Below are 56217 nucleotides of genomic sequence, written 5' to 3' on the forward strand. Positions count from 1 at the left end.
CAGCTGGCCCCAGCGCCGCTTCAGCCGCCGCAGCCAGCCGTCGGTCGAGGTGATGGCCAGCGGCAATAGCAGCGCAAACGCCGCCATGCCGACGGTAATGAACGGGCGCTTGATGATGTCATGCACGATGGCGGGCCAGTCGAACAGCTGGTCCAGCCACAGGTAGATCAGCAAGTGCACGCTGGCGTAAAAAAAAGCATACAGCCCCAGCATGCGGCGCAGGCGCAGCAGCCAGCCCGGCGCCCCCAGCCGGCGCAACGGGGTGATGGCGAGGCCGGCGAGCAACAGGTTCAGCGCCCAGCTGCCGCTGTCGCGGGTGAGCGTTTCTACCGGGTTCACCGCCTGGCCGCTCAAAGCCTGCCACAGGCTGGCGGCCAGTGGCAGCAGGCACAGCACGAAAACCAGCGCCTTGATGCGGCCAACCATGGTGGCTGAGGGGGTGAAGAGCAAGGTTGGCCGCATCAGAAGTTTTTCACCAGATCCATGCCGCGGTACAGGCTGGCTACCTGGTCGGCGTAACCGTTGAATGGCAACGTCTTGCGTTTCAGGAACTCGCCGATGCGCCGTTCGCTGGCCTGGCTCCAGCGCGGGTGGTCTACCGCCGGGTTCACGTTGGAGTAAAAACCGTACTCGCTGGGCGCCGCCATATTCCAGCTGGTAGGCGGCTGCTTTTCCAGCAGCGTGATGCGGCTGATGGACTTGATGCTCTTGAAACCGTACTTCCACGGCACCACCAGGCGCACTGGTGCACCGTTTTGTCCCGGCAGCGCCTCGCCATACAAGCCTACCGCCAGAATGGTGAGCGGGTGCATGGCCTCGTCGATGCGCAGGCCTTCGCGGTAAGGCCAGTCCAGCACGCGGCGCGCCACGCCGGGCATCTCGCCGGGGCGCAGCGCGGTTTCGAATGCCACGTATTTGGCGCGGCTGGTCGGGTCCACCTGTTTGAGCAGGCTGGCTAGCGGAAAGCCCACCCACGGGATCACCATGCTCCAGCCTTCCACACAGCGCAGACGGTAGATGCGTTCTTCCAGCGGGAACTTCAGCAGCTCCTCGATGCTGAAACTGCGCGGTTTGCCCGCTTCGCCGCCTACCGTTACCGTCCATGGTCGGGTTTTCAGGCGGCCGGCGTGGATAGCCGGTTCTTCCTTGCCGGTGCCAAACTCGTAATAGTTGTTGTAGCTAGTGATGTCCTGGCGGCTATTGGGCTTTTCGGTAGTGGAATAGCCACTTTTGCTGGCAGGCAGGGCGGCGATGGACGCCACGGGCAACAGTAGACCTGCGCTACCCAGCATGAACTGGCGGCGGTTCAGGTACACACTGTGCGGGGTAATCTCGGAGGGCAGGATGTCGGTGGCGCGGCGTATCAGCATGGCGTGGGCTCCAGGAGGTATCGGTAATGAGTCGGATACCGGCGGCTGATCTGACAGCGCCTGTGCAGAAAAATTCGCTACAGGCGAATCCCTGCCAGTGCCAGGCCCAGAAACAGGACACCGCTGACCAGCAGGGCAATGGCCAGGGTATGCACAAACTCGTGTACGGTGGCACGTTGCTGGCGGTTCAGCAGCCAGCGCACCATCATCACCAGCACCATGCATAGCAGGGCCAGACGAAACAGGCGACCTATCATCAAAAGCATCCTTAGCGCAGAGGCCACGATTATTGGCAGCGACAGGACAGGTGCGCAAGCCAGCGATGCCTATATAATCGCAGCATTGCCTAGGAGAAGCCTTGAAAAAGGGGTGGCAGAGCCGCAAAGGCCGCCCGTAGCCCAGCTACCCGCCCCTGGCCGACTATCAAAGAGACAACCATGTCCAGTAATGCATCCTCTGTCGGTATTGTCAGCGCGCAGCGCGCGCTGTTCGAGACACCGCTGCCGCTCGCCGGCGGTACGGTGTTGCCCAGCTACGAGCTGGTGTTTGAAACCTATGGCGAGCTGAACGCGGCGCGCAGCAACGCCATCCTGATCTGCCACGCGCTGTCCGGCCACCACCATGTGGCCGGCCGCTATAGCGAGGACGATAAAACCGCCGGCTGGTGGGACAATATGATCGGCCCCGGCAAGCCCATCGATACCAACCGTTTTTTTGTCGTCGGGCTAAACAACCTGGGTGGTTGTCACGGCAGTACCGGCCCATCCAGTATCGACCCGGCCAGCGGCCAACCGTGGGGCTCGCGCTTTCCGGTGGTGACAGTGCCAGACTGGGTCGCGGCGCAGGCCCGCCTGGCCGACCGCCTGGGCGTAGAGCGCTGGGCGGCGGTGATCGGCGGCAGCCTGGGCGGCATGCAGGCGCTGCAGTGGAGCATCAACTACCCCGAGCGCGTGGCGAACGCGCTGGTGATTGCCTCGGCACCCAAGCTGTCGGCGCAGAACATCGCTTTTAACGATGTAGCCCGCCAGGCCATCATCACCGACCCCGATTTCTGCGGCGGCGACTTCTACGCCCAGGGCACCATCCCGCGCCGCGGCCTGCGCCTGGCGCGCATGCTGGGCCACATTACCTATTTGTCCGACGACGGCATGGGCGAGAAATTCGGCCGCATGCTGCGTTCCGGCGAGTACAAGTTCGGCTACGACGTCGAATTCGAGATCGAGAGCTACCTGCGCTACCAGGGCGACAAGTTCTCCGACTACTTCGACGCCAATACCTACCTGCTGATGACCAAGGCGCTGGACTACTTCGACCCGGCCAAGGATTATGGCGGCGACCTGGTGGCCGCCTTGCAGCGCGCCACGGCCAACTTCCTGGTGGCCAGCTTTACCAGCGACTGGCGCTTCTCGCCGGAACGCTCGCGCGAGACGGTGAAGGCGCTGATCGCCGCCGGCAAGCGCGTGGCCTACGCCGAAATCGAGTCGGTACACGGCCACGATGCCTTCCTGATGACTGACGAACCGTATATGAACCTGATGCGTGCCTACCTGCAGCGCGTTGCCGTGGAGGTTGCCGCATGAGCCAGCCCGTTTCCGCCCTGCGCCCCGACTTGCAAATGATTGCCGACTGGGTCAGCCCCGGCAGCCGCGTACTCGACCTGGGTTGCGGCGAGGGCGACCTGCTGGCCTGGCTGCAGGCCCACAAGCAGGTGTCCGCCTACGGCGTGGACTTTGATGTGAACAATGTGGTGCGCTGCGTGGCGGCCAACGTCAACGCCATCCAGGGCGACCTGGAAGCCGGCCTGGCCGAGTTTGCCGACCAGCGCTTCGACCACGTGGTGCTGTCGCAAACCATCCAGGCCATGCACAACACCGAGCAGATTTTGCTGGAGATGCTGCGCGTTGGCCGCGAAGCCATCGTTACCTTCCCCAACTTCGGTTACTGGGAAAACCGCTGGCAGATCCTCAAGGGCCGCATGCCGGTGTCCGACGATATGCCTTACCAGTGGTACAACACCCCCAACATCCACTGGTGTATGCTCGGCGACTTTGACGAGCTGTGCGCCAAGAACGGTCTGCGCGTGGTGGAACGGGTGGTGATGACCGGCGGCCGCCGGGTGACCTTCCTGCCCAATCTGCGCGGCAGTCTGGCGTTTTACCGCGTGACACGCGGCTAAGGTCGCAGTAGTGATGGCGCTTCGGCGCCATTTTTTATCGATAACAACAAAAACGGGAGGCGCGTATGCGCGATATTCGGCAGCAAGGCGCGTGGCGCATGCTGATGATCTGGGTGCTGGGCTTTGCCAGCGGCTTGCCACTGGCACTGTCCGGTACCGCCATGCAGGCGTGGCTGACGCTGGATGGTATCGACGTGGCCACCATCGGCTTTCTGAGTCTGGTGGGCTTGCCGTATACCTTCAAGTTCCTGTGGGCGCCGCTGATGGACCGCTTCGAGCCGCCGTGGCTGGGGCGCCGTCGCGGCTGGCTGGTGCTCACTCAGCTGGGCTTGGCCGCCGTGCTGATGGCCATGTCCGGCATGCAGCCGGCCAGCGACGTGCAGGGCTTTGCCTTGCTGGCGGTGCTGCTGTCCTTTCTGTCCGCCTCGCAAGACGTGGTGATCGACGCCTACCGTACCGACGTGGTGCAGCCGGCCGAGCGCGGCCTGGCGTCGTCGCTGGGGGTGTTCGGCTACCGGCTGGCCATGGTGCTGTCCGGCGGTATCGCCATGGTGTGGGCCGACCCGCTCAACGGCAACGGCTGGAGCTGGGGCACTGTCTATCAGGTGATGGCCGCCATCATGTTGGCCGCTGCGGTGATCTCGCTGCTGTTTGTACCGCCGGTACCCAAGGACAATGTGGCGCCGGTTAGCGACGCGCGCAACGACCTGAAAGGCTTTGCTGCCGTGCTGCTGGCGGTGGTCATCGGTTACCAATTCACCGCCCACGTCGCGGCGCCGCTGGCCGAACGTGTGGTGGCACCGTTCTACCCGGCGGTGACCGAGACACCGGCCAGCCCTGCGGCCAACCCTGCGCCTGCCACGCCTGTCGCCAGTACCGTGGTCGCCAAAACTGCCGAGGCCGCCAAGCCTGCGGCGGACAAGGGCGACAAGAAAGGCAACCCCAACCAGAAAAAATGGGTAGATCTGCTATCGCTGCTGCTGGGTATGGCCTTTACGCTGCCGCTGGCGTGGTGGGCGGCGCAGAAGGCGCGCTTCGATACGCTGAACCGCTCGCTGGGTAACTATTTCAGTATGGAAGCCGCCGGTGCCTTTTTGGCGCTGATCATCCTGTACAAGCTGGGTGACGCCTTTGCCGGCGCGCTGACGACTACCTTTCTGCTGAAGGGCGCCGGCTTTGCCCAGGCCGAGATCGGCGTGGTAAACAAGGTGATCGGCATCTGGCTCACCATCGTCGGCGCGCTGGCCGGCGGCGCGCTGATGCTGCGCCTGGGCCTGTACCGCTCGCTGATGGCCTTCGGCGTGTTGCAGCTGTTGTCCAACCTGGGCTTCTGGCTGGTGGCGGTGTCGGGCAAAGGCGCGTGGGGCAGCTTTACCCTGCCGGCCTTTGACTGGCTGATTGTGGCGCTGAAAGACAGCAGCCAGGTGGACTACCTGCTGCTGTTTGCCGTGGCGGTAGAAAACCTGTCCGGTGGCATGGGCACTGCGGCGTTTGTGGCCTTCCTGATGGCGCTGTGCAACCAGAAATTTACTGCTACCCAGTTTGCGCTACTGTCCGCCTTCTCTGCCGTTGGCCGCGTGTGGGTAGGGCCGCTGTCCGGCGTGCTGACCGAAAGCATAGGCTGGCCGGCGTTCTTCCTGTTCTCCACCGCTGCGGCGCTGCCGGGCTTGCTGATGCTGGCACGGCTGAAATCACGGGTGCAGGCGCTGGACGTGCCCAAGGGGCCGGTAGCGCTGGACGATTAGCCGGCTTTGTCGCGGGCAAACAAAGCTTGATGCCGCCTACGGGCGGCATTTTCTTGCCCGCCAGCCGGCTTTTACTTATAGAACCATCGCATGCCGTATGAATGTCGGGGATAATGGCGGTCTGTATTTTCCGGGCCTCCACCATGAAAACCCTGCTTGCCGGCGCGCTGCTGCTGGCCCCCTTGTTCAGCCACGCCGCCAGCGTGGCCACCTTTAGCCCGCAAGGCGAGGTGAAGGCGCCGCAACAGGTGCGCATCAGCTTCAGCACCGCCATGGTGCGCTTGGGCGATAGCCAGGCCGCCGCGCCGCTGCAGTGGGACTGCCGGCTGGACGGCAGCGGCCACTGGGTGGACGACAAGAGCTGGGTGCTGGACCTGCGCACGGTGCCGGACGCCGACACCCGCTGCCGCTTCAGCCTCAAGAGCGGGCTGAAGGACGCGCAGGGCGTGGCGCTGGCGCCGGCCAGCTACCAGTTCGCTACCGGCGCGCCCAGCATCGTGCAGAGTTGGCCGCAGGACGGCGAGCGCATCGAGGAAGACCAGGCCTTCGTGCTGCGCCTGAACGCCCGCCGCAGCAGCCTGCCCGGCCTATACTGCCAGAGCTCTGCGCTGGCCGAACGCCTGCCGTTGCTGCCGCTGCCCGCCGCCGAGCGCCAGCGCCTGCTGCAGCACCTGAAACTGGAAAAAGACGCCGCCAGCGTGCTGACGCTGCGCTGCGGCCAACGTCTGTCGGCCGACAGCAAGGTGTCGCTGCACAACCCTCGCCCCGGCGAAGTCGAGCGGCTGGATTTCCGCGTGCGCCCGCCGTTCAGCGCCACGCTGAGCTGCACCCGCGAAAACGCGCGTGGTGCCTGCATCCCGTTCAAACCCATCAGCCTGGTGTTCAGCTCGCCGGTGCCGGCCGCGCAGGCCGCCGCCATCCGCCTGCAAGGGGAGGGCGAGGCCAAGGCCCGTACGCCGCAGCTGGACGGCCAGCGCGGCGAGCCGGTAGACAGCATCCAGTTCAAGCCGCCGTTTACCCCGCAGCAGACGCTGCAGCTGCAGCTGCCCGACGGCCTGGTGGACGAGGTTGGCCGCAAGCTGGTGAACGCCGCCAAGTTTCCGCTGGCCGTGCGCATTGGCGACTTTCCGCCGCTAGCCAAGTTTGCCGCCGCGCCGTTCGGCATTATCGAAGCCGGTAGCGACGCCAGCCTGCCGGTGACGCTGCGCGGCGTGGAAGCCGGGTTGCCGCTGCGCAGCGTGTCGCTTACCGGCCAGGGCGTGCTGGCGCGCGACGACCGCAACATGATGCGCTGGCTGGGCAAGGTACTGCGCTACCACGAAAGCACGCTACCGCAAGGCCAGGGCAAGGAGGTGGAAAGCCGCCGCCTGTCGCTGCTGAAAAAACTGCCGCAGGCGCACAAGCTGTCGCTGCCGGCGCAGCCGGATGCCAAAGGGCGCTGGCCGTTCGAGGTGGTGGGTATTCCGCTGCCGCAACGGGGCCTGCACGTGGTGGAAATCGAATCGCGGCTACTGGGCCGCGCCTTGCTGGGCAAAGCGGCGCCGATGTACGTGCGCAGCGCGGCGCTGCTGACCAACCTGGCGGTGCACCTGAAGCGCTCGCCGGAAAACGCCGCCGTGTGGGTCACCTCGCTGGACCGCGCCGTACCGCAAGCCGACGCGCTGGTCAGCGTGTACGACTGCCGCGAAACGCTGCTGTGGCAGGGCCGCACCGGCAAGGACGGTGTGGCGCGCATCGCCAAACCGCTGCCGGAGGCGCAATGCGACGGGCCGGAAAGCCTGGACGGCCTGTTTGTCACCGCACGCCTGAAACTGGCCGACGGCAGCGAGGACGTGTCCTTCGTGCGCAGCGGCTGGAACCGCGGCATCGAAAGCTGGCGCTTCCCCTTTCCCACCAGCAGCGGCGAGCAGCCGTCGGTAGTGGCGCACAGCATTCTGGACCGCAGCCTGCTGCGTGCCGGCGAGACGGTAGCGATGAAGCACCTGCTGCGGGTGCAAAACAGCCGCGGCCTGGCGCTGCTGAAAGCTGGCGAACTGCCGCAAAGCGTGCGCATCAAGCACGACGCCAGCGACGACGAATTCGTATTGCCGCTGCAATGGCGCCGTGGCCGCTACGCCGAGACCAGCTTCACCCTGCCCAAGGCCGCCAAGCTGGGCGAATACAGCATCTACCTGCTGCGCAAGGGCAGCCGCAGCAGCGGCGACCATCAAGCAGCATCGCTGGCGCTGGACGGCTACGAGCTGTACAGCGGCAACTTCCGCGTGGAAGCGTTCCGCCTGCCGGTGATGAGCGGGCGCATCGGCTACCCGGCCGGCGCCGGCATTGCCGCCGAGCGGCTACCGCTTAGCGTCAATCTGGCCTGGGGCAACGGCGGCGCGGCGCGCAACTGGCCGCTGCAAGTGAGTGCCATGCTGCAAGCACGCTACGAGCAGCCGCGCGGCTACGACGGTTTCAGTTTCAACCCGCCTCAGGCCGGCGATGGCGACGAAGACGAAGCCGACAGCAACAAGCTGGACGGCAAGGTAGTGCTGGACAAAGCCCCGCTGCAGCTGGACGGCAACGGCAATGGCAAGCTGGCCATCGACAAGCTGCCGGCGCTGGACCGCCCGTACTGGCTGCTGGCCGAAGCCAGCCTGCGCGACCCGTCCGGCGAAACGCAGACCCTGTCGCGCATGGTGCCACTGTGGCCGGCGGCGCTGCAGGTGGGGGTGGCGGTAGACGACTGGGTATCGGTCGGCCGTACGCTGAGTGTCAAAACCGTGGTGCTGGACACGCTGGGCAAGCCGCAAGTTGGCCGCAAAGTCACGCTGCGCCTGGCTAGCCACCATTACCTGTCCAGCCGCAAACGGCTGGTCGGCGGTTTTTACGCCTGGGAGCACACGCACGAGCGCAGCGACGAGGGCAAGCTGTGCAGTGGCACCACCGACGCCAGCGGCCTGCTGGTCTGCGAGCTGTCGCCCAAGGAAGAAGGCAATCTGGAAGTGATTGCTGAAGTCGAAGACGACAAGGGCCATACCGCGCGCGCGGCGCAGCAGGTGTGGGTCAGCCGTCACGACGAGGTGTGGTTCGACGTGGCCGACAACGACCGCATCGACCTGCTGCCGGAGCAGCGCAGCTACAACCCCGGCGATACCGCGCGCTTCCAGGTGCGCATGCCGTTCCGCAAGGCCACCGTGTGGCTGGCCATCGAGCGCGAAGGCATCATCGATACCCGCGTGCTGCAGCTGGAAGGCAAGTCGCCGGTCGTCGAGCTGAAAGTGGGCGAGGGCTGGGGGCCGAACGTGTACGTGTCGGTGCTGGCGGTGCGCGGCCGCGTGCGCGACGTGCCGTGGTACTCGTTCTTTACCTGGGGCTGGAAAACGCCGGTGGAGTGGTGGGACGCCTACTGGCTCGAAGGCAGCGACTACACGCCGCCGTCCAGCATGGTGGACCTGTCGCGGCCGGCGTTCAAATACGGCGTGGCCGAGATCGAGGTCGGCGACAAGGCGCGCCGCCTGCAGGTAACGGTGACGCCGCAGCGCAGCCGTTACGGCATCCGCGAAACGGTGCCGGTGCGCATCCAGGTACGCATGCCGGACGGCAAGCCGGCGCCTGCCGGTAGTGAGGTGGCGTTTGCCGCGGTGGACGAAGCGCTGCTGCGCCTGCAACCGAATAACAGCTGGCAGCTGATGGAGGCGATGTACCAGCGCCGCAGCTACGGCGTGGATACCGCCACCGCGCAGCTGGAGGTAGTCGGCAAGCGCCACTACGGCCGCAAGGCGCTGCCGCCGGGCGGCGGTGGCGGCCAGGCGCCCACGCGCGAGCTGCTGGACACGCTGCTGCTGTGGCGGCCGTCGGTGGTGCTGGACGCCAACGGTGCGGCCAACCTTGACGTGCCGCTGAACGACGCGCTGACCCGCTTCCGCCTGGTGGCGGTGGCCGACGTGGGCAGCCATTTCTTCGGCACCGGCCAGGCCGACGTGGACGTGGTGCAGGACGTGCAGATCAGCAACGGGCTGCCGGCGCTGGTGCGCGAGGGCGACCAGCTGGCCGCCACCGTCACCGTGCGCAACGGTAGCGACAAGGCGCTGACGCTGGACGTGGCCGCCAGCGCCGGTAGCCAGAAGCTGCCGCCGCAGCGCATCAGCCTGCCTGCGGGCGAAGCACGCGAACTGCGCTGGCCGTTCACGGTGCCTGCCGGCATCGACACGCTGGACTGGGTGATCAGCGCGCAGGCGGTGGCCGGCAAGGGTAGCGACCGGCTGGCTTTCCGCCAGCAGGTGGCGCCGGCGGTACCGGTGACGGTAGAGCAGGCCACCCTGCTGCGGCTGGATGCGGCGCAAACGCTGCCGGTGGGCCTGCCGGCCGGCGCGCTGCCGGGTCGCGGCGGGGTCAGTGTGAGCCTGCAATCGCGCCTGGGCAGCAGCCTGCCGGGGGTGCAACGCTGGTTCGAGCAATACCCGTACAGCTGCTTGGAGCAACGCGCGTCGCGTGCGCTGGGCACCGCCAATGCCGCGCAGTGGGACGCGCTGGGCAAGGAGCTGCCGCTGTACCTCGACAGCGACGGTCTGGCCGCGTACTTCCCGCTGTCGGAAGGTAGCGGGCCGTGGGGCAGCGACGTGCTGACCGCCTACCTGCTGCAAGTAAGCCATCAGGCCGGGCAAGCGCTGCCGGAAGGCCCGCGCCAGCGCATGCTGGCCGGCCTGGCCGCCTTTGTGGAAGGCCGTTTGCAGCGCCCGCTGCCGCTGGCCAGCCAGCACCGCGACGCGCGGCTGCTGTCGGCTATGCTGGCGCTGGCGCGTCACGGCAAGCTGCAGCCGGCCATGCTAGAGGTGCTGGATGGCCAGACGCAGCGCTACAGCACTGCCATGCTGATCGACTGGCTGGAGCTGCTGCAGCGCACGCCGGCGGCGGCCAATCGTGCCGCCGCCATGGCGCAGGCCGGCCAGCTGCTGCGCAGCCGCCTCAGCTACCAGGGCACGCGGCTGGTGTTCAGCAGCGAGGCCGACGACAACGCCTGGTGGCTGATGGGCAGCGCCAACCAGAACGCCGCCCGCCTGCTGCTGCTGGCCAGCACGCTGCCGGACTGGCAGGCCGACGTGCCGCGCCTGCTCACCGGCCTGCTGGCGCGCCAGCAGCGCGGCCACTGGCAGGGCACCACCGCCAACCTGTGGGGTAGCCTGGCGGTAGCGCAGTTCTCGCGCCAGTACGAAAGCGTGCCGGTTAGCGGCAGCAGCAGCGTGACGCTGGGCGGCCGTCAGGCCAGCCTCAGCCCCACAGATACCCCGCAGCGTTTGCCGCTATTGCCGTGGCCTGCGGGCGGCAAGGGCACGCTTACGCTGACGCACCAGGGCAGCGGCGCGCCGTGGGCCACGGTAGAAGCGTTGGCCGCAGTGAAGTTCAGCGGCGAGCGTAGCGCCGGCTACCGCATCAGCAAGACGCTGACGCCGGTCAGCCAGCAGGTGTCCGGCGAATACCGCCCCGGCGACGTGATGAAGGTGACACTGCAGATTGACGCCCAGGCCGACATGGGCTGGGTGGTGGTGGACGACCCGGTGCCGGCCGGCGCCAGCATTCTGGGCAGCGGGCTGGGCAACGACTCGGCCATTGCCGTGGCGCAGGCGCGCGAGCGCGGCAACGGCTGGGCAGATTTTATCGAACGCCTGCCGGGCAACTACCGCGCCTACTACCGCTACCTGCCGCGCGGCGCGCTGACGGTGGAATACACGGTTCGGCTGAACACGCCTGGCCGCTTCCAGCTGCCGCCGACGCGGGTCGAGGCGATGTACGCGCCGGGCGTGTACGGCATGCTGGCCAATACACCGTTCGAGGTGGCCGGTGCGCGCTAAGGCGGCGCGCTGGCTATGGCTGGCGGGGTTGGCCGCTGCCCAGCCTGTGGCGGCCAACCCTGGCTTTGCCGAGGTACGCGCCGCGTGGCAGCCGTCGGACGTGATTGTGCTGGACCGTCACGGCACGCCGCTGCAGCGTGTGCGGCAGGACCCGCGCGCGCTGCGGCTGGACTGGCTGCGGCTGGCCGACACCTCGGCGCCGCTGCGTTACGCGCTGCTGCTGTCGGAAGACCGCCGCTTTTACCAGCACAGCGGCGTGGACTGGTCCGGCGTGGCGGCGGCGGCCTGGGGCAATCTCTGGCACAGCCGCACCCGTGGTGCGTCTACCCTCACCATGCAGCTGGCCGGTTTGCTGGACGCCGACCTGAAAGCCGGTAGCGGCGGGCGCAGTCTGTGGCAGAAGCTGGGCCAGACCTGGTCGGCCAGCGCGCTGGAAAAACAGTGGCGCAAGGACGAGATACTGGAGGCCTACCTCAATCTGGTGGGCTTTCGCGGCGAGCTGGTGGGGCTGCCGGCGGTGTCGCGTGCGCTGTTCGGCAAGTGGCCGCAGGGGCTGAACCGGCAGGAGTCGGCCATCATCGTGGCCCTGCTGCGCGGCCCCAACGCCGGGCCCGAGCGCGTAGCCGCCCGCGCCTGCGGCATTCTGCGCGACATGGCGCTGGACACCGCGCGCCAGCAGCGCCGCCCGCCGCCGCCGGACGCCACGCTGCAGCGCGATTGCGACCGCGCCAGCATCCAGACCCGCCAGGCGCTGGCGCGCCGGCTGCCGGTGGTGGATGCGCAGGCACAGCTGGCGCCGCACTTTGCACAAAAGCTGTTGCAACAGCAGCCGCAGGCGGCCGGCAGCGTGCTGCGCAGCACGCTGGACGCGGCCTTGCAGCGCTACGCCAGCGCCCTGCTGCAGCGCCACCTGCTGGCGCTGCGCCAGCGCAATGTGCAGGACGGCGCCTTGCTGGTGCTGGACAACGCCAGCGGCGACATCCTGGCCTGGGTGGGCTCCAGCGGCGCCTTGTCCGCTGCGGCCAACGTGGATGGCGTCACCGCCTTGCGCCAGGCCGGTTCCACGCTGAAGCCCTTCCTGTACCAGCTGGCGCTGCAGCAGCATTACCTGACCGCGGCCAGCCTGCTGGACGACAGCCCGCTGGACCTGCAAACCGCCGCCGGCCTGTACGCGCCGCAAAACTACGCCCGTGACTTCAAGGGCCCGGTATCGGTGCGCAGCGCGCTGGGTGCCTCGCTGAACATCCCCGCGGTACGCACCATCACCATGGTCGGCCCCGGCGCGCTGCGCGACCGCCTGTACGCGCTGGGCTTGCGCAGCCTGCAGCAGGACGGCGACTACTACGGCTATAGCCTGGCGCTGGGCGCGGCCGACGTGCGGCTGATCGAGCTGGCCAACGCCTACCGCACGCTGGCGCAAGGTGGGCTGTACAGCGCGCCGCGCTGGACGCTGGCGCAGCCGTCGGCCACGCCGCAACGCCAGCTGGACGCAGCGTCCAGCTTTATCGTTAGCGACATGCTGGCCGACCGCAGCGCGCGGGCGCGCACCTTCGGGCTGGAAAGCGTGCTGTCCACCCGCTACTGGAGCGCGGTGAAAACCGGCACCAGCAAGGACATGCGTGACAACTGGGCCATCGGCTACAGCCGCCACTACACGGTGGCGGTGTGGGTGGGCAACGCCAGCGGCGAACCGATGTGGGATGTGTCCGGCATGCACGGGGCGGCGCCGGTGTGGCAGGGGGTGATGGACTGGTTGCAGCGCGGCCGACCATCGTTACCGCCCAAGCCGCCAGCCGGGGTGAGCCAGCGTCGCGTGCGCTACGCCGGCGGCGAAGAAGCCGCACGGCAGGAGTATTTTCTGGCTGGCACCGAGCGCAAGCTGATTACCGGCCAGCCACGTGGCAGCGCGCAGCCGCCGGGCATCGTGTCGCCGCTGGGCGGCAGCATCTACGCGGTGGACCCGGACGTGCCGCCGGCCAATCAGCGCCTGCTGCTGCAGGCACGTGGCGTGGTGGCGGCGCAGTGGTGGCTGGATGGCCGCCTGCTGGGGCGCGGCGAGCGCCTGCCGTGGTTCCCGTGGCCGGGCCGCCACGTGCTGGAGCTGCGCGACGGCCGTGGCAAGGTGGTGGAGCGGGTGCGTTTCGAGGTGCGTGGTGCGGTGGCCAAGCCGAAATCTTGACCGGCTATGCTGAACCCGCAATCCCGCTACGTTAAGCGTTGGTCCGTCTCGCCCGCCATGCCGCCAGCTGCGGGTGCAGGCTAGCGTCAGGCAGGGCGGCCAGTTCGGCGGCGCTGATGGCGCATACGGCGGCGACCTCAGGCCCCGGTGTGAAGTCCCCATCATGCCGGCCGTGGTAGAGCTGGCAATACTCGTCTACCAGCCACAATAGGGCACCGCGTGTCAGCGGCGTGGCGATGCCCAGTTCCTCCCGGAGCTCGCGCGACGCTGCAGCGTCCGGCGTTTCGCCGGGGTCGATGCTACCGCCGGCGGCGAAATCCCAGCAGCCGGGGTGGTCGCTGTCGTCTAGCGTGCGTTGCTGCAGCCAGTAGTTGCCATCGGTGTCGGTGAGTACGATCAGCACCGCGCTGGCAGTACTCATGCGGCCAACCTTTTCGCCATCTCGGCCAGGCGCTTGCCCTGGGCGATGGCCAGCTTCTTTTCATCCTCGCTGATCGGCGCGTTGTTGCTGCCAGCCACGTGGGTCACGCCGTAAGGGCTGCCGCCGGTGGTGGTGTGGCTGAGCGCCGGCTCGCTGTATGGCAAGCCCACCAGCAGCATGCCGTGGTGCAAGAGCGGCACCATCATGGTCAGCAGCGTGCTTTCCTGGCCGCCGTGCTGGGTGCTGCTGCTGGTGAACACGCAGGCCGGCTTGCCAGCCAGCGTGCCCTGCATCCACTGCGGCGCGGTGCCGTCCAGAAAGTATTTCATGGCGGCGGCCATATTGCCGAAGCGGGTAGGGCTGCCCAGCGCCAGGCCGCTGCATTCGGCCAGGTCTTGCGCTTCCACGTAGGGTGCGCCGCTGTCCGGTACCGCCGGGGCGGTGGCTTCGCACACGGTGGACACCTTGGGCACGGTGCGCAGGCGGGCGCGGCAGCCTTCCACGCTATCGATGCCGCGGGCAATCAGGCGTGCCAGCTCGCGCGTGGCGCCGTGCTGGCTGTAGTAGAGCACCAGAATTTCCTGCATGGCCATTCCTATCGGTTAACATTGCGGATCTGAAAATTTTACCTGACATTGCGGACTTATCGTGACCAAGCCATTGTCTTTCTGGGGCTTTGCCGCCTTCCTGCGCCGCCGGCTGGCGCAACAGCGCGTGATGCAGGTGGCCGGCAGCCTCACCTTTACCACGCTGCTGGCGCTGGTGCCGCTGCTGACTATTGCCATTACCGTGATGTCGGCGTTTCCGGTTTTTTCCGACTACAGCACCCGCTTCAAGGTGATGCTACTGTCTACGCTGGTGCCGGAATTCGCCGGCAAGGTGATCTCGGTGTACATGCGCCAGTTTGCCGACAACGCCGAGAAGCTCACCGCCGCCGGTATCGTGATGCTCGGTGCCACCTCGCTGATGCTGATGGCCACCGTGGAGCGCACCTTCAACAGCATCTGGGGCGTGCGCCGCGCGCGGCCGTGGTTGCAGCAGAGCATGGTGTACTGGACGGTGCTGACGCTGGGGCCGCTGGCGCTGGGCGGCGGCCTGCTGGGCTGGCGCTTGCTGTTCAAGCTGACGCATATCGAGCGCATTTCGCCGCTGCTGGACGAAACCCTGCAGTCGCTAGGCAGCGTGACGCTAACCATGCTGGTGCTGGCGCTGGTGTTCCGCATCGTGCCCAACCGTTACGTGCCGGTAAAGCACGCCATGCTGGGCGGCTTGCTGACGGCCATCCTGCTGGAAATCACCAAGCTGGGCTTCGGTTTTTACATCGGCCAGATTGCCAGCTACCAGCTGGTGTACGGCGCTTTTGCCAGCGTGCCCATCCTGCTGCTGTGGCTGTTCTGCCTGTGGCTGGTGGTGCTGGCCGGGGCGGTGCTGACGGCGTCGTTCTCGTACTGGGAGGGCGGTGCCTGGCAGCGCCGCAACGAGCCGCGCCGCCGCTTTCTGGACGCGGTAGAGGTGTTGGTGATGCTGGATCGCGCCCAGGACGAAGGCCGCGCGCTGCGGCCGGAAGACCTGCGCCGCGAGGTAAAAGTGGGCTACGACGAGCTGGGCAGCGTGCTGGACCGGCTGGCGCAAGCCGGCTACGTGCAGCGCGGCGCGCGCGATGGCTGGGCACTGCTGCGCCGTGCCGAGCACATCGAGCTGGCCGAGCTGTTCCGCCTGTTTGTGTACCGGCCGGAGCAGCACGCGCAGGACGATGAGATCGCGGCCGAGGTAGAAGCGCTGCTGGGCAACACCATGGCTCAGCTGGGCGAGGTCTCGGTGGCGGCGTTTGCCCGCCGAGTGGGGCGGAAGTAGGCGGTATTGGCGTAGAAGGCCGCGTCCTGCTGTGGCCACCAGCCGGGCAGGCCCAGCAGCGGTAGCGGCAGCAGCTCGCGCGGGCGGGCCAGCCAGCTGTCGTCCTGCAACAGGGCGGCCAGACGGGCGTCCAGCTGCTGCTGGCGCGCGGCATAGTCCAGCGTGAAGAAGTCTTCGGTGACCGGCAGCAGCAGCGCCTTGCCGCACCAGCCAATGTGCATGGCCAGCCCCTGTTCGAACAGCGCGTGGCCCAGCACGTGGGTGTCGATGCGCGTGCCCCAGGCGTCGGCGTGCGTCACCAGCAGCGTTTGCCAGTCCATGCCCTGCAGCGCTGCAGCCAGCGCCGGGTCGGCAACCGGCACGATCACCCCGCATTCATCCAGCAGCGTGGCCGCGTCGCGGAACGGGCCGCGGCCAACCTCGCCGCGCTCGATGGCGCGCACGTGGCGATCGTTCAGTGCGGTTTTGCTGCGCGGCCACGACAACCACGCCAGCGCGCCAAACCAGTCGTGCCAGTTTTGCGTGCGGGTAGGGACTTCGCCGCGGGCGCCAATGTGCATCTCGTAATACAGCGTGGGGTCGAGGTCGCAGGCAAAGCGCAGCCCCGGCGGCAGCGCCAGGCCCAGTAGCCGGGCGTGCGCGGTCAGGCGGTCGAAGTCGGCCTGTTGCGGCCAACCCTGCGGCTGCAGCGCCTGCCATGGCGCCAGGCTGCGGTACAGCGGGTGCGCCGGCCACGGCCTAAAGTCGGTGGGCAGGCAGCCCTGGGCAATCATGCGCATGGCGCGGGTTTACTGTGCCTGGCTGGCGGCTGTGTTGGCCGCAGCTTGCGGGCGGGTAAGGTGGTGGATGGCGACAGACAGTACCACGCCGATGACGGCGAGCAGGGCAAGGCGTTGCAGCAGGTTCATGTGTATTACTCCGTATTCGGAAAGACAAACGCCACCCGGTGGGGTGGCGTGCAGGTCGGGGTGGCGCCCCCGCCGGGAATCGAACCCAGAACTGCCCCTTAGGAGGGGGCCGTTATATCCATTTAACTACAGGGACAGCCAGAAACTTTTTCATCAGGCGTTGCGTGCCACCGACAGGCGGGCAATTTCGGCCATGGCCGCTTTGTGCTCGCTATCAGGCAGGGTTGCCAGGGCGGCTACGGCGCGTTCGGCAGCTTTTTCGGCCTCGGCACGGGCGTAGTCCAGCGCGCCGCAGGATTGTACCGCAGTCAGCACTTCATTGAAACGCTCGCGGCTGGCGGCTTCCAGCGATTCACGCACCACGGTGGCGGCCTCGGCCGGGCCCTGGCGCATGGTGTAAATCAGTGGCAGCGTGGGCTTGCCTTCGGCCAGATCGTCACCCAGGCTCTTGCCGATGGTGGTGGCGTCGCCGCTGTAGTCCAGTACGTCGTCGATGATCTGGAAAGCCGTGCCCAGGTGCATGCCGTAGTCGGCCAGCGCTTGCTCTTGCTCCGGCGTCGCGGCGGCGATGATGGCACCCACGCGGGTAGCAGCCTCGAACAGCTTGGCGGTCTTGTACTGGATCACCTTCAGGTAGTCGTCTTCGCTCACGTCTACGTTGCCGATGTTCAGCAGCTGCAGCACTTCGCCTTCGGCAATGATATTGGTAGCGTCGGCCATCACTTCCAGGATGCGCATGCTGCCGGTAGATACCATCATCTGGAAGGCGCGGGTGTACAGGAAGTCGCCCACCAGCACGCTGGCGGCGTTGCCGAACATGGCGTTGGCGGTCTGGCGGCCGCGGCGCATGTCGGATTCGTCCACCACGTCGTCGTGCAGCAGCGTGGCGGTGTGGATGAACTCGATCATGGCGGCCAGCTCGAACAGGTGCTTGTCACCGTAGCCCAGCGCACGGCCTGCCAGCAGGGTCAGCATCGGGCGCAGGCGTTTGCCGCCGGCGGATATGATGTACTCGGCCACCTGGCTGATCAGGACAACATCGGAATGCAGACGGGTGCGGATAGCCTGATCGACGGTGTTCATGTCGTCGGCGGTAAGCGTGCGAAAGAGCGGAGTGGATGACATCGCGACCGGGTTCTTTGTATGAATATTGGCTGGAAAACCGCGCGATATTAGCAGAGTTGGCCGCACTCTTGCCATGGTCGCCCACACGCACAGTGTTGTTTTGACGAGAAAATTGACAACAAACAATCACTTGCGTATAGTGCTGCGTTCTTCGCGCACATCGCGCGTTGACAGAATATTAGGAGCTATACGAATGTATGCGGTCATAAAAACTGGCGGTAAACAATACAAAGTTGCCGTTGGTGAAAAACTCAAAGTAGAACAGATACCTGCAGACATCGACAGCCAAATCGTACTGGAAGAAGTGCTGATGGTTGTGGACGGTGATCAGGTTTCCGTAGGCGCCCCGCTGGTAGCTGGCGCAAAAGTGCAGGCTACTGTTGTTTCCCACGGTCGTGGCGACAAGGTACGTATCTTCAAGATGCGTCGTCGTAAGCACTACCAGAAGCACCAGGGTCACCGTCAAAACTTCACCGAAATCCGCATCGACGCGATTTCCAAGTAAGGATAAACAGACATGGCACACAAAAAAGCAGGCGGTAGCTCCCGCAACGGTCGTGACTCCGAAGCCAAACGCCTGGGCGTTAAGGTTTACGGCGGCGAACTGATCCCGGCTGGTTCCATCATCGTGCGTCAGCGCGGTACCAAGTTCCACGCTGGCGAAAACGTTGGCATGGGCAAGGACCACACCCTGTTCGCGAAAGTGGACGGCTACGTTGAATTTGCTGTTAAAGGCTCGTTCAACCGCAAGACCATTACCGTTGTTCCGTACACCGGTGTTGACGCCGAGTAATCTCGCGTTGACGAAAAAAAGCCCTATCTTGTGATAGGGCTTTTTTGTTTAAGCTAATCGCGTTGGCTCTGAGGCGTGAGGCGCAAGCGGCTGCGGCCAGGCCCTGGCAGTGCAGTTTTGGCGGCTGTTTGCGCCTGACTCCTCGGTAATACTGGAGGTTCCATGAAGTTTATTGATGAAGCGCGTATCGAAGTACGTGCAGGTAAAGGCGGTAACGGCTGCTGCAGTTTCCGTCGTGAAAAATTCATTCCGCGCGGTGGCCCGGATGGTGGTGATGGTGGCCGTGGCGGCAGCGTGATTGCCGTCGCTGACGAAAACATCAACACCCTGGTGGAATACCGCTTCGTGAAGAAGTATCTGGGTGGCAACGGCGAAAACGGCCGCGGTGCCGACTGCTACGGCAAGGGTGCCGAAGACGTGTACCTGCGCATGCCGGTAGGCACGCAGATTATCGATGCCGATAGCGAAGAAGTGGTCGCCGACCTGACCTTCAACGGCCAGGAAGTGGTGCTGGCCAAAGGCGGCAAGGGCGGCCTGGGCAATATCCACTTCAAGAGCTCGGTAAACCGCGCCCCGCGCCAGTTTACCCGTGGCGAAGTAGGCGATATCCGCAACCTGAAGCTGGAACTGAAAGTGCTGGCCGACGTGGGCCTGCTGGGCATGCCGAACGCGGGCAAATCCACCTTCATCCGCGCCGTGTCTGCCGCCAAGCCGAAAGTGGCCGACTATCCGTTTACCACCCTGCACCCGAACCTGGGTGTGGTGCGCATGGACGATACCTCCAGCTTCGTGATCGCCGATATTCCCGGCCTGATCGAAGGTGCAGCAGAAGGCGCCGGCCTAGGCCACCGCTTCCTGAAGCACTTGCAGCGTACCGGCATCCTGCTGCACCTGGTGGACCTGGCCCCGTTTGACGAAGCCGTAGACCCGGTAAGCGAAGCCCGCGCCATTGTGGAAGAGCTGAAAAAGTACGACGAAGAGCTGTACCACAAGCCACGCTGGCTGGTGCTGAACAAAGTCGACATGCTGCTGGAAGAAGAGCGCGACGAGAAGGTGAAAGCCTTCCTGGAAGCCTACGACTGGCCGCAGCAGCAGCCGGACGACCGTTTCGGCTTCGACATGAACGCGCAGCGTTACTTTGTGATCTCCGGCCTCACCGGCGAAGGCACCCGCGACCTGGTATTCGCCATGAACGAATACATCAAGGTACTGCGCGAGCAAGAGCGTAAAGCCCGCCAGCAAGCCGAAGAAGCCGAGCGCGCCGCCAAGCTGGCCAAAGCCGCTGCCGCGGTGATCCAGCCGGCCCCGGCCGACACCGCAGCGCCCGCTGCCGATGCCGCTGGCGATACCGTCGCCATTGACGAGTAAGACCCCACCTCTGACAATCCGGTCTGTTTCCTGCAGACCGGATTGTTTCCTTGGATTCCCTTTCCGAATTTTTCCGCCCGGGCATGGCCCCGGACAGCCTGCCGGCGTTATCGCGCCTGAGTGCGGCCTGGCCTTACCTGGCGGTGTTTGTCACCCTGTTTCGCGGTGGCGACGAAGAAGTGCTGATGCGCCTGCTGGTGCTGCGCGAGCTCGGTAGCCGCGCCGACGCGCCGTACTGGACGCCACAAGACATTGCCCAGCGCTTTGCCTACCTGAACGACACCAAGCTTGGCACCATCCTGGGCCGCCTGCGCGAGGGCGAGCTGCTGGTCTACGACAGCGACAGCGGCCACTACGCGCTGAGCGAAGGCGCGCGCGTGGCGCTGGCCGCGCTGGCCACGCTGATCGACTTTGCTGGCGACGACGTGGAGCTGGGCTACCTCACCAGCCAGGTGGCCGCCGGGCAGTCGGTAGGGCAGGTGTCGGACGAAGCCATGCAACACCTGCTGGCGCGCCTGAACGAGCTGCACGCCGAGTTCGCCGACGCGCTGGAAAGCCAGTCCGAGTTCCGCATCCGTGCGGCACAGCACCGGCTGGAGTCGGTATGGCGCTGGGTGGGCAAATCCACCGAGGTGATACGCAACCTCACCCGCGACGACACCCTCACGCTGACTACGCTGAACCAGGCGCAGGCCATTGCGCTGGCGCAAAGCCGCATGCTGGCGCTGGCCGGTACCTTCGAGCGCCGCCTGGCGCAGCTGGCGGCGCAGCGCGTGCACCTGGGCAGCTCCGGCCTGACTTCTACCGATATTGCCGACTGGCTGCGCCACCAGGGCGGGGCCACGCTGGCTGCGTTGCTGGGCAATGCGCTGTCTTTTGGCGTGGAGCCGGCTTTCCTGACTACACCCGAGCTGGGCGACGTGGCCGAGTTCGAGCTGCTGGGCCGCGAAAGGTTGGCCGCAGCCGATACGGCGCTGCCACAAGCGGCCAGTGCCGAAGCCGCCGATGCACCGGAGATGGAGCGCCTGCTGGAAGCCGAGGCGCTGTACGACAGCCTGTTGCAGCTGGGGCTGGACGGCGCGCCGGGCGAGCAGGGCTACCCCATTGCCGACGCCGTACTGGCCGACAGCTACAACGAAACCGCCTACCGCCTGTCGCTGCTGTCGCTGCTGGGTGACCCGGAAAGCAGCAGTGACCAGAGCGTAGTGGCGGCGCTGGCGCGCCTGCCGCTGCAGCTTGCTGGCGGCCATAGCATCATTACCCCCGATCACCCCGAAGTCGCCACGCTGTCCGATGCGCGGCTGATAGCGCAGAAACCCTGAGCATGGAACAGCAACTAACTACCCTGATTGCGCGCCTGCTGGCGCACCGCGTATTACCGCGCAGCGACGCCCTGGCGCGCCGCGCACTGCTGGACGAAACCTTCCGCCTGGAGCTGGACCAAAGGTTGGCCGCAGCCGGCCTGCAGCTGGTAGAAAACCCCTACGCCGAGCACATCGCCGTGGCGCTGCTGCCAGCGCTCACCGAGCCGGTATTCGGCAGCGGCGAAGCCTGGCTCAACAACAACCTGGGCCTGCCGCGCGACGGCGTGGCGCTGCTGGTGATTGTGTGGGCGCTGATTATTTTGCCCAAGCGCGAACGCCAGGTATCGCGTGTGGCCGCCGGTAACGAAGGCCAGCACGATATGTTCGGCGCGCAAAAGCCGCTGGAAACCGGCGACACCGTGTCGGTGGGCGTGTCGGAAGACGCGCTGTACGCCGATTTTGGCAAGCAGCTGGGCGGCCGAACGCGCTTTAATGCCAACCTGGGCCGCCTGGTGAACCTGGGCTTTTTGCAGCGCCGTAACCGCTGGCTGGTAGAAGGCCCGCTGCTGGACGTGATGATCGACTACAGCCAGCTGGCGCCGCGCATCATCGAAGGCGCGCTGGCCGAAGTGCTGTCGCGCCGCGGCCAGCTATCGCAGCACCTCACCGCGCAGCAGCTGCAGGACGGCCCGCCAGGGTTGGCCGCAGACAGCGCAGAAACAGACAAGCCACACGAGGAGCAAGCCTGATGTTCCAGATGAAATCGGTAGAAATGGTGCACTGGGACTTCTGGCAACGCCTCACCGTGCCGCTGGACGCGCAGATCGTCACCATCATCGGCCCCAACGGCTCCGGCAAGACCACCCTGCTTGACGCCATGCGCACGCTGCTGGCCATCAAGTGCTCCGGCAAGCGCGATTACAAGCGCTACGTGCGCAACAACCGCGAGCCGTATGCGTTTCTGAAAGGCGTGGTAGACAACCCGCGCCGCCTGCAGGGCGGCTTGTACCCCACGCCGTTCTTCCCGCTGCTGCAGCCGGAAGTGACCCTGCTGTGCCGCATCAAGAAGCAGGGCGGCGACTGGGTGCGCCACTACGCCATTCTGGAAGGCGACGTCGCGCTGGATCAGGCCATCGGCGATAACACCGTGCCGTGGCTGGGCGTGCAGGAATACCGCCGCCGCCTGGAAGCCGCCGGCCTTACCGCCGCCGTGGCGGAGGTACTGGCGCTGGAGCAGGGCGACACCGACAAGCTCACCGAATACAGCCCCAAGCAGCTGCTGGACCTGGTGTTCCAGGTGTTTGGCGACAAGGACGTGCTGGCCAACTACCAGCACGCGCGCGACGAGCAGAAAGCCGCCGAGGCCGAGTTGGCCGCACTGGGCCGTCAGGAAGAGGCACTGCAAGGCCGCGTCGAGATGATGAAAAGCCGTGCCAGCCGCTACCTGGAGTGGGTGGGCCTGAGCAAGCGCATCAGCCGTCTGCGCGACGAGGCGCTGCCGGTGCTGGGCCTGATCGATGGCCGTGCCGCCACCGGCAAGCTGTGGCAGGACTACCGCCGCCTGCAGGCCGATTACCTGGGCGTTAGCCGCCAGCACCGCGACACGCTGCAGCTGGTGGCCACGCTGCGCGAGGCAGAAAGCAGCGCGCTGGCAGCGCGTGACGCGGCAGAAACGGTGCGCAAGCAAGCGCAAGAAGCCTTCATGCAGGCGCGCGACGCCGAGCGCGACATCGCCAGCCAGCTGAAAGAGCGCGACCGCCTGCAAGCGCTGGCCAGCCGCGAATACGGCGAAGACGCCGCCACGCTGGGCCACAAGTTGGCCGCACTGCGCGACGCCAACGAGCGCCTGCGTGACACGCTGAAAGCGCAAAAGATCGAACGCGACGGCTGCAGCGCCGAGCTGGCCGCGCTGGAAGGCGGCAAGCCGCGCGCGCCGGAAGACGTGCGCCACTTCCGCGCCGCGCTGGACGAAGCCGGCATCGGCCACCAGATGCTGGCCGACATTATCGAGGTAACCGACAGCCGCTGGCAGGGCGCGGTCGAAGCCTTGCTCAAGCCCTACCGCCACGTGGTGCTGCTGCAAGACGCAGCCGACCGCCGTGCTGCCTGGCAGCTGGGCGAGAAGCTGCGCTACCGCCACTTTGTGGTGCCGGAAACCGCCAGCGCACCGCGTGCGCGCAGCGGCAGCCTGCTGGAAGTGGTGCGCTTTGCCGCCGACGCGCCGGACTGGCTGTACCAGCAGATGAACCGCGTCAGCCGCGTGGCCAGTGTGGCCGACGGCGCTGCAGAGGACGGCGACTGGATCACGCCGGAAGGCTACTTCCGCGAGCGCCGCGGTGCGCGCCACATCGGCGTACCGGCGCACGACTTCGCCTTTGGCGAAGCCGCCCGCCAGGCCCGGCTGCAGGCGCTACGCGACAGCCTGAAGGCATTGAACGTGGCCATGTTGCGCCACGAAGAACAGCTGGTGGCCGGTACGCGCGACGCGGCGCAGCTGGCCGAGTATCTGTCCGGTATGGACGCCATCCGCCTGCTGGATAGCCGCGCCGAAGAATTTGCCGCGCTGGCGGCGCAGGCCGACAGCCTGAAGCAGGCGGTGGCCGAGGCCGGCGAAAGGTTGGCCGCAGCCCAGGCCGAGCGCGACGCTGCCGAGCAGCGTTATAGCGACGCGCGCATCGCCCACGACCGCGTGTGCCAGCGCGAACAGGACAGCCTGCAGCGCGAGCACAAGGCACAAACCGATATGGCGCAGGCCCGCCGTGCCATCCGTCGCCATCTGGCCGAGCTGCGCGACTGCCGCAGCCACTTGCCGGCTGCGGCGCAGGATGCGGCCTTTGTGGCGCAGCTGGCCGACGAGTTCGAATCGGCCGCCGACGTGCGCCACGAGATCAACTATCTGGAAGAACGGTTGGCCGCAGGCGAGTGGGAGCGCGACGACGCGGTGCTGCAGCTCAAAGACAAGCTGCAGGAAGATCTGACCAGCCTGACGCGCGAATGCCAGCGCCGCCAGGCCGAAGTGGAACGCGCCGCCGGCCTGACCAGCGATGCGCGCGATGCTTACCTGGGCAAGCTGCGCGCCACGGTGCGCGCCTACGGCCACAACGTGAAGCGCCTGGGCGAGCTGGCCGGTATTGGCGTGGAAGTCGAGCTGCCCACGTTGGCCAACGACGACGCACTACTGGCGCAGGCCGGCCTGGTGCTGAAGTTCAACTTCGACCAGAAAGGCCTGATGGGTCTGAACGATGGCGAGGCGTCCGGCGGCCAACAGGTGATGAAGTCGCTGATCATGCTGATCGGCCTGATGATGGACGAAAGCAACCCGTCCGGTTTTGTGTTCATCGACGAGCCGTTTGCCCACCTGGATATCTTCAACATCGACCGCGTGGCCGGCTTCCTCAAAGCCACCGAGGCGCAGTACCTGATCACCACGCCCAATACGCACAATATCAACATCTTTGCGCCGTCCGGCCTCACGCTGGCCACGCGCAAGAAACGGCCGGGCGAGCAGTGGGCACCGCCTATCCTGCAAACCCGCCGCCGTGTGGATGCGGCGTCGTAAACCCCAACCCGGCCTGGCCGGGTTTTTCTTTGGCGCCCACTTGATAACAGATGGATAGACATTCATAACGCATACTAATAGAATGCCTTTCTTTTTTGACTTTGGCATAAAACCATGAAAAAGCTCGCGCTTGTCTCCCTGCTGTCCCTCGCTCTGTGCGGCCCTGCCCAGGCCTTTGGCCTGAATACTTTGCTGAGTGCCGGTACCGATCTGGTGAAGTCCGCCACCCTGTCCGACGCCGAAGTGCAGGCCATGGCCGCCGAATCCAGCAAGGCGCTGGACAAGCAGGCCAAGGTTGCCGCCGCTGGCAGCCCGCAAGCCAAGCGTCTGGCCAAGATCGTGAGCGGCCTTACCAGCGAAGATGGCCTGAAGCTGAACTTCAAGGTGTATCTGGATAAAGAAGTGAACGCCTTTGCCATGGCCGACGGTACCGTGCGCGTGTACAGCGGCTTGCTGGACAAGATGACCGACGACGAAGTGCGCTATGTCATTGGCCATGAAATCGGCCACGTAAAACTGGGCCACAGCAAAAAAGCCATGCAGGTAGCCTACGCGGCGTCTGCTGCGCGCAAGGCGGCGGCCGGTAGCGGTAACGCCAATGTGGCAGCGTTTTCCGAGTCGGAAATGGGCGAGCTGAGCGAACAGCTGCTGCATGCGCAGTTCTCGCAATCGCAGGAAAGCGACGCTGACGCCTACGCCGTCGAGTTTCTGAAGCGCCACAATTACAAGCTGGACGCCGCGCCGTCCGCGCTGCGCAAGTTGGCCGCACTGTACGGCAACGACAGCAGCCTGCTGTCCAGCCACCCGGCCGCCGGCGACCGTGCCGACAAGGTTGAAAAGCTCATCAAGTAAGCCTGGCGGTACTGCTTTGGCGGTAAACCGGAAGCCCTTTTGCCATGCAAAAGGGCTTTTTGTTGTGCGATTGCCCCATCGGATACAAGCCGGTTTGCCGTGCCGCAAATGCCGGTGTGCTTTGCTGTGTCACGGGTGGCCATGGGCGCTACACTGGTGCTTCGATAAAAAATCCGAGAGCGCATCATGACTAAACGACTGCTGGCCCTGGTGGCCTCCCTGGCTATGCTGGCACCTTTGGCGCAGGCCGAAGCACTGGTGGATGCGGCCAACCCTGCTGCCTTGTACGAGCTGGCGCGTGGCTACGGTTCGGCCGAGCTGGGCAAGAGCGAGCGTGGCAACCCGAAGATCAAGGGGCGCATTGATGGCATGGCCTATACCATTTTCTTTCTGCAGTGCGAGAAGGGGGAAAAGTGCCGCGACGTCCAGCTCAGCGCTGGCTGGTCGGGGTACGACGTGAGCCAGGCACAGATTGCAGACTGGAATAGCAGCAAGAACTACAGCAAGGCTTATCTGGATGACGAGAACGACCCGATTCTGGAAATGGATATCGTGATGAGCCCGGGGATGAGCCCGGCGGCGTTCGAGCGTGCACTGGGGCTATGGAAGAAAGCACTGCGTGACTTCCGTAAAGAGGTGCTGAAAGTACCCGATTAACATCACGGCTCATGTTGGACATGACAGAACCAAGCACTTGCTTGACAATGTCGGTTCACCGATTCGGGAGATTTCTATGCGTAGCCTGACATCCCTGCTGGGCAATTCACAAAAACTGGACGGCGGTGCCATGTTTGGTAACGCCCCCCGCGCGGTATGGGCCGGCTGGCTGGCGCCAGACGAGCAAAACCGCGTACCGCTGTGTTGCCGTTGCCTGCTGGTAGAAGAGGCGGATGGCCGCCGTATCTTGCTGGAAACCGGCATTGGTGCCTTTTTTGCCCCCAAGCTGCGCGAACGTTACGGCGTGATGGAAGAAAACCACGTGCTGCTGGATTCGCTGGCGGCGCACGGGCTGAGCCACGAGGATATCGATGTCGTGGTGCTGTCGCACCTGCATTTCGACCACGCTGGCGGCTTGTTGGCCGCATGGGATGGCGGGCCGGCGCGGTTGTTATTTCCCAATGCGCAGATCGTGGTAGGGCGCGAAGCGTGGCAGCGTGCACTCAACCCGCACCCGCGCGACCGCGCATCGTTTGTGCCGGAGCTGGTGGCGCTGCTGGAAAGCTGTGGCCGGCTGGTGCTGGTGGACGGCGAGCAGCCTCCGGCCTGCCTGCCGGCGGACTGGCGTTTTAGCGTGTCGCACGGCCATACGCCGGGCATGCTGCTGGCCGAGATCCCCATGCCGGATGGCCCGGTGGTGTTTGCTGCCGACCTGATTCCCGGCGCGCCGTGGGTGCACGTGCCCATCACCATGGGGTACGACCGTTTCCCCGAGCAGCTGATAGACGAAAAGCGCAGCTTGCTGCAGCGCCTGGCGGCAGCGCACGGGCGCTTGTTCTTTACCCACGACCCGGCCGTTGCCTGTGCGCCGGTGCTGTTTGACGCCGACAAGCAGCGTTTTGCGGTGATGGCGGGGCAGCCGAGCTTGCAGCAACAGGCCAGCTAGGCGGCTTGCTACCCTTGCTTGCCGGTGGGTTCCTGGCTGGTATTTTTGCGATATGCCAGTGGAAATGTGTGGCGTATGTTTAACATATTCTACGACATTTAAACGCACGTTTGCGGCACAATAAGCCACAGTTTCACCCAGGGGTTTCAGGGGGTGCAACTGTGGCTTTCTTGTTGTTGCAGCTAGCTTATTGCCTTGTTTTTTAATGATTTATGACGGGCGTGCTAAGCAGCGCTTTGGCGGTTTTGTGGCGGGGTTATGGGTGGCTGGGCTGCCATCTGGCTTGCGCCGTGTTTAATAAATTGCTCGGCTTGTGTTGCGGGCTGGCTATAATGCCCCCCACAACAAAAGTAACAAGCCGATTGAGCGTGGCTGTTTTGCCTGCCCTGGGGCGGGCTAGCACCACACTTGCCGAAACACTGCATTGGGAGAAGGAGACTCAGACATGCTTGTCTGGTTCGTCGTCATGTATCTGGCCGTTACTGTGGGTATTGGCCTGTACGCATCTACACGCGTGAAAAACGCAAAAGATTTTGCGGCCGGTGGCCGTAGCATGCCATTCCATATCGTCGCGGCCATGGTGTTTGCTACCTGGTTTGGTTCCGAGGCGGTACTGGGTATTCCGTCTACCTTTATCGAAGAAGGCTTCCACGGCATTGTGGAAGACCCGTTCGGCTCGTTTACCTGCCTGATGCTGGTGGGGGTGTTTTTTGCCCGCCCGCTGTACCGCATGAACCTGCTGACCATGGGTGACTTTTTCCGCCAGCGCTACGGTAGCACGGTAGAGGTGATCACCAGTCTGGCCATCATGATGTCCTATCTGGGCTGGATTGCCGCGCAGCTCACCGCGCTGGGCGTGGTGTTCAATGTGTTGTCTGATGGCAGCATCACCACGACAAACGGCATGCTGATCGGTGCCGGTATCGTGCTGGTGTACACGCTGTTTGGCGGTATGTGGTCGGTGGCGCTGACCGATTTCTTCCAGATGGTGGTGATCGTCGGCGGCCTCTTGTACCTGGTATGGCTGTTCAGCGGCATGGCCGGTGGCGCCGACAAGGTCATTGCCAAGGCCGCCAGTGACGGCAAGTTCACCTTTATCACCAGTACCGAGCCGCGAGACCTGGTGGCCTTTATTGGGGCGGCGGTTACCATGATGTTTGGCTCCATTCCGCAGCAGGACGTATTCCAGCGCGTGATGTCGGCCAAGAGCGAGAAGATTGCCGTGCGCGCCACCATTGTGGGTGCCGTGTTTTACCTGACCTTCTGCCTGTTGCCGGTATTCCTGATTTACGCCGCCTCGATGATCAACCCCGAGCTGGTACAGAAATGGCTGGCGGAAGACTCGCAGATGATTCTGCCGCGCATGATTCTGGAAGAGACACCGCTGTTTGCCCAGGTGATGTTCTTTGGCGCACTGTTGTCGGCCATCATGTCTACCGCCTCCGGCACCTTGCTGGCGCCGTCGGTCATTTTCGTGGAAAACATCTTCAAGCACTTCAAGCCGAAGATGAGCGACCGCGAATTCCTGCTGGCTACCCGCTCGGCGATTCTGGTATGCGCGGTAGGTACCACGCTGTTTGCGCTGTATTCCGATGCGTCCATTTACGAGATGGTGGGTAATGCTTACAAGGTCACCCTGGTAGCGGCGTTTGTGCCGCTGACCGCCGGCCTGTTCTGGAAGCGTGCCACCACCCAGGGGGCCATGCTGGCGATTGCATTGGGTGTCGGCACCTGGATTCCACTGGAGCTGATGGCGACGGATGCCGACTTCTGGCCGCCACAGCTGGCCGGTTTGCTGATGAGCGTGCTGGGGATGATCCTGGGCTCCTTGCTGCCGCAGCTGGTGGCACCGCAGCAGCCTAGCCGCGACCACGGTGCCCAGCCGCAAACGCAGGCGGGCTAAAGTGCTCTGCCAGCCGCACAGCAGGGGACCGTGCTTTGGGCTGTGCGGCCTGGCCATTGTCTTACCGGGGCGTTTGCCCCGGTTTTTTTATGGGAACAGTTTGTTGCGCGGTGGCCGCTTGCCCGCTGTTCAAGCGCATGGCATGGTGAGCGAATGAAAACGACCCCTATGCGCCTTGCCTATCTGCTGCTGACCCTGACTGCGCTGTTCTGGTCGGGTAATTTCGTGCTGGCGCGTGCCATGCACGCCAGCGTTGCCCCGATGACGCTTTCCTTCGCCCGCTGGGCCATCGCCCTGTGCCTGCTATTGCCTTTTGGCTGGCGGCCAGCCTGGCAGCAGCGTGCGCTTTGGCTGCCGCACTGGCGGCGCTTGCTGCTGCTGGCGCTATTGGGCGTCACCGGCTTCAATTCGCTGGCTTACTGGGGCCTGCAGTACACCGCCGCCACCAACGCGGTGCTGCTGAATTCTTTTATTCCCATCCTGATCGTGCTGTTCGGCGCGCTGTTTTTTGGTATGAAGATCGGCCTGCGCCAGGCGCTGGCGGTGGGCATTTCCTTTATCGGCGTGCTGTTTATCGTGGCGCACGGCGACTGGCACAGGTTGGCCGCATTGGATATCAACCGTGGCGACGCAGTGGTGTTTCTAGCCATGGTGGCGTGGGCGCTGTACACGCTGCTGCTCAAACCCTTGCCACCGCAGCTAGACCGCATCGGCCTGCTCACCGTACTGGTCGCCATCGGCCTGCTGGGTATTGCGCCGCTGTTTGCTGCCGAGCTGGCTAGTGGCCGGCATACGCCGCTTACTGGCGGCACGCTGGCAACCTTTGCCTACGTGGGCACCTTGCCGTCGGTGGCGGCCTACTATTTTTACAATCTGGGCGTAGCCCGTGTAGGCGCCGCACGCGCCGGCATGTTCATCCACCTGATGCCGGGCTTCGGGGCCGTGCTGTCCATGCTGTTTCTGGGCGAGGCGCTGCAGTGGTACCACCTGGCCGGTATCGGGTTGATCTTGTCGGGCGTGGTGCTGGCGACGCGGGCGGGTAAGAGTTGAGGGCAAAGGGAGAGCATGAGCCGTTTCTGGAGCGACACCGTCAAAGCCCTGCAGCCGTATGTGCCGGGCGAACAGCCGCGCATCAGCGGGCTGATCAAGCTGAATACCAACGAAAACCCGTACCCGCCATCGCCTGCCGTGCATGCGGCCATCGCGGCGGCCAACGATGCGGCGTTGCGGCTGTACCCTGATCCCCAAGCCAGTGCGCTGCGCGAGGGTATCGCCCGCTACTACGGCCTGGCTTCAGAACAGGTGTTTGTCGGCAACGGGTCGGATGAGGTGCTGGGGCTGGCGTTTGTTGCCTTGCTGAAGCACGAAGAGCCGCTGCTGTTTCCGGATGTCAGCTATAGTTTTTACTCGGTGTACTGCGGCTTGTATGGCATTGCCTACCGCAGCGTGGCGCTGACGGCAGATTTTCGCATTGCGGTCGACGACTACCGGCAGCCTTGCGGCGCCATCATTTTCCCCAACCCCAATGCGCCCACTGGCTGCCTGTTGTCGCTGGCCGAGATCGAAGCCTTGTTGCAGGCACAGCCAGATGTGCCGGTGGTGATCGACGAGGCGTATATCGATTTTGGCGGCGACAGCGCGGTGGCGCTGATTGAGTGCTACCCCAACCTGCTGGTGGTACAGACGCTGTCCAAGTCGCGTAGCCTGGCCGGTCTGAGGGTAGGGCTGGCGCTGGGGCACCCGCAGCTGATCGAGGCGCTAGAGCGGGTGAAAAACAGTTTCAATTCCTACGTGCTGGACCGCCCGGCGCAAGCCGGAGCGCTGGCTGCTTTTGAGGACGACGCTTACTTTCGCCAGTGCCGAGACGCTGTCATCAACAGCCGCGAACGCCTGAGTGCCGGTTTGCGGGAGCGCGGGTTTACGGTACTGCCGTCTGCGGCCAACTTCGTGCTGGTGACGCACCCGCAGTACGATGCCGTCTGGCTGGCGGCGAGGCTGCGCGAGCGCGCCATTGTCGTGCGCCACCTGGCCCAGCCCCGCATCGCGCAATACCTGCGCATCAGCATTGGCACCGACGCCGAATGCGATGCCTTGCTGCAGACACTGGATGCCATTCTGAATCTCCTCGGAGCAAACACATGAGCGAACAAGACAAACAGGCCGGGCTGGCGCGGCGCACCCAGGTGATGGGCGAGGCGTTTGCCACGCGGGCGATGGGCGGTCTGGACGGCTTCAGCCGCCCGCTGCAGGACTGGCTGAACGAGCACGCCTGGGGCAGCACCTGGCAGCGCGACGGTATCGACCTGAAAACCCGCAGCCTGCTGACCTGCGCCATGTTGGCCGCGCTGGGCCGTAGCCAGGAGCTGAAAGGCCATATCCGCGGCGCCATCAACAACGGTGCCAGCCTGGTGGAGATCCGCGAAACCCTGCTGCATTGCGCGGTGTACGCCGGGGCACCGGCTGCCGTCGAAGCGTTCCGCGCCGCGCGCGAGGTGCTGGCCGAGCTGGGTTTGTCTCTGCCGGACGACGCGCAGCCCTGATTGCGGTGCTTTGCGGCCAACCCTGCTGCCAGCGGGGTTGAATTTTCGCCGCCATGCCTCACACTCAGCGCATTACCCACTGTTGTTACCCAAAGGAACCCACGCAATGGCAACCGTTACCCTCAAAGGCAACCCTGTAGACGTGGCTGGCACCCTGCCGGCTGTTGGCACCGCTGCCCCGGCCTTCACCCTGACTGCAGGCGACCTGTCCGACGTGGGCCTGGCCGCTTTTGCCGGCAAGAAAAAGATCCTGAACATTTTCCCGTCGGTGGATACCCCGACCTGCGCTACCTCGGTACGCAAGTTCAACGAAAAAGCCGCCGCCCGTGACGGCGTGGCTGTACTGTGCATTTCCGCCGACCTGCCGTTTGCGCAGAAACGCTTCTGCGGCGCCGAAGGCATCGAAGGCGTGGCCAACCTGTCCACCTTCCGCAACCCGGGCTTTGCCGAAGCCTACGGCGTGAAGCTGGCCTCTGGCCCGCTGGCCGGCCTGACCGCCCGCGCGGTGGTGGTACTGGATGAAAACGACCAGGTGCTGCACAGCGAGCTGGTGGCCGAGATTGCCGACGAGCCAAACTACGACGCCGCACTGGCTGTGCTGTAAGACAGCCAGGTCGGGAATGAGAAAAACCGGTCAGCTTGCGCTGGCCGGTTTTTTATTGCGTTGAGCTTGTGTCGGGGCGCTAGGCCGCAGCTGGCACTATCCCGCCAGCGCCGGGTAGCACCGTGGGCGGGGTGCGGCCAACCTTGGTTTGCGGCTGGGTGCGAAACCACGCCAGATCCTGGTTCAGCTGCTGCGAGGCGTCGGTCAGACGGCCCATGGCCGGAGCCAGGGTTTGCATCTGGCCAAAGATGCCGGCGGCCAGTGTGGCCACTTCGTCGCCCTGGCTCACGATATTGTCGCTGGCGGTGTGTTGCGCCTGGCGGGCTTCTTCGATGTCGCGCATGGCCTGGCGGAAGGCGGTCATGGCCTGGTCGGCTTGCAGCAGTGCGCTGTTTAGCGTTTCTTGCGCGCCTATGCTTTGCTCGCCGGCCTGGTGGGCTTCATCCATGGTGGCCGCCAGCGCCTGGCTGGCCGACTCTACCCGCAGCAGGGTGTCGAAGATGCGTGCTGTGGCGCTTTCGGTGCGCTCGGACAGCTTGCGTACTTCGTCGGCCACCACGGCAAAGCCGCGCCCCTGTTCGCCGGCGCGCGCGGCTTCGATGGCGGCATTCAGCGCCAGCAGATTGGTTTGCTCGGCTACATCACGAATCAGGGTGCTGATCTGGGCTATGTCGCGGATGGCGGTTTTCAGCTGCTCGGCATCGTGTACGCCGCCTTGCAGGCGTACCGACAGCTTGTGCAGCGTGTCGGCCGTGCTGGTGGCCAGGCTGCGGGCGTGGCCGGTGCGTTCGCTGCCATTATCGGCGTGGCCCACGGCCTGCTCCAGCGCCTGGCTGATGCGCTGGTTGCCACGGGCAATCTGGCCGGCGGCGGCGCGGGTGTTCTCTGCCTTGTCGGCTTGTTGCTGGGTGACGGTAATGACCTGGCCGGTCAGCGCCAGGATGCCGCGTGCTTCGTGCTCGCTCTGCGCGGCGGTGCTGCGCACGGTGGCCAGCAGGGTGGTGAGTTTGTCCAGGAAGCGGTTGATATGGCGTGCCGCTTGCGACAGCTCATCGGCACCGCTCACCGGCAGGCGCGCGGTCAGGTCGCCTTCACCTAGCTGGTCGGCTGCGTGCTGCATGGCGGCGATCTGCTGTTTTAGCCGGCGTGCCAGCATGACTTGCGAGAGCACTACAATCACGCTAGCCAGGCCCAGCGGCCCCAATACCAGCAGCACCAGCCGGCCCAGCGCGCCCTGCATGGCGGTTTCGGCCTGGGCGAGCAGCTGGCGTTCGGACACCAGGCGCTGGTCGATCAGCCCCACCAGCGGCTGCAAGCTCATCTGGTAGGCTTGCTCGGGAATGGATAGCGCGTCTTCCGGCGAGGTCTCGGCAATCTTGATCGCCGACTGCAGGTTCTGGTGGTAGGCCTGCCAGTGCTGGCTGGCCTGTTTGCTGAAGCTGTCGCGCTCGGTGGCGGGCAAGGCGGCCACGATAGCGGCAATCAGTTGGCGGCTACTGCCGTTGACGGCGGCCAGCCGGCTGGCGGTATCGGGTAGCAGCGGGTCGGCGCGTGCTAGCGACAGCACTTCGGCCTTCAGCGTTTGCAGGTTGGCCGATAGCTGCTGACGGCTACGGTATTGTTCAAAGTCACTACGTAGCGACCACAGCTGCTGGCTGCTCAGCAACATCACTGCCAGCAGGCAGGCGAGCGTAAGAATTACCGTGAGCCACAAGCGTTTGACCAGCGTCATTTTAAATCCATCCTTATTAAAGCTGAGCGCAGTGTAGGCGGCCAACATTACTGGCAGATGACACTTAACCTAGATGACGCAGGCTTGTAACCCTGGCTGGATCTACCCGGTAGGCAAGACAAAGCGGCACCCGCTTTTCAGCCTAGGTGCCGCTTGTTAAGGTGCGGTGAAAGATGGGTTACAGCGCGGCGTCGGCCGCGGCGCTGGCTTTGTGCTTGTCCATGATCTTCACGTAGTGTTCAGCCGAGTACTTGAAGTAGGCCAGTTCGCCTGCGGTGAGCGGGCGCACCTGTTTCACCGGGTTGCCCAGGTACAGGTAGCCGCTTTCCAGCCGTTTGTTCGGCGGTACCAGGCTGCCGGCGCCGATCAGTACGCGGTCTTCGATAACCGCGCGGTCCAGGATGATGCTGCCGATGCCAATCAGCACTTCGTCGCCGATGGTGCAGCCGTGCAGGGTGACGTGGTGGCCGATGGTGACGTGGCGGCCGATGATCAGCGGCGCGCCTTCCGGGTCACTTTCCTTGCGATGGCTGACGTGCAGCATGGCAAAATCCTGCACATTGCTGCCTTCGCCTATGCTGATGCGGTTAACGTCGCCGCGTACCACGGCGCAGGGCCACACCGACACGTTGGCCGCCAGCGATACCTCGCCGATGACCACGGCGGCGTCGTCGATATAACAGCTGGGGTCGATGTGCGGGCGGTGCCCGTCGTAGGAACGGATATTGCGATTCACGGAATTGTCCTTATCTTCAGTCTGTCTATGCGCGGGTGATGCTGCGCCACTTTCCACAGGATGCCAAACATGACCACCAATCCGCTACTGGACTTTAGCGATCTGCCGCGCTTTGCCGCGATCAAACCCGAACACGTTACCCCGGCGCTGGACGTGCTGCTGGCCGAAGCGCGCGCTGCGGTAGAGCAGGTGATCGCCGCCGGCGGCGACGACTGGGACAGTGTATCCGAGCCGCTGTCCGACGCTACCGAGCGCCTGGGCCGCGCCTGGGGCGTGGTGGGCCACCTCAATAGCGTGATGGGCAACACCGAGGGCCTGCGCGAGGTGTACAACGCCGAAATCCCGCGCATTTCCGCCTTCTTTACCGAGCTGGGGCAAAACCTCGACCTGTACGCGCGCTTCAAGGCGGTGGCGGCCAACCCGGCCTTTGCCGACGCCAGCGCCGCGCGCAAGAAAATCATCGATAACGACCTGCGCGATTTCCGCTTGTCCGGTGCCGAGCTGCCGGACGCGCAAAAAGCGCGCTTTGCCGATATCTCCAGCCGCCTGGCCGAGCTGTCCAGCCAGTTCTCGCAAAACGTGATGGACGCCACCGACAGCTTCAGCCTGTACATCGATGATGCGGCCGAGCTGGCCGGCATCCCGGAAGACACGCTGGCGTTGTACGCTGCCATGGCGGAAGCCGACGGCCAGCCGGGCAAGTACAAGCTGGGTCTGCAGTTCCCGCTGCTGTTCCCGGTGCTGCAATACGCCGACAACCGCGCGCTGCGCCAGCAGCTGTACGAAGCCAACGCCAAGCGCGCCAGCGAGTTCGGCCCAGCCGAACAGGACAATACCGCGCTGATCCGCGAGCGCCTGGTGCTGGCCGCCGAAGAGGCGCAGCTGCTGGGCTTTGCCAACTACGCCGAGCTGTCGCTGTACACCAAAATGGCCGAAAGCCCGCAGCAGGTGATCGACTTCCTGCGCGACCTGGCCGCCCGTGCCAAGCCCTACGCGCAGCAGGATCGCGCCGAGCTGGAAGCCTTCGCCCGTGCCGAGCTGGGCCTGGACACGCTGGAAGCGTGGGACATCAGCTACGCCGCCGAAAAACTGCGCGTGGCGCGCTACGCGTTCTCCGAGCACGAAGTGAAACAGTACTTCCCCGAACACAAGGTGCTGGCCGGCCTGTTCAGCGTGGTACACAAGCTGTACGGCATCAGCGTAGAAGCCCGTGACGTCGAAACCTGGCACCCGGACGTGCGCTACTACCAGATCCACAAGGACGGCGCGCTGCTGGGCGGCTTCTACCTCGACCTGTACGCCCGTGACGGCAAGCGCCCCGGCGCCTGGATGGACGACGTACGTGGCCGCCGCGTGAAAGGCGGCCAGGTGCAGACGCCTGTGGCCTACTTGGTGTGCAACTTCACCCGCCCGGTGGGCGACAAGCCGGCCACCTTCAGCCACGACGAAGTGACCACGCTGTTCCACGAGTTCGGCCACGGCCTGCACCATCTGCTGACGCGCGTGGACGAGCTGGGCGTGTCCGGCATCAGCGGCGTGGAGTGGGACGCGGTGGAGCTACCCAGCCAGTTCATGGAAAACTTCTGCTGGGAATGGGGCGTGCTGCAAGGCATGAGCGCCCACGTGGACAGCGGCGAGCCGCTGCCGCGCGCGCTGTACGACAAGATGCTGGCCGCCAAGAACTTCCAGAGCGGCATGCAGACCGTGCGCCAGCTGGAGTTCTCGCTGTTCGACATGCAGCTGTACACCGCGGCCAACCCTGACAGTGTGGACTGGCAGGCCTTGCTGGAGCAGGTGCGCGACGAGGTGGCTGTGAACCGCCCGCCGGCGTACAACCGCTTCCCCAACAGCTTCAGCCACATCTTTGCCGGCGGCTATGCCGCAGGGTATTACAGCTACAAGTGGGCAGAAGTGCTGTCGGCCGATGCATATGCAGCCTTCGAAGAAGCCGGCGGCGCCAACCCGGCAGTGGGCTACAAGTTCTGGGACGAGATCCTGGCCGTGGGCGGTAGCCGCCCGGCGCTGGAATCGTTCCGCGCCTTCCGCGGCCGCGACCCGCAGATCGACGCGCTGCTGCGCCACAGCGGCATGAGCGAGCCAGCTACGGTCTGACACGCTATCTTTGCCGTTGCGGCCAACCTTGAGCAAGGTTGGCCGCAAGACACAAGGGCAAGCCCATGGGCTTGCCCTTGTGCTGTCTAGCGTATGCTGATGCATAGCTGCCTGATGTCGGGCTGCTAGTGTTTCAGTCGGACGGTTAAAGCATGACGGCATGGCTATTTATCGACATGAACCAGCTTATCGATATTTGGCAAATCAATAAAAGGCGCTTGTTTTATTGAAGTTATTTTGTCGCAGTACGGTGCTGACATTCCTTCGGCATGGGTCGCAGGAATGTATCCCCAAGCGATGAAAGACAGGAGAAACATGCGATGAAATCGATCAGCCTGATATTGTTTGCCGCAGTGCTAGCTACCGCCTGTACCACAATCGGCGATAAGCCAGCCGACATCCCGCCACAACTGATCCGTAACGCCGAGGGCGCTGTAGTCTGGAGCAGTTCGCAAGCATTTGGTCCGGTACCGCAGACACTGGAAGCCAAAGGCAACGCCGTTTGCGCAACTCTCAACAAGGGCAATCAGACCTATCGCGCGCTCGGCTATCACCCGGACGCCCGCGATCTGTCGGGCAATAGCATTCCGGCGGGTGGTTTCTTCTGCGTGTTGCGCTAAATACTTTGCCCTGCATGCCGTTCCGTGTTGTATGAGCGACAGCACGGGCGGCGGCACACGTACCCCTGCTTGCCTTGCTAGCCGGGGTTTTTGTTTACAGCTTGTACGTGTTGGTCGAGTTGGGGGCGAGATTGGTCTTTGCATTTGTTAATCAAAGCAGGTTTGAAATGCCGTAGCGATCGCGCCAACATGACAGGCGTCACCATGTTGTTTGGCTGGAGTCGTCCCCATGTCGCGTTTCATCCGTTTTCTGTTGTTGACCGTATCACTGGGATTGGTTTGGGCTTATGGCGTTGTCGGCGCAGACGCCGCGCATGCCGGCCCATTGCGCGAGATTTGGCATCAACGTAAACAAGCGGTGACAGCGCTGCCGCGAGTGGGTGAAACCGCCATGCTGACGATAAGCGGGCGGCCCGTCCTGCTGCATGTTCCGCGCAGCTATCAGCCAGGCCAGCCCATGCCTTTGCTACTGGCACTGCATGGGGGCGGCGGCAGTAGCGACTTTATGGCAAACGACCGCCATTACGGGCTGATCGGTCACAGCGAGCAGGCAGGGTATCTGTTGGTGCTACCCAATGGCACCGGCGCGCTGGGCAATAAGCTGGCTACCTGGAACGCCGGGCGCTGCTGCGGCAAGGCGCGGGACGAAGCGGTAAACGATGTGGCCTTTGCCCGCGCGGTGGTGGCCTGGGTGCAACAGCACTACACGGTAGCAGCCGGGCGCGTGTACGCGGTGGGGATGTCCAATGGCGGCATGATGGCTTACCGGCTGGCTTGCGAGGCGGCAGACCTGTTTGCGGGTATCGCTTCGGTAGCAGGTACCGACAATACGCTGGCGTGCCAGCCATCGCGGCCCGTGGCCGTGCTGCATATTCATGCCCGGGATGACGACCATGTGCTGTTCAACGGCGGCGCCGGGCCCGAGGCGTTTCGCGACGAGAGCAAGGTAACGGATTTCACCTCAGTGCCCGTTACCGTGGCGCAGTGGCAGACCTATAACCAGTGCCGCCCGCAGCCGGTGCGTAGCCTGACAGCAGCGGGCGCTTATTGTGAGCGCTATACCGGCTGTGCGGCCGGTGGGGCAGTGCAGCTGTGCGTCACAGAGCAAGGAGGCCATAGCTGGCCCGGTGGTGGCCGTACCCGTCTTGGCAAGGCGTGTCCTACGCAGGCGCTGGATGCCAATGCGGTAATGTGGGCGTTTTTCAGTAGCTTGCCGCCGCGGCCATGACGCTTGCTGAACAGTCTGTGCGCAGTGCGGGCGAGCCAAGCCAGCTGCGGTGCGCTAGCATGCGGTTTGCCAGTTTCAGGAGAACGCCATGATCAGCCATATCGACCACGTGGTACTGACCGTTACCGACATTGAAGCGTCGGTGGCTTTTTACTGCCGTGTTTTGCAGATGGAGGCGGTGACCTTTGCCAATGGCCGCCGCGCGCTGCATTTCGGCAACCAGAAAATCAACCTGCAGCTACTGGGCCAGGAGCCGCGTAACCGTGCCGGGGTGGGGTCGGGAGACTTGTGCCTGATCACCCGTTGGCCGCTATCGCAGGTAGTGGCGCATCTGCAGGCCGAGGGCGTTGATATTGTCGAAGGCCCGGTAGCCAAAACCGGTGCGCAAGGTGTGATCCAGTCGGTGTACTTCCTCGACCCGGACCGGAACCTGATCGAGGTCAGCGTCTACCCATCGCAGGCATAAACAGCTTTTTTGGCAGTAGCGGGAACCAAGCGCACCGCGCGGGCTCACACCATGACTGTTTGTCTAGCAGGCACAACAGTGAGCGAACTTGACTGTGTTTACCCCCGCCCGGTGCGGGGGCATTTTTTTGTCGCCAGCCCGGTGCCGCTGTATCAAACGAAACAAGGGCCTTTCGCCATGCGAAAGGCCCTCGTCGCAGGTAGCATTAGCGGCTTAACGCTGTACGGCAGCCAGCATCACCCCGGCCAGCACAAACAGCCCGCCAGAGGTACGCGAGAAGCGCTGCAGGCGTTGGCCGTGAGCCAGCCACCCACCCAGGCGGCCACCGGCGGCGGCCAATGCCACGGCCACTACCATATCCGCTACCACCCAGGTGGCGGCCATGGTCAGGTACTGCGGCCATAGCTCGCGGCTGGTATCCAGAAAGCGCGGCAGCAAGGCCGAGAAAAATACGGTGTCTTCCGGGTTGCTGACCGCCAGCAAAAATGCTGGACGAAAGCCGCTCCATAGCGGGCTGGCATGGCAGCCCTGCGCCTGGCCCAGCTTGAACGGCTTGCGCCACAGGGTGATACCCAGCCATACCAGATAGCCCGCGCCCAGCATCTTTACGATGTTGAACGCCGCAGGCGAGGCAAACAGCAGGGCGGTAATGCCCAGTGCAGACAGTGCCATCAGGGTAAGCGCGCCGGCAGAAAAACCCAGCGCGTTGGGGATGCCGCCACGTGCACCGTGCTGCGCGCCGTGTGACAGGGTTAGCAAGGGGCCGGGGCCCGGTGCCAGCATCAAGAGCACGATGGTGCCCAGGTACATAATCCAGTTGTGAAAATCCATAGCCAATACTCGTCTGCCCTGGCGTGCGCAGGCAGCGTGCGGCCAACCTGGCGACGGTGGGTACCGTGGCATAGGCAGGCAGCTGGCGTGCGGGCGACAAGGCGTTACTGGCTGCTACCGTGCAACAGGCGCGGCGGCAAGCCATGATTCAATCGTTACTGCGGGAAAGAGGGCAGAAGCGAGGGGCGCTAACGCGGTGGCTCGGACTGGGTGTCCGGCTCGTCGGCGGGGGTAAGGCTATGGCGATGAGCAAAGCTGGGGGTGCGCAGGGCAAAGCTCTGGGCAAGTGGTGCAAGGCGGCCGCGGTGGGCGGCATTGGTTGGGCATAGGGTGCCCGGATTTTGCGCGGTCTGGCGCGGTTTTTTGGAAAACAATTTCTGCTTCCGGTGATGACGATGGTGCCATTCTAGGCGGGCGAGGGCTGCGCTGGCAAGTTTTGTGTCTATTTTATTAATCGCACCGTCTTGGTAAGTGGCTGCTTTTATTGGGTATGGCAGGGTGGCGTGTTTGTAATATTAGCCGCGTTGCCAGCCTGCTTGCCGCGCGCTAAGGTGTCGGGCTGTTATCAAAGGGAGAGCCCCATGCAACTAGCCACCTGGAACGTCAATTCGCTGAAAGTGCGCCTGCCGCACGTGGTGCAATGGCTGGCGGAAAACCCCATCGATGTACTGTGCCTGCAAGAGCTCAAGATGGATCACCCGGTGTTCCCGCTGGCCGAGATCGAGGCCGCAGGCTATCAGGCAGTGTGGTTTGGCCAGAAAACCTATAACGGCGTGGCCATTCTGGTAAAGAACGGCCGCACCATCAGTGATGTCGTGCAGGGTATCCCCGGTTATGAAGACGAGCAGCGCCGCGTGATTGCCGCCACCGTCGATGGCATACGTGTCATCTGCGCCTATTTCGTTAACGGTGAGGCGGTGGATTCGCCCAAATACCAGTACAAGCTGGGCTGGCTGGCCGCGCTGGAAGGCTATGTGGCCAGCGAGTTGGCCCGCTACCCGGATTTTGCCCTGCTGGGCGACTACAACATCGCGCCGGAAGACCGCGATGTGTACGACCCGGAAGGCTGGCGCGAGCAAGTGCTGTGTACGACGCCCGAGCGCGATAGCTTCCGCCGCCTGATAGGCATGGGGCTGGCAGACAGCTTCCGGCTGTTCAACCAGGAAGACAAGCAATACAGCTGGTGGGATTACCGCGCCATGATGTTCCGCCGCAATATGGGCGTGCGTATCGACCATATCCTGATTACCGACAGCCTGAAGGCGCGGGCGACCGGCTGCGTCATCGACAAGACACCGCGCAAATGGGAGCGGCCATCTGACCATACCCCGGTAGTGCTGACACTGGCGTAAGTGCCATCAGCTGCGTATTGGCTGATGTTGTTGTAGCCATGGCCTGCAAAGCATGGTTTTAAAATGCATAGTGGGCCAGGGTGAAAAATAAAAAAGCGAAATCGCTTGCCGGGCACGGGCTTAGTGCGTATAACGTGTTCAAGCAAGATTTCAAGCTAGTTGATCCAAAGTTCAGAGTTGTTCCACTTCAAAAGCGGTACTCCATTGTTTCATCCGGTCCCTTCTTGATTATTTCGCTGACAGGCATTTCGCCTAATTTTTTACGTTTTTTCAAAAGGAAGACAAAATGGAAACCGGTACCGTTAAATGGTTCAATGATGCAAAAGGCTTTGGCTTCATCACTCCGGACGCAGGCGGCAACGACCTGTTCGCTCACTTCTCCGAAATCCAGGGCAACGGCTTCAAATCCCTGGCTGAAGGTCAGAAAGTAAGCTACGTATCCGGCATGGGCCAAAAAGGCCCACAAGCTACCAAAATCCAGCCGATGTAATATCGGTTGCCATTTTGCTGGCAATAAAAAAAGCCCCGCTTGCGGGGCTTTTTTCATGTCTGCACAAAACGCCGGCCACTTAGCCGGCGTTTTGCTTTTGCGCCTGTTTCATCACTGTATGGCTGGGCGTGTCCAGCGCAGGGTCAGCCTTGCCAGCAGCACAAGCAGCACACCCCACAGACCAAAAGCTAGCCAGCGAATGACGCTCCACGTGCCTTCCCCCGCTTGTGCCAGGCGGATGCTGGTGATGTTGGGGTAGAGCGAGAACATATTGATGCGCCAGCCATAAGACGAGATGTAAGCGGGCTGCCGCGCGTTTTCCAGTGCGCGCGCCGTAGCCTGCACGTCGGAAGCATCAAATTTGAGGTAGGGTGGCCAACCCCAGGCGGTGTCTTCGTTACGGTAAACGCGAACATCGTCGATGGCATGCTGGGTATAAATCAGGTACATGTCGCGTACCGGCGAGTCGGCGGGGTTCTGTTTGCTGATGGGGCCGTCTTTGTCTGCCAGCTTGACCTCGACGCCGGTAATGGTGGTGATGGCGTGTTCGGGCAGGTAGTAGTCCAGCAGCAGGCTGCCCGCAATGGCAAACAGGCCTAGCAGTGCCATACCAGCCTTACGAAATTTTGTACGCATTTTTATGGTTTCCCTTTAAAAATCATCAGGTTTAAGGTGTTTTACACAATTATGCCCTTATACTTGCGGCCTGTGCCCGTGATTTTGTGCCGTGCCTGCTATCAAGCTGATGGTCTGGCCGACGGGCAGCCCGTTACACTGTAGGCCGGCCTTGCCGGCCATTTTGTTCATCCCGCTAGCCGGAGTTTTTCATGCGTTTCATTTTTGCCGTACTGCTGTCTGCCTTGCTTGCCCCGGTGACCCATGCATCGGGTACGCCAGGGCAGTTCGATTACTACGTCATGGCCTTGTCGTGGTCACCGGACTATTGCGCGGTACGCCCTGACGACCGCGAGCAGTGCAGCCGCCAGTATGGCTTTGTCCTGCATGGCTTGTGGCCACAGTATCAGCGCGGCTACCCCGCAGATTGCAGCCCTGAACGGTTTGACGAGGGTATGCTGCAGCAGTTTTCCGGCCTCTACCCCAGCCGCAAACTGTACCGCCACGAGTGGGAAAAGCACGGTACATGCAGCGGCCTGAGCCAGCCGCAGTATCACCAGCTGGCCGCCAGCCTGAAAGCCAGGCTGACCATCCCGGCAGCCTATCAGGCGCCGGTGCAGCCATTGCGCAAAACCCTTACCGAGCTGAAAGCCGAATTGCAAGCGGCCAACCCTTGGCTAGGCGCACGAGCGCTGGCGGTATCGTGCAGCGGCGGCGGGCGCTTCCTGAAAGAAATTTATGTGTGTACCGACAAGCAGGGCCGTCAGGGCCGTGCGTGTGGGGACGATGTACTGGCCAGCGAGCGCCGTAGCTGCCGCCAGCCGGATATTCTGGTACGTAGCGTACGTTAATGATGATGAGAAACAAAATGAAAGCGCTGTTGGCCGCCTGCCTGTGTCTGCCTGGCCTGCTGGTGTGGGCGGCCGAGCCGGTAGCGCCACGCATCGGGCTCGTGCTGGGCGGTGGCGGGGCGCGTGGCTTTGCCCACCTGGGTGTGTTGCAGGAGCTGGAAAAGCTGCGGGTGCCGATTGCCTGTATGGCGGGTACTTCGGCCGGCGCGCTCATTGGCGGCGCTTACGCCAGCGGCCAGCAACTGGACGCGCTGGAAAGCCAGTTTGCCGCTGCGGACTGGGAAACCTTGCTATCCGGCAAGCCGCGCCGCCAGGATGTGCCGTACAGCCGCAAGCAGAGCGATAGCCGCAATTATTTCGATATCAGCATTGGTTTCCGGGATGGCAAATGGCGCTTGCCCAAGGCGGCGATCAATGCGCAAGGCATCGATCTGTTTATCCGCCAGCTCACGCGTGCGCGCAATGAAGACAGTTTCGACAAGCTGAGCATCCCCTTTCGTGCCGTGGCCACCGACCTGGAGAGTGGCGAAGCCGTGGTATTCGACCGTGGCGACCTGAGCCTGGCTATGCGTGCCAGCATGGCGGTACCCGGCATGTTTGCGCCGGTAGAGGCCGGCGACCATGTGCTGGTAGATGGCGGCCTGGCGCGACAGCTGCCGGTAGAGGAGCTGCTGGGGCGCTGTGCCGACGTACTGATCGTGATCGACGTGGGCACGCCGCCGGTACCGCGTGAGCAGCTGGGTAATTTTCTGGACGTGCTGGACCAGACCACCTATCTGATGGTGGCACGTAACAGCCGCGAGTCGCTGGCGCGGCTGCGGCCGCAGGATATCCTGATCCGGCCGCAACTGGACGGCGTATCCCCGGCCGACTTTGGCGATAACGCACGCATCATCGAGGCCGGTCGTCAGGCTGCGCGAGCACTGGCGCCACAGTTGGCCGCACTCGGCGTGGGCGCCGAGCAGTACGCCAGCTGGCAGCAGGGGCGCCATCCTGGCGAGCGGCCACGCATCGACAGCATCAATCTGGCGGGCGATTTCAACTTTGTCGACGCGCAGGCCATGCAGCAAAAATTGTCGATCAGCAGCCGTCTGGGCCTGAGTGCGCTGCACCAGAAGCTGGACGACGTGTTTGCCGAGGGCGATCTGGACAAGCTGGACTACACCCTGCGCCGCGAGAACGGCAGCCACGTGGCCGATGTGCACCTGCAAGAGCGCCATACCGGGCCCAACTACATTCGCGCCGGCCTGGAGTTGCGCAGCAGCACGCAGGGCGACGCCACCTTCTCGCTACTGGGTGAATACAAGCGCAGCTGGCTCAATAGTGCCGGTGGCAGCCTGCTGGGCGAGGCCAAGCTGGGCGAGGAGCCGACCTTCCGCGCCGAATGGCAGCAGCCGCTATCCGCCAGCTCGCCCTTCTTCCTGAGTGCGGGTGCGGGGCGGCGCGAAAAGCGCTACAACCTGTACATCGATAGCCATCAGCCCTCGGCCGAGCTGATCCGCCAGACCAATAGCCTCAATCTGGATACCGGCTTTAGCCTGGGCAAGCTGGGCGAGTGGCGTAACGGCTGGTACGCCAGCCGTGACAGCCTGGCGCTGGGCACCGGTGTGCGCGACCAGTTTGACCTGAGCGATGCCAAGTCGCGCGAGCAGGGCTTGCGCAGCCTGCTGGTACTGGACCAGCTGGACAACCCGCGTTGGCCGCGTAACGGTTTTGCCATGCAGCTGGAGGCGCGCAAGCCATTGCACCGCACCGATGACCCTAGCCCGCAGCCTAGCGCGTCCTTGATGATCGATACCGTCAGTACCGACCGTCACGACATCAGCTGGCGTTTGACGCTGCGCGGTGGCTACAGCGACAAGAACGATGTCGCCGAGGTATTCGAGCTGGGCGGCTTCCGCAACTTGTCGGGCTATCAGCCTGGCGAGCTGCTGGGCCACAAGATGGCGTTTGCGCGCGGCATGGTGTCGTGGCGGGTGGCCAGCCTGCCATCGGCGCTGGGCTCCGGCTTGTACGTGGGCGCCTCGGCCGAGATGGGGCGCATGTGGTCCACCTTGCCGCTGGGGCGCACTACCCGCTGGCTACCGGCAGGTTCCGTGTTTATGGGGGCGGACACCTTGCTGGGCCCCGTGTTCATGGGGGTGGGGCATGGCAAGAATGGCCAGCTCACCGGCTACTTCAACCTGGGGGTGGAGTACTAGCGCCAGAGGCGAGAGGTGGCCCGGTTTTGCCGCCGGCCCGTCTTGGCATAGGCCAGGCCGGGCCGGTTTGCTTTTTGCGGCTAGCGCCCGCTGCTGGTAAAGGCCATGCCTTCTTGCTCGCCGATCGGGCGGGCGTGCAATTGGGCTTCGAATTGCAGCGTGGCGGCGGCCCAGGAGAAGCCTTCCGCCACGCGGCGCACGTGATGACGGTCTAGCGCCAGCGCCTGCAGGCAGGCGGTTTTCAGGTCGTCGTGCAGGACACCGCCGCCGCTGTCGCCTACCACGTCCAGCGGGCCGGCTACCGGGTAGGCGGCTACCGGCGTGCCGCAGGCCATGGCTTCCAGCAGCACCAGGCCAAAGGTGTCGGTACGGCTGGGAAACACAAACACATCGGCTGCGCGGTAGATGCGCGCCAGCTCGCCCTGCGGGAATACACCGGCAAAGTGTACCGCGGGGTAGCGGGCCTGCAGCTCGGCCAGCTGCGGGCCTTCGCCCACTACCCATTTGCTGCCGGGCAGGTCCAGCTGCAAAAAGGCCTCGATATTCTTTTCTACCGCCACGCGGCCAACGTAGACAAAACGCGGAGGCGCGGTGTCCAGCCGGTCGCGCTCGCCGGGGCTGAAGGTGGTGGTATCTACGCCGCGGCTCCACAACACGACATTATGAAAACCACGCGCCTTCAGGTCGGCCACGATGGCTGGCGTGGGGGCCATCACTGCTTGCGCCGCATTGTGGAAGCGGCGTATCCAGGCGTAGCTGATGGCCAGCGGCAGGCGGGTGCGCGCGTGGATGTATTCGGGAAAGCGCGTGTGGTAGGCGGTGGTAAAAGGTTGGCCGCGGCGGCGGCACCAGCGCCGTGCAGCCATGCCTAGCGGGCCTTCTGTAGCAATGTGCACCGCGTGCGGCGCGAATGCGGCCAACCTGACCGCCGTCTTGCGGTAGGGGAGCAGCGACAAGCGGATATCCGGGTAGGTCGGGCAGGGCAGGGTAAGAAAGCCATCGCCCTCGTCGTGTTCGCCGCCTTGTGGCGTGACCATGGCGACCTGGTGGCCCAGCAGGCGCAGCTCGCGTACGGTTTCCACGATGCTGCGTACCACGCCGTTTACCTGCGGGTACCAGGCGTCGGTAATGATCATGATGCGCATGTTTCAGCCTCCTCCAGCGTGCCTTCGCGTACCGGCTGGGTCGCGATCATGGCGGCTTCGCTTGCGCTGCTGGCCTGGCGGGTCCAGTACACCACTTCCAGCCGCCCGTCGGCGTGCTCTACCAGGGCCGACAGGCTTTCCACCCAGTCCCCGCAGTTGCCGTACAGTATGCCGCCGATGTCTTTGACTTCGGCCTTGTGGATATGGCCGCAGATCACCCCGTCAAAGCCGCGGCGGCGGGCTTCGTCGGCCAGGATCTGTTCGAAGTCGCTGATGAAGTTCACCGCGTTCTTGACCTTGTGCTTCAGGTACTGGGATAGCGACCAGTACGGCCGCCCCAGTTTTTGTCGCAGCCAGTTGTAGTAGCGGTTCAGGTGCAGGATCACCGTGTACAGGCTGTCGCCCACGTAGGCCAGCCATTTCACGTGCTGGATGACGCCGTCGAACTCGTCACCATGGATAACCAGCAAGCGCTTGCCGTCGGCCGTGAGGTGCTCGGCTTCCTGGCGGATGGCAATGCCGCCGAAATCCAGCCCGCAGTATTGCCGCGCCGCCTCGTCGTGGTTACCGGGTACATAAATGACCTGCGTACCCTTGCGCGCCTTGCGCAGCACTTTCTGCACCACATCGTTATGGCTTTGCTTCCAGCCCCAGGACTTTTTCAGTTGCCAGCCATCGATGATGTCGCCCACCAGATAGAGGGTTTCTGATTCGTGGTGTTTGAGGAAATCCAGCAGGAAGGCGGCCTGGCAGCCGCTGGTGCCCAGGTGGACATCCGACAGCCAGATAGTGCGGTAGCGTTGGCTCATGGGGCGCTCCGGCGTAGCAGATAGCGCCATGCTGCGGTGTGCGTGTGACAGCAGGATGTGTATCAGGTGACGGCAGAGTGACACGTGTGCTGGCACAAGGTGCAGGCAAGCTGCCCTGGCGTAAGCAGGCCTTAAGAAAGGTTTGTTCCACTGGGCCGCTCTTGGGTATCCTGCTGCCCTGCCCGCCAGTTACTGAATAAAAGCCAAATGAAGATAAGCCTGTTCCGCCCGCTACGCGCCGAAGTGCTGGCCGTTTGCCTGTCCTTGCTGCTGGTGTTGTTTTTCAATATACCTTTCTGGCAGCGCCTGTACGGCATTGTCAGCCCGCTGGACGCGCATGGCGTGAAAATGCTGGGCCTGGCTTTTGTGCTGGTGACCGCCTTTTTCAGTTTGCTATTGCAGCTGCTGGTATGGCCAAAGATAGGCAAGCCCTTGCTGACAGCCTTGCTGCTGACCACGGCGGGCGTGAGCTACTTCATGAGCCAGTACGGTGTGCTGATCGACATGAATATGGTGCGCAACGCCATGCAGACCGACGGGGCCGAGGTGCGCGACCTGCTTACCGTCAAGATGGTGCTGACCGTGCTGCTGCTGGGTGGTTTACCCAGCCTGTGGCTGTGGAAAACGCCGGTACTGTATCGCCCGCCCTTGCGCGAGCTGGGTGTGCGCGTGGTGGCGCTGCTGGTGAGTGCCGGCGTGCTGGTCGCGGTGGCCATGGTGGGCTACCAGGACTTTGCCTCGCTATTCCGTAATAACCGCGAGCTGCGCTTTGCCCTGACGCCTACCAACTACCTGCAGGCGACCAGCTCGTATATCAAGCGCGTTACCGCCAAGCCCGCCGTGCTGCAAAAGGTAGGCGAGGATGCCAGCCGCACCGCACCGTGGCCTGCAGGCAGCAAACCGCGTGTGCTGGTGATCGTGGTGGGCGAAACCGCCCGGGCCGACCATTTCTCGCTCAATGGCTACCCGCGCCAGACCAACCCGCAGCTGGCGCGCATCCCCGGCCTGATCAACTACCCCGATACCTGGTCGTGCGGTACCGAAACCGCGATCTCGGTGCCCTGCATGTTCTCGGCGCTGCCGCGCGAGAAGTTTGACGCCGACGAGGCCAAGCACCGCGAGAACCTGCTGGATATCCTGCAACGCACCGGTATACAGGTAGCCTGGCGCGATAATAATTCCGGTTGCAAGGAAGTATGCAACCGCGTGCCGACCGAAATGGTGTTTGGCGATAAAAACCCGGCATTCTGTGCAGATGGCGAGTGTTTCGACGACATTCTGCTGGATGGCCTGCCGCAGCGGTTGAAGGCGCTCAAGGGCGACGCGGTGATCGTGCTGCACCAGAAAGGCAGCCACGGCCCGGCCTACTACAAGCGCTACCCCAAGACATACGAACGCTTCACGCCGGTGTGCCGTACCAGCGAGCTGCAAAAGTGCAGCCGTCAGGACATCATCAACGGCTTTGACAACACCATTCTGTACACCGACGCCATCCTGGCCAAAACCATCGCCGCCTTGCAGGCGGAGCCGGCGGTGGCGGGCGGCATGATTTACCTGTCGGACCATGGCGAGTCGCTGGGCGAGAACAATATGTACCTGCACGCCACGCCGTATCTGGTGGCGCCGGATGCGCAAAAGCATATCCCGATGGTGGCGTGGTTCTCCCCTGCATGGCAGCAGGCAGCCGGCATGCAGCAGGCTTGCCTGCAGCAGGGCAGCAAGCAGCGCTACAGCCAGGACAACCTGTTTCACAGCGTGCTGGGCCTGATGGGCGTGAAAACCGTCTTGTATGAAGCGCCGCTGGACATGTTTGCCACCTGCCGCCGCCCGGGCTGAGCGCGCCGGCGCACATAAAAAAATGCCCGCCTGACACAGGCGGGCAAACGCAAACTTGGAGGCGTGCCCTTACTGCGTAGCATCTACCGTGCCAGCGGCAGCTTGCAGCGCCGCCAGCTTGCGGTACAGCGTGCGTTCGGTCATACCCAGCGCGGCCGCCAGGCTGGCGCGGTCGCCCGGGTGGCTGGCCAGCGCCCACGCCAGGTAGCGCTGCTCCAGCCCCGCCAGCGGCAGCAAGGGGCTGTGAAAGTGGCCGTCAGGGTTGGCCGCAGGCGTTGCCAGCGCGTCCAGCCACAGGTGTTCCGGCTGGATGCGGTCGCCGTCGCACAGCAGGCTGGCGCGCTCCAGCATATTGCGCAGCTCGCGGATATTGCCGGGGAAGGGGTGCTGCAGCAACCCGGCCAGCGCGTCGGGCGATAGTGCCAGCTCGCGCCCCGGCGCTACCCGCGCCAGCAGCGCCTCGGCTAGCAGCGGGATATCTTCCTGCCGTTCGCGTAGCGGCGGCAGCCGTAGCGGAAACACCGCCAGCCGGTAGTACAGGTCGGCGCGGAAGCTGCCCTCGCGTACCATCTGCGCCAGGTCGCGGTGGGTGGCGGCAATCACCCGGAAGCGCGCCGGAATGCTGCTGATGCCGCCCACGCGGCGGAAGGTGCCGGTTTCCAGCAGCCGCAGCAGTTTTACCTGCTGGCTGGGCGGCAGGTCGCCGATTTCGTCCAGAAACAGCGTGCCGCCGTTGGCCGCTTCCACCAGGCCCTGCTTGCGCTGGGTGGCGCCGGTAAAGGCGCCTTTTTCGTAGCCGAACAGCTCGCTCTCCAGCAGCGTTTCGGTGAGGCTGGCGCAGTCTACCGCCACAAACGGCCGCGCCGCGCCGCCGCCATCGTGGATGGCGCGCGCCAGGCCTTCCTTGCCGGTACCCGATTCCCCTTGTAACAGCACGGCCACCCCTGACGGTGCCGCCCGTTGCGCCAGCAGCAGCATGCGGCGAAACGCCGCACTGCGGCCAACCATGCGGTCTGGCACGGCCTGGCTGCTGGCCAGCGCCAGCGGTTTCATCTTTTCCACAAACAGCAGCGGGTAGCCACTGACATCTGACATAGGTGACAGTTCTACGTCGACGTGTTCATCGCCGTGGCGGCTGCGGTGGATGTGCAACACGCGCTCGGGTTGGCCGCTTTCCTGCGTGGCTTTCAGCGGGCAGCTTTCGCCTTCCTCGTCGCAGGGGCGGCTGTAGCCGTGTGATACCGCAAAGCAGGTTCGGCCAACGGCGTCGTCGCCGTAAGCGGCGCGGTAGGCCGGGTTGGCGTGGCGGATGGTGTAGTCGGGAGTAATGACGATGCGCGGGTCGGGCACGGCGTCCAGCATGGCGGCGATGGTGGCCAGCGTGGATTGCGGCTGAATGGGTGACATTATTGTCAGTCCTGACATGACATGGTTTGCCCATTATGCCGTCAAAAGCGCACTTCGGGCTGCTTTTCACCTGTTTGCAGCAGGCATGCCGTTTGCAGTAAGGCGGGCAGGCTGCGGCAACGTGTCACATTCCGTGATGTTGGCCGCATGCGCACACTTTAACCCTGTTGCCGGCATGGTTGGCCGGCGGCTTTTGCTCAGGGAGGGCGGCATCTTGTTACCGGAAGACCGACGCTTACGCCGTGAATTGTTATGGGTGGTGGTGCTGAAACTGGCGGTGCTGTACGCACTGTGGCACGCCTTCATCGCCCCGCAGCGGGTTCAGGTAGACACGCAAGCCATGGCCAATGCCATGGCTGCGCCGGCGGCTGCCGCCCGTCAATCAGGAGAAGAACATGATCGATAATGTTGTGGATCTGTCGCGGCTGCAGTTTGCCGCCACAGCCATGTACCACTTTCTGTTTGTGCCGCTCACACTGGGTATGGTGTGGCTGCTGGTCATTATGGAAACCGTGTGGGTGATGACCGGCAAGCAGGTGTACCAGGACATGACCAAGTTCTGGGGCAAGCTGTTCGGCATCAACTTTGCGCTGGGGGTGACCACCGGCATCACCATGGAATTCCAGTTCGGTACCAACTGGGCGTACTACTCGCACTACGTGGGCGATATTTTCGGCGCCCCGCTGGCCATCGAGGGCCTGATGGCTTTCTTCCTGGAATCCACCATGATCGGCCTGTTCTTTTTTGGCTGGGACCGCCTGTCGCGCAAGCAGCATTTACTGGTGACGCTGCTGATGGCGATTGGTACCAACCTGTCGGCGCTGTGGATTCTCATCGCCAACGGCTGGATGCAAAACCCGGTGGGGGCCGAGTTCAGCTACCACACCATGCGCATGGAAATGACCGACTTCTGGGCGGTGGTGTTCAACCCGGTGGCGCAGGCCAAGTTCGTGCACACCGTGTCGGCCGGCTACGTTACCGGTGCCATGTTCGTGCTGTCGATTTCCAGCTGGTACCTGCTGCGTGGCCGTGACGTGGAGTTTGCCAAGAAGAGCTTCCGTATTGCTGCCGCGTTCGGCTTTGCCAGCGTGTGCTCGGTGATCGTGCTGGGCGACGAGTCCGGCTATTCGGTAGGCGAATCGCAACAGACCAAGCTGGCAGCCATGGAAGCCATGTGGCACACCGAGCCGGCGCCGGCCGCGTTCAACGTGATTGCCTGGCCCAACGAAGCCGAAATGAAGAACGACTGGGCCATCGAAGTGCCATGGGTCATGGGCCTGATCGGCACCCGTTCGGTAAGCAAGGAAATCCCCGGTATCCACGAGATCATGGCGGCCAACCGCGTGCGCATCGTGTCCGGCCAGCAGGCAGTGATGGCGCTGGACAAACTGCGCATCAACCGTGGCGATACCGCGGCACAGGTGCAGCTGAAAGCGCACCAGGCCGACCTGGGCTTTGGCCTGCTGCTGAAGAAATACTCCGCCAACGTGGCGCAAGCCACCCCGGCGATGATAGACGCCGCCGCGCGCGACACCATCCCGAAAGTAGCGCCGATGTTCTGGAGCTTCCGCATCATGGTGGCGCTGGGCGTGGCCATGCTAGGCCTGTTCGGCTGGGCGCTGTGGGCGTCGATTCGCGGCAGCTTTGCGGCCAACCGTCGCCTGCTGAAGTTCGCCCTGTACAGCCTGCCGTTGCCGTGGATTGCCTGCGAAGTAGGCTGGTTCGTGGCCGAGTACGGCCGCCAGCCGTGGACCATCTACGGCGTGCTGCCGACGCGGCTGTCGGTGTCCACCTTGTCTGAAGCGTCGCTGTACGGCTCGCTGGCCGGTTTTGTCGGCTTCTACACCGTGCTGCTGTGCGTGGAGATGTACCTGATGGTGCGCTTTGCCCGCCAGGGCCCCGGCAGCCTGGGTACCGGCCGCTACGCCAACGAAGCCCCCGTTCATTAAGGAGTCATCATGCTGGATTACACAACCCTGAAAATCATCTGGTGGGTGCTGGTTGGCGTGCTGCTGGTCGGCTTCGCCATCATGGACGGCCACGACATGGGCGTGGGCACGCTGCTGCCCTTTGTCGGGCAAGACGACGTGGAGCGCCGCGTGGTGATCAATACCGTCGGCCCGCACTGGGACGGCAACCAAGTATGGTTCATCACCGGTGGCGGCGCTATCTTTGCCGCCTGGCCGCTGGTGTACGCCACCGCGTTCAGCGGCTTTTACTGGGCCATGCTGGCCGTGCTGTGGGCGCTGTTTTTCCGCCCGGTGGGCTTTGATTACCGCAGCAAGATCGACAACCCCGCCTGGCGCAAGGTGTGGGACTGGGGCCTGTTCATCGGCGGTTTTGTGCCGCCGCTGATCTTCGGCGTGGCTTTCGGCAACCTGTTCCAGGGCGTGCCTTTCCATTTCGATAACAACCTGGTGCCGTACTACGAGGGCAGTTTCTGGGCGCTGCTGAACCCGTTTGCCTTGCTGTGCGGCGTGGTGTCCAGCGCCATGATCACTGCCCACGGCGCCATTTACCTGATGCACCGTACCGAGGGCGATATCCAGGCCCGCGCCGGCCGCGCGCTGCAGGGCAGTGTACTGGTGGCGCTGCTGGGCTTCACTGCGGCGGGTATCTGGCTGGCCAAGGGCATAGACGGCTACGCCATTACCTCGGTGGTACACACCGGCGCATTGCCAGACCCGCTGGCCAAGACCGTGGCGCGTGAAGCCGGTGTCTGGCTGGCCAACTACCAGCGCTGGCCGCTCACCAGCTTGCTGCCGCTGTTGGGCTACGCCGGCCTGATCGGTGCCGTGCTGCTGGCCAGGGTTGGCCGCACCTTTGCCGGCTTCTGGGCCAGCGCGCTGGGGCTCACCGGCATTATCGGCACCGCCGGCATGTCGCTGTTCCCCTTCATCATGCCGTCGTCCAGCCATCTGGCGTCCAGCCTGACGGTGTGGGACAGCGTGTCCAGCCAGCTGACGCTGGGGTTGATGTTGGGGGCGACCGTGATCTTCATGCCCCTCATCATCCTGTATACGCGCTGGGCTTACCGCGTGATGGCCGGCAAGGTCACCGCCGCCTATGTGCGCGAAAACAGCCATAGCGCTTACTGAGGCCGCCGCGATGAAGATAGCCGTGTGTTGCCAGAACGGGCGCGAGGTGAGCGCCCACCCCGGCAAGTGCACCCGCTTTGTGCTGGTGGACAGCCGCGGGCTGGCGGAACCGCAGCTGCTGTTGCTGCCGGCCAGCGCCATGCTGCGCCAGGCCAGTTTGCACGGCCACCCGCTGGCCGACTGCCAGGTCATCCTGGCCGCCGGCGGCGGCCAAGGGCTGGCGCAACGGTTGGCCGCAGCCGGCATGACGCTGGCGCAAACGCAGGAACGCGAGCCGCTGCTGGCGGTGGCTGCCTGGCTGGCCGGGCAGTGTTTGCCGGTAGTGCAGCCGGGCAAGCAGCTTTGTCATTCACTGGATTAAACACGCTGGATCGAAAGGAAACATCATGTGGTATTTCGCCTGGGTACTAGGCATCGGCTTTGCGGTGCTGTTGGGGGTGTTGAACGCGATGTGGGGCGAGTACGAGCAAGACCGCGCCCAGCGCAGTGTGCCGGGGCAGGGCGGTGTCTGAGCCGGCGCGCATCCGGCCGCTGGCCTTGCTGCTGGGGGTAGGGCTGATGCTGGGCATCAGCCTGCAGCCGCAGTGGCTCACCACGCAAGAAGGGCTGGCCGACCACCCGGCGGCCATGCTGCTGATGTGGGCGATGTCGGCCGGGCTGGTGCGTGGCGTCGGCTTTGTGCCGCAGCACTGGCTGCCGCGCGGGCTGCTGGGCTTGCCGGCGATGTGGCTGGCGCTGCTGGCGGCACTGTGGCGCATTGTGCTGATCAATTGAACGCTTAAGGAAGCAGCATGCAAGGGATTACTATCATCGGAGCGGGGTTTGCCGCGCTGGCCGCCATTCGCAGTTTGCGCCGGCGCGGGGTGCAGCTGCCCATCACCGTGATTGCGCCGCGCGATGAGCTGCATTATCTGCCCAGCAGCATTTGGCTGGCGCCCGGGCTGCGCCGTGCGGCGCAGCTGCGCATTCCACTGGGTACGTTTTTCCGCCGACATCAAGTGCAATACATACAGGCCAGTGTCACCGGCCTGCGCGAAGGTGGTCGTGTGGTACAAACCGACCAGGGCGAGCATGCCAACAGCCAGTTGCTGATTGCCAGCGGTGGCCGCTTTCTGCGTGGCCTGCCGGGCATCGAGCATGCGTACATCCCGTGTGCCGGCCTGGAGAGCGCCGAGGCCATTGCCAGCCGATTACAGTCGATGAAGGGCGGCACCATTGCTGTCGGTTTCTCGACTAACCCGGCAGAACAAGGGGCCATGCGTGGCGGCCCGATGTTCGAGTACCTGTTCATCATCGATAGCTGGCTACGTCAGCAAGGGCGGCGCGATCAGTTTCAGCTGTTGTTCTTCAGCCCGTCACCGCGCCCCGGGGCGCGGCTGGGCGAGCAGGCGGTAGACGGTTTGCTGGCAGAGATGAAGCGCCGAGATATTGCTACCCATCTTGGGCACCCGCTGGTGCGCTTCGAGGCCGACAAGGTGGTCACGCCAGCCGGCAGCCTGCACGCCGACCTTATCCTGTTCATGCCCGGTATTACCGGCCCGGCGTGGCTGGCTGACAGTGGCCTGCCGCTTTCCCCGGGCGGCATGATAGAAGCCGACGCATACTGCCAGGTGCCGGGTCATCCCGGTGTCTGGGTGGCTGGCGATGCCGGATCGTTTCCCGGCCCGGCCTGGCTACCCAAACAGGCGCACCAGGCTGATCTGCAAGCGCAGGCTGCTGCGGCCAATATCGCAGCCGAACTGGCCGGGCAGACGGCCCGCCAGCCTTTCAAAGCGGAGTTGGTGTGTATTGTGGACACCCTCGGGGCGGGCATGCTGGTTTACCGTAGTGAGCGCCGCAATATCGTATTGCCGGCACTGTGGCCCTTGCACTGGCTAAAGCGCGGCTTCGAGTGGTTTTACCTGCGCCCCTTGCGCTAGGGAGTAGCTCGCTCGTGCTATGCTGCGAGCCATTCTCATCTGAAAGCCCTGCCATGCTGCGCCGCCTGTTTGCCCTGTTATCGCTGTGTCTGTTGTTGAGCCCGGCCGCGATAGCGGCCAACCTTGACGTGGGCGATGCACTGCCGCCGCTGGCCTTGGCCGACCAGTTCGATAAAACCCACACGCTAGCGGCCGACACGCGCTGGCTGCTGTTCAGCCACGACCGCGCCGTCAGTGACGCGCTGCACCCGGTGTTGGCCGCACTGCCGGCGGCGCAGCGCGATGGTGTGGTGTACGTGGCCGACATCAACCGCATGCCGGCGCTGGTGTCGCGGCTGTTTGCCGTGCCGGCCATGCGCGAGCTGCCCTTTGCGGTGTGGCTGGCGCGCGATGCGGCCAACGTAGCCATATTGCCGCGCGAAGCCGGCAAACTCACCGTGCTGGCGCTGCAAGGTGGCAAAGTAGCCGCCGTGCATTACCTGGCCGATGTGGGCGCCTTGCCGGCCTTGCTGGCGCGCTAGTTGGCCGCAAGCTGCATTGCTTATCGATGAATGCTTGATAAGCAAAGCAGTTTTTCTTGGTTCTGGCCGGCGGCAGGCTTGGCTAGATTTCCCCCATCGCACTCTCACTGATGGGG

At 64.1% G+C, this 56217-nt stretch carries 51 protein-coding genes and 1 tRNA gene (1 of these 52 running past the window's edge); 37 read left to right on the plus strand and 15 right to left on the minus strand.

Features of this window, described 5'->3' with window-relative positions:
- From LCH97_RS14850 to LCH97_RS14860, 3 genes are all read right to left on the minus strand, one after another.
- On the minus strand, nucleotides 1-462 hold the 5' portion of the coding sequence (locus LCH97_RS14850) for a sulfite oxidase heme-binding subunit YedZ (protein WP_227302365.1). Its footprint begins 165 nt before the window's first position; the window shows 462 of its 627 coding nt (coding positions 1-462); the start codon lies at nucleotides 460-462; its stop codon lies beyond the left edge, outside the window.
- A complete protein-coding gene (gene msrP / locus LCH97_RS14855) occupies nucleotides 462-1370 on the minus strand; it encodes a protein-methionine-sulfoxide reductase catalytic subunit MsrP (RefSeq protein WP_227302366.1) in 909 nt (302 codons plus the stop codon). Before msrP ends, LCH97_RS14850 begins: the two co-directional genes overlap by 1 nt.
- Nucleotides 1371-1447: 77 nt before the next feature.
- The gene (locus tag LCH97_RS14860; protein WP_227302367.1) at nucleotides 1448-1627 is read right to left on the minus strand and encodes a hypothetical protein; all 180 of its coding nucleotides are present in this window, start codon (nucleotides 1625-1627) and stop codon (nucleotides 1448-1450) included.
- Nucleotides 1628-1807: 180 nt separating this feature from the next.
- Between LCH97_RS14860 and LCH97_RS14865 the strand changes: the two genes are divergently transcribed.
- From LCH97_RS14865 to pbpC, 5 genes are all read left to right on the plus strand, one after another.
- Nucleotides 1808-2950: a homoserine O-acetyltransferase gene (locus tag LCH97_RS14865; protein ID WP_227302368.1), complete on the plus strand. Its 1143-nt coding sequence runs from the start codon at nucleotides 1808-1810 to the stop codon at nucleotides 2948-2950.
- Nucleotides 2947-3546 (plus strand): methionine biosynthesis protein MetW, encoded by a 600-nt coding sequence (gene metW, locus LCH97_RS14870; protein ID WP_017508658.1) that lies wholly within the window; start codon nucleotides 2947-2949, stop codon nucleotides 3544-3546. The genes LCH97_RS14865 and metW overlap by 4 nt, the downstream gene beginning before the upstream one ends.
- Nucleotides 3547-3611: 65 nt before the next feature.
- Complete coding sequence (locus LCH97_RS14875) at nucleotides 3612-5291, plus strand: MFS transporter (RefSeq protein ID WP_227302369.1); 1680 nt, start codon at nucleotides 3612-3614, stop codon at nucleotides 5289-5291.
- A 143-nt stretch (nucleotides 5292-5434) separates the two neighbouring features.
- Nucleotides 5435-11119, plus strand: coding sequence for an alpha-2-macroglobulin (locus tag LCH97_RS14880; RefSeq protein ID WP_227302370.1), 5685 nt, complete (start codon nucleotides 5435-5437; stop codon nucleotides 11117-11119).
- Nucleotides 11109-13298 carry a penicillin-binding protein 1C gene (gene pbpC, locus LCH97_RS14885; protein ID WP_227302371.1) on the plus strand — a complete coding sequence of 730 codons (2190 nt, stop codon included), beginning with the start codon at nucleotides 11109-11111 and terminating at the stop codon, nucleotides 13296-13298. The genes LCH97_RS14880 and pbpC overlap by 11 nt, the downstream gene beginning before the upstream one ends.
- Before the next feature lie 31 nt (nucleotides 13299-13329).
- On the opposite strand, the gene LCH97_RS14890 is transcribed toward pbpC, so the two are convergent.
- The gene (locus LCH97_RS14890) at nucleotides 13330-13719 is read right to left on the minus strand and encodes an NUDIX domain-containing protein (protein ID WP_227302372.1); all 390 of its coding nucleotides are present in this window, start codon (nucleotides 13717-13719) and stop codon (nucleotides 13330-13332) included.
- Nucleotides 13716-14306 (minus strand): NAD(P)H:quinone oxidoreductase, encoded by a 591-nt coding sequence (gene wrbA / locus LCH97_RS14895; RefSeq protein WP_026107906.1) that lies wholly within the window; start codon nucleotides 14304-14306, stop codon nucleotides 13716-13718. The genes LCH97_RS14890 and wrbA overlap by 4 nt, the downstream gene beginning before the upstream one ends.
- Nucleotides 14307-14367: 61 nt before the next feature.
- Between wrbA and LCH97_RS14900 the strand changes: the two genes are divergently transcribed.
- Nucleotides 14368-15573: a YihY family inner membrane protein gene (locus tag LCH97_RS14900; RefSeq protein WP_227302373.1), complete on the plus strand. Its 1206-nt coding sequence runs from the start codon at nucleotides 14368-14370 to the stop codon at nucleotides 15571-15573.
- Here LCH97_RS14900 and LCH97_RS14905 read toward each other — a convergent pair.
- From LCH97_RS14905 to ispB, 3 genes are all read right to left on the minus strand, one after another.
- Entirely contained in the window at nucleotides 15519-16352 is an 834-nt protein-coding gene (locus LCH97_RS14905) for a DUF3025 domain-containing protein (protein WP_227302374.1), read from the minus strand. The genes LCH97_RS14900 and LCH97_RS14905 overlap by 55 nt on opposite strands.
- Nucleotides 16353-16542: 190 nt before the next feature.
- Nucleotides 16543-16617 (minus strand) — tRNA-Arg (locus LCH97_RS14910).
- Between the two features lie 17 nt (nucleotides 16618-16634).
- Entirely contained in the window at nucleotides 16635-17606 is a 972-nt protein-coding gene (ispB, locus tag LCH97_RS14915; protein WP_227302375.1) for an octaprenyl diphosphate synthase, read from the minus strand.
- 193 nt (nucleotides 17607-17799) lie between these two features.
- On the opposite strand from ispB, the gene rplU reads away from it, so the two are divergent.
- The 14 genes from rplU (at nucleotide 17800) to tpx (ending at nucleotide 32132) form a co-directional block, all read left to right on the plus strand.
- Complete coding sequence (gene rplU / locus LCH97_RS14920) at nucleotides 17800-18111, plus strand: 50S ribosomal protein L21 (RefSeq protein ID WP_017508667.1); 312 nt, start codon at nucleotides 17800-17802, stop codon at nucleotides 18109-18111.
- A 12-nt stretch (nucleotides 18112-18123) separates the two neighbouring features.
- Complete coding sequence (gene rpmA, locus LCH97_RS14925) at nucleotides 18124-18399, plus strand: 50S ribosomal protein L27 (RefSeq protein ID WP_017508668.1); 276 nt, start codon at nucleotides 18124-18126, stop codon at nucleotides 18397-18399.
- Between the two features lie 162 nt (nucleotides 18400-18561).
- Entirely contained in the window at nucleotides 18562-19767 is a 1206-nt protein-coding gene (gene obgE / locus LCH97_RS14930) for a GTPase ObgE (RefSeq protein ID WP_227302376.1), read from the plus strand.
- Nucleotides 19768-19817: 50 nt separating this feature from the next.
- A complete protein-coding gene (locus LCH97_RS14935; protein WP_227302377.1) occupies nucleotides 19818-21089 on the plus strand; it encodes a hypothetical protein in 1272 nt (423 codons plus the stop codon).
- A 2-nt stretch (nucleotides 21090-21091) separates the two neighbouring features.
- A complete protein-coding gene (locus LCH97_RS14940; RefSeq protein WP_017508671.1) occupies nucleotides 21092-21820 on the plus strand; it encodes a hypothetical protein in 729 nt (242 codons plus the stop codon).
- The gene (locus tag LCH97_RS14945) at nucleotides 21820-24630 is read left to right on the plus strand and encodes an ATP-binding protein (protein WP_227302378.1); all 2811 of its coding nucleotides are present in this window, start codon (nucleotides 21820-21822) and stop codon (nucleotides 24628-24630) included. Before LCH97_RS14940 ends, LCH97_RS14945 begins: the two co-directional genes overlap by 1 nt.
- 114 nt (nucleotides 24631-24744) lie before the next feature.
- The gene (locus LCH97_RS14950; RefSeq protein WP_227302379.1) at nucleotides 24745-25482 is read left to right on the plus strand and encodes a M48 family metallopeptidase; all 738 of its coding nucleotides are present in this window, start codon (nucleotides 24745-24747) and stop codon (nucleotides 25480-25482) included.
- Between the two features lie 186 nt (nucleotides 25483-25668).
- Nucleotides 25669-26139 (plus strand): YbjN domain-containing protein, encoded by a 471-nt coding sequence (locus tag LCH97_RS14955; RefSeq protein WP_227302380.1) that lies wholly within the window; start codon nucleotides 25669-25671, stop codon nucleotides 26137-26139.
- A 76-nt stretch (nucleotides 26140-26215) separates the two neighbouring features.
- Nucleotides 26216-27085, plus strand: coding sequence for an MBL fold metallo-hydrolase (locus tag LCH97_RS14960; protein WP_227302381.1), 870 nt, complete (start codon nucleotides 26216-26218; stop codon nucleotides 27083-27085).
- Nucleotides 27086-27530: 445 nt separating this feature from the next.
- Nucleotides 27531-28988 (plus strand): sodium:solute symporter family protein, encoded by a 1458-nt coding sequence (locus LCH97_RS14965; protein ID WP_227302382.1) that lies wholly within the window; start codon nucleotides 27531-27533, stop codon nucleotides 28986-28988.
- 153 nt (nucleotides 28989-29141) lie between these two features.
- The gene (locus LCH97_RS14970) at nucleotides 29142-30038 is read left to right on the plus strand and encodes a DMT family transporter (protein WP_227302383.1); all 897 of its coding nucleotides are present in this window, start codon (nucleotides 29142-29144) and stop codon (nucleotides 30036-30038) included.
- Nucleotides 30039-30053: 15 nt separating this feature from the next.
- Nucleotides 30054-31130 carry a histidinol-phosphate transaminase gene (gene hisC / locus LCH97_RS14975; protein ID WP_227302384.1) on the plus strand — a complete coding sequence of 359 codons (1077 nt, stop codon included), beginning with the start codon at nucleotides 30054-30056 and terminating at the stop codon, nucleotides 31128-31130.
- A complete protein-coding gene (locus LCH97_RS14980; RefSeq protein WP_227302385.1) occupies nucleotides 31127-31528 on the plus strand; it encodes a carboxymuconolactone decarboxylase family protein in 402 nt (133 codons plus the stop codon). Before hisC ends, LCH97_RS14980 begins: the two co-directional genes overlap by 4 nt.
- A 106-nt stretch (nucleotides 31529-31634) precedes the next feature.
- Entirely contained in the window at nucleotides 31635-32132 is a 498-nt protein-coding gene (gene tpx, locus LCH97_RS14985) for a thiol peroxidase (RefSeq protein ID WP_144372728.1), read from the plus strand.
- A gap of 79 nt (nucleotides 32133-32211) precedes the next feature.
- Here tpx and LCH97_RS14990 read toward each other — a convergent pair whose 3' ends face one another.
- Both LCH97_RS14990 and LCH97_RS14995 read right to left on the minus strand, forming a co-directional pair.
- Entirely contained in the window at nucleotides 32212-33864 is a 1653-nt protein-coding gene (locus tag LCH97_RS14990) for a methyl-accepting chemotaxis protein (RefSeq protein WP_227302386.1), read from the minus strand.
- Nucleotides 33865-34042: 178 nt separating this feature from the next.
- Nucleotides 34043-34600 (minus strand): gamma carbonic anhydrase family protein, encoded by a 558-nt coding sequence (locus LCH97_RS14995; protein WP_227302387.1) that lies wholly within the window; start codon nucleotides 34598-34600, stop codon nucleotides 34043-34045.
- Between the two features lie 69 nt (nucleotides 34601-34669).
- On the opposite strand from LCH97_RS14995, the gene LCH97_RS15000 reads away from it, so the two are divergent.
- From LCH97_RS15000 to LCH97_RS15015, 4 genes are all read left to right on the plus strand, one after another.
- Complete coding sequence (locus LCH97_RS15000) at nucleotides 34670-36712, plus strand: M3 family metallopeptidase (RefSeq protein WP_227302388.1); 2043 nt, start codon at nucleotides 34670-34672, stop codon at nucleotides 36710-36712.
- 320 nt (nucleotides 36713-37032) lie between these two features.
- A complete protein-coding gene (locus tag LCH97_RS15005; RefSeq protein WP_227302389.1) occupies nucleotides 37033-37332 on the plus strand; it encodes a hypothetical protein in 300 nt (99 codons plus the stop codon).
- Nucleotides 37333-37723: 391 nt separating this feature from the next.
- Nucleotides 37724-38560 carry a PHB depolymerase family esterase gene (locus tag LCH97_RS15010; RefSeq protein ID WP_227302390.1) on the plus strand — a complete coding sequence of 279 codons (837 nt, stop codon included), beginning with the start codon at nucleotides 37724-37726 and terminating at the stop codon, nucleotides 38558-38560.
- 88 nt (nucleotides 38561-38648) lie between these two features.
- Nucleotides 38649-39026 carry a VOC family protein gene (locus LCH97_RS15015; RefSeq protein ID WP_227302391.1) on the plus strand — a complete coding sequence of 126 codons (378 nt, stop codon included), beginning with the start codon at nucleotides 38649-38651 and terminating at the stop codon, nucleotides 39024-39026.
- A 213-nt stretch (nucleotides 39027-39239) separates the two neighbouring features.
- On the opposite strand, the gene LCH97_RS15020 is transcribed toward LCH97_RS15015, so the two are convergent.
- Nucleotides 39240-39857, minus strand: a complete 618-nt coding sequence (locus tag LCH97_RS15020) for a LysE family translocator (protein ID WP_227302392.1) — start codon at nucleotides 39855-39857, stop codon at nucleotides 39240-39242.
- 581 nt (nucleotides 39858-40438) lie between these two features.
- Here LCH97_RS15020 and xth point away from each other — a divergent pair.
- Nucleotides 40439-41209: an exodeoxyribonuclease III gene (xth, locus tag LCH97_RS15025; RefSeq protein WP_227302393.1), complete on the plus strand. Its 771-nt coding sequence runs from the start codon at nucleotides 40439-40441 to the stop codon at nucleotides 41207-41209.
- Nucleotides 41210-41495: 286 nt separating this feature from the next.
- The gene (locus tag LCH97_RS15030; RefSeq protein ID WP_017508689.1) at nucleotides 41496-41699 is read left to right on the plus strand and encodes a cold-shock protein; all 204 of its coding nucleotides are present in this window, start codon (nucleotides 41496-41498) and stop codon (nucleotides 41697-41699) included.
- A 111-nt stretch (nucleotides 41700-41810) separates the two neighbouring features.
- Here the strand turns inward: LCH97_RS15030 and LCH97_RS15035 are convergent, their stop codons facing one another.
- On the minus strand, nucleotides 41811-42335 hold the full coding sequence (locus LCH97_RS15035; RefSeq protein WP_227302394.1) for a DUF1523 family protein: 525 nt from the start codon (nucleotides 42333-42335) through the stop codon (nucleotides 41811-41813).
- Nucleotides 42336-42526: 191 nt separating this feature from the next.
- Between LCH97_RS15035 and LCH97_RS15040 the strand changes: the two genes are divergently transcribed.
- Together LCH97_RS15040 and LCH97_RS15045 are read left to right on the plus strand one after the other, a co-directional pair.
- A complete protein-coding gene (locus LCH97_RS15040; protein WP_227302395.1) occupies nucleotides 42527-43165 on the plus strand; it encodes a ribonuclease in 639 nt (212 codons plus the stop codon).
- Between the two features lie 17 nt (nucleotides 43166-43182).
- A complete protein-coding gene (locus tag LCH97_RS15045; protein ID WP_227302396.1) occupies nucleotides 43183-45366 on the plus strand; it encodes a patatin-like phospholipase family protein in 2184 nt (727 codons plus the stop codon).
- An 80-nt stretch (nucleotides 45367-45446) separates the two neighbouring features.
- On the opposite strand, the gene LCH97_RS15050 is transcribed toward LCH97_RS15045, so the two are convergent.
- Complete coding sequence (locus LCH97_RS15050; protein ID WP_227302397.1) at nucleotides 45447-46511, minus strand: glycosyltransferase family 1 protein; 1065 nt, start codon at nucleotides 46509-46511, stop codon at nucleotides 45447-45449.
- On the minus strand, nucleotides 46499-47320 hold the full coding sequence (locus LCH97_RS15055) for a UDP-2,3-diacylglucosamine diphosphatase (RefSeq protein WP_227302398.1): 822 nt from the start codon (nucleotides 47318-47320) through the stop codon (nucleotides 46499-46501). Before LCH97_RS15055 ends, LCH97_RS15050 begins: the two co-directional genes overlap by 13 nt.
- Before the next feature lie 207 nt (nucleotides 47321-47527).
- On the opposite strand from LCH97_RS15055, the gene LCH97_RS15060 reads away from it, so the two are divergent.
- On the plus strand, nucleotides 47528-49156 hold the full coding sequence (locus LCH97_RS15060) for a phosphoethanolamine transferase (protein WP_227302399.1): 1629 nt from the start codon (nucleotides 47528-47530) through the stop codon (nucleotides 49154-49156).
- Between the two features lie 69 nt (nucleotides 49157-49225).
- On the opposite strand, the gene LCH97_RS15065 is transcribed toward LCH97_RS15060, so the two are convergent.
- Nucleotides 49226-50563, minus strand: coding sequence for a sigma-54-dependent Fis family transcriptional regulator (locus LCH97_RS15065; RefSeq protein ID WP_227302400.1), 1338 nt, complete (start codon nucleotides 50561-50563; stop codon nucleotides 49226-49228).
- On the opposite strand from LCH97_RS15065, the gene cydP reads away from it, so the two are divergent.
- The 8 genes from cydP to LCH97_RS15105 are packed head-to-tail and all read left to right on the plus strand — an operon-like array spanning nucleotide 50553 to nucleotide 56101.
- The gene (gene cydP, locus LCH97_RS15070; protein WP_227302401.1) at nucleotides 50553-50969 is read left to right on the plus strand and encodes a cytochrome oxidase putative small subunit CydP; all 417 of its coding nucleotides are present in this window, start codon (nucleotides 50553-50555) and stop codon (nucleotides 50967-50969) included. The genes LCH97_RS15065 and cydP overlap by 11 nt on opposite strands.
- Nucleotides 50959-52512: a cytochrome ubiquinol oxidase subunit I gene (locus LCH97_RS15075; RefSeq protein ID WP_227302402.1), complete on the plus strand. Its 1554-nt coding sequence runs from the start codon at nucleotides 50959-50961 to the stop codon at nucleotides 52510-52512. The genes cydP and LCH97_RS15075 overlap by 11 nt, the downstream gene beginning before the upstream one ends.
- Before the next feature lie 9 nt (nucleotides 52513-52521).
- On the plus strand, nucleotides 52522-53661 hold the full coding sequence (cydB, locus tag LCH97_RS15080) for a cytochrome d ubiquinol oxidase subunit II (RefSeq protein ID WP_227302403.1): 1140 nt from the start codon (nucleotides 52522-52524) through the stop codon (nucleotides 53659-53661).
- A 10-nt stretch (nucleotides 53662-53671) separates the two neighbouring features.
- Nucleotides 53672-54022, plus strand: coding sequence for a hypothetical protein (locus tag LCH97_RS15085; RefSeq protein WP_227302404.1), 351 nt, complete (start codon nucleotides 53672-53674; stop codon nucleotides 54020-54022).
- A 25-nt stretch (nucleotides 54023-54047) separates the two neighbouring features.
- On the plus strand, nucleotides 54048-54173 hold the full coding sequence (cydX, locus tag LCH97_RS15090; protein ID WP_227302405.1) for a cytochrome bd-I oxidase subunit CydX: 126 nt from the start codon (nucleotides 54048-54050) through the stop codon (nucleotides 54171-54173).
- Nucleotides 54166-54435 carry a cyd operon YbgE family protein gene (locus tag LCH97_RS15095; protein ID WP_227302406.1) on the plus strand — a complete coding sequence of 90 codons (270 nt, stop codon included), beginning with the start codon at nucleotides 54166-54168 and terminating at the stop codon, nucleotides 54433-54435. The genes cydX and LCH97_RS15095 overlap by 8 nt, the downstream gene beginning before the upstream one ends.
- Before the next feature lie 17 nt (nucleotides 54436-54452).
- Complete coding sequence (locus LCH97_RS15100) at nucleotides 54453-55580, plus strand: NAD(P)/FAD-dependent oxidoreductase (protein ID WP_227302407.1); 1128 nt, start codon at nucleotides 54453-54455, stop codon at nucleotides 55578-55580.
- 53 nt (nucleotides 55581-55633) lie between these two features.
- Nucleotides 55634-56101, plus strand: a complete 468-nt coding sequence (locus tag LCH97_RS15105; RefSeq protein ID WP_227302408.1) for a hypothetical protein — start codon at nucleotides 55634-55636, stop codon at nucleotides 56099-56101.
- The last annotated feature ends 116 nt before the right edge of the window (nucleotides 56102-56217 follow it).

The organism is Vogesella sp. XCS3, from assembly GCF_020616155.1.
Classification (GTDB): Bacteria; Pseudomonadota; Gammaproteobacteria; order Burkholderiales; family Chromobacteriaceae; genus Vogesella.

What these genes read in the sequence shown, in the direction of transcription:
- msrP (WP_227302366.1), bottom strand. Translation starts at nt 1,370, where the DNA reads ATGCTGATACGCCGCGCCACCGACATCCTGCCCTCCGAGATTACCCCG.
- LCH97_RS14860 (WP_227302367.1), bottom strand. Translation starts at nt 1,627, where the DNA reads ATGATAGGTCGCCTGTTTCGTCTGGCCCTGCTATGCATGGTGCTGGTG.
- LCH97_RS14865 (WP_227302368.1), top strand. Translation starts at nt 1,808, where the DNA reads ATGTCCAGTAATGCATCCTCTGTCGGTATTGTCAGCGCGCAGCGCGCG.
- metW (WP_017508658.1), top strand. Translation starts at nt 2,947, where the DNA reads ATGAGCCAGCCCGTTTCCGCCCTGCGCCCCGACTTGCAAATGATTGCC.
- LCH97_RS14875 (WP_227302369.1), top strand. Translation starts at nt 3,612, where the DNA reads ATGCGCGATATTCGGCAGCAAGGCGCGTGGCGCATGCTGATGATCTGG.
- LCH97_RS14880 (WP_227302370.1), top strand. Translation starts at nt 5,435, where the DNA reads ATGAAAACCCTGCTTGCCGGCGCGCTGCTGCTGGCCCCCTTGTTCAGC.
- LCH97_RS14890 (WP_227302372.1), bottom strand. Translation starts at nt 13,719, where the DNA reads ATGAGTACTGCCAGCGCGGTGCTGATCGTACTCACCGACACCGATGGC.
- wrbA (WP_026107906.1), bottom strand. Translation starts at nt 14,306, where the DNA reads ATGCAGGAAATTCTGGTGCTCTACTACAGCCAGCACGGCGCCACGCGC.
- LCH97_RS14905 (WP_227302374.1), bottom strand. Translation starts at nt 16,352, where the DNA reads ATGCGCATGATTGCCCAGGGCTGCCTGCCCACCGACTTTAGGCCGTGG.
- ispB (WP_227302375.1), bottom strand. Translation starts at nt 17,606, where the DNA reads ATGTCATCCACTCCGCTCTTTCGCACGCTTACCGCCGACGACATGAAC.
- rplU (WP_017508667.1), top strand. Translation starts at nt 17,800, where the DNA reads ATGTATGCGGTCATAAAAACTGGCGGTAAACAATACAAAGTTGCCGTT.
- rpmA (WP_017508668.1), top strand. Translation starts at nt 18,124, where the DNA reads ATGGCACACAAAAAAGCAGGCGGTAGCTCCCGCAACGGTCGTGACTCC.
- obgE (WP_227302376.1), top strand. Translation starts at nt 18,562, where the DNA reads ATGAAGTTTATTGATGAAGCGCGTATCGAAGTACGTGCAGGTAAAGGC.
- LCH97_RS14940 (WP_017508671.1), top strand. Translation starts at nt 21,092, where the DNA reads ATGGAACAGCAACTAACTACCCTGATTGCGCGCCTGCTGGCGCACCGC.
- LCH97_RS14945 (WP_227302378.1), top strand. Translation starts at nt 21,820, where the DNA reads ATGTTCCAGATGAAATCGGTAGAAATGGTGCACTGGGACTTCTGGCAA.
- LCH97_RS14950 (WP_227302379.1), top strand. Translation starts at nt 24,745, where the DNA reads ATGAAAAAGCTCGCGCTTGTCTCCCTGCTGTCCCTCGCTCTGTGCGGC.
- LCH97_RS14955 (WP_227302380.1), top strand. Translation starts at nt 25,669, where the DNA reads ATGACTAAACGACTGCTGGCCCTGGTGGCCTCCCTGGCTATGCTGGCA.
- LCH97_RS14960 (WP_227302381.1), top strand. Translation starts at nt 26,216, where the DNA reads ATGCGTAGCCTGACATCCCTGCTGGGCAATTCACAAAAACTGGACGGC.
- LCH97_RS14965 (WP_227302382.1), top strand. Translation starts at nt 27,531, where the DNA reads ATGCTTGTCTGGTTCGTCGTCATGTATCTGGCCGTTACTGTGGGTATT.
- LCH97_RS14970 (WP_227302383.1), top strand. Translation starts at nt 29,142, where the DNA reads ATGAAAACGACCCCTATGCGCCTTGCCTATCTGCTGCTGACCCTGACT.
- hisC (WP_227302384.1), top strand. Translation starts at nt 30,054, where the DNA reads ATGAGCCGTTTCTGGAGCGACACCGTCAAAGCCCTGCAGCCGTATGTG.
- LCH97_RS14980 (WP_227302385.1), top strand. Translation starts at nt 31,127, where the DNA reads ATGAGCGAACAAGACAAACAGGCCGGGCTGGCGCGGCGCACCCAGGTG.
- tpx (WP_144372728.1), top strand. Translation starts at nt 31,635, where the DNA reads ATGGCAACCGTTACCCTCAAAGGCAACCCTGTAGACGTGGCTGGCACC.
- LCH97_RS14990 (WP_227302386.1), bottom strand. Translation starts at nt 33,864, where the DNA reads ATGACGCTGGTCAAACGCTTGTGGCTCACGGTAATTCTTACGCTCGCC.
- LCH97_RS15000 (WP_227302388.1), top strand. Translation starts at nt 34,670, where the DNA reads ATGACCACCAATCCGCTACTGGACTTTAGCGATCTGCCGCGCTTTGCC.
- LCH97_RS15005 (WP_227302389.1), top strand. Translation starts at nt 37,033, where the DNA reads ATGAAATCGATCAGCCTGATATTGTTTGCCGCAGTGCTAGCTACCGCC.
- LCH97_RS15010 (WP_227302390.1), top strand. Translation starts at nt 37,724, where the DNA reads ATGCTGACGATAAGCGGGCGGCCCGTCCTGCTGCATGTTCCGCGCAGC.
- LCH97_RS15015 (WP_227302391.1), top strand. Translation starts at nt 38,649, where the DNA reads ATGATCAGCCATATCGACCACGTGGTACTGACCGTTACCGACATTGAA.
- LCH97_RS15020 (WP_227302392.1), bottom strand. Translation starts at nt 39,857, where the DNA reads ATGGATTTTCACAACTGGATTATGTACCTGGGCACCATCGTGCTCTTG.
- xth (WP_227302393.1), top strand. Translation starts at nt 40,439, where the DNA reads ATGCAACTAGCCACCTGGAACGTCAATTCGCTGAAAGTGCGCCTGCCG.
- LCH97_RS15030 (WP_017508689.1), top strand. Translation starts at nt 41,496, where the DNA reads ATGGAAACCGGTACCGTTAAATGGTTCAATGATGCAAAAGGCTTTGGC.
- LCH97_RS15035 (WP_227302394.1), bottom strand. Translation starts at nt 42,335, where the DNA reads ATGCGTACAAAATTTCGTAAGGCTGGTATGGCACTGCTAGGCCTGTTT.
- LCH97_RS15040 (WP_227302395.1), top strand. Translation starts at nt 42,527, where the DNA reads ATGCGTTTCATTTTTGCCGTACTGCTGTCTGCCTTGCTTGCCCCGGTG.
- LCH97_RS15045 (WP_227302396.1), top strand. Translation starts at nt 43,183, where the DNA reads ATGAAAGCGCTGTTGGCCGCCTGCCTGTGTCTGCCTGGCCTGCTGGTG.
- LCH97_RS15050 (WP_227302397.1), bottom strand. Translation starts at nt 46,511, where the DNA reads ATGCGCATCATGATCATTACCGACGCCTGGTACCCGCAGGTAAACGGC.
- LCH97_RS15055 (WP_227302398.1), bottom strand. Translation starts at nt 47,320, where the DNA reads ATGAGCCAACGCTACCGCACTATCTGGCTGTCGGATGTCCACCTGGGC.
- LCH97_RS15060 (WP_227302399.1), top strand. Translation starts at nt 47,528, where the DNA reads ATGAAGATAAGCCTGTTCCGCCCGCTACGCGCCGAAGTGCTGGCCGTT.
- cydP (WP_227302401.1), top strand. Translation starts at nt 50,553, where the DNA reads ATGGGTGACATTATTGTCAGTCCTGACATGACATGGTTTGCCCATTAT.
- LCH97_RS15065 (WP_227302400.1), bottom strand. Translation starts at nt 50,563, where the DNA reads ATGTCACCCATTCAGCCGCAATCCACGCTGGCCACCATCGCCGCCATG.
- LCH97_RS15075 (WP_227302402.1), top strand. Translation starts at nt 50,959, where the DNA reads ATGATCGATAATGTTGTGGATCTGTCGCGGCTGCAGTTTGCCGCCACA.
- cydB (WP_227302403.1), top strand. Translation starts at nt 52,522, where the DNA reads ATGCTGGATTACACAACCCTGAAAATCATCTGGTGGGTGCTGGTTGGC.
- LCH97_RS15085 (WP_227302404.1), top strand. Translation starts at nt 53,672, where the DNA reads ATGAAGATAGCCGTGTGTTGCCAGAACGGGCGCGAGGTGAGCGCCCAC.
- cydX (WP_227302405.1), top strand. Translation starts at nt 54,048, where the DNA reads ATGTGGTATTTCGCCTGGGTACTAGGCATCGGCTTTGCGGTGCTGTTG.
- LCH97_RS15100 (WP_227302407.1), top strand. Translation starts at nt 54,453, where the DNA reads ATGCAAGGGATTACTATCATCGGAGCGGGGTTTGCCGCGCTGGCCGCC.
- LCH97_RS15105 (WP_227302408.1), top strand. Translation starts at nt 55,634, where the DNA reads ATGCTGCGCCGCCTGTTTGCCCTGTTATCGCTGTGTCTGTTGTTGAGC.